A 56,897-nucleotide genomic window follows, 5' to 3' on the forward strand; every position below is an offset into this window, starting at 1 on the left:
CTGCATCAGGTCGAACACCGGAATGATCGTGTAGCCGTGCGGCAGGAACAACGTCGCCGACACCAGCCCCAGACAGAACCCACGGCCGGGGAAGCGTGTCCGGGCGAGTACGTATCCCGCGGTGGAGGTGACTACTAAAGTGACCAGCACCGTCCCGAGGGTGATCAGAAAAGTGTTCATGAAGTACTGGCCGAACGACGCCTCGCGCCACGCGTCGAGGTAGTTCGACCAGAGGAAATGCGACGGCAACGGGCTCAGCCCACGACCGAAGAACTCGTCGTCACTCTTCAGCGAACTGCCCAGCGCCCAGAACAGCGGATACAACCAGGCCAGGCCGCTGACGAGTAAGGCGACATGCGTCATCACCGTCACCGCACGTCCGCGCTTCATCGCCCGCCTCCAGTGCCCCGGCGCCGCGCCAGAGAGCGCAGTACGACGACCTGGACGACGGAGAAGACGATCAGCAGGACGCCGTAGATGAACGACGCCGCCGAGGCGAGACCGATGTCGGGCTGGACCGCGTTCGCGTTACTCCCGCCGAAGGCCAGGTGGTAGATGTAGGTGTTCACGACCTCGGTGGAGAAGTACGGCCCGCCGCTGGTCAGCACCTGGACCAGGTCGAAGATCTGGAACGTCCCGATCACCGCCAGTACGACGATCACGACGCCGACCGCCCGCAGCATCGGGATGGTGATGTACCGGAACATCGCCACCCGGCCGGCACCGTCCAGCCGGGCCGCTTCGTACAGCTCCTCCGGAATCGTCTGCAGCCCGGCCAGGAAGTACACCAGGTTGTAGCCGAACGTATGCCAGATCCCGACCAGGATGATGATCGCCATCGCGAAGTGCGGATCCCCCAGCCAGTCGATGTGCTGGTCGATCAGGTGCAGCTTCAGCAAGATGTTGTTGATCGAGTCCCCGAAGTTCGACACCAGCAACTGGATCACGACACCGATCACCGCGGCCGACGTCACCACCGGCAGGAAGAACAGCGTCCGGTAGAACGACGCGAACCGCAGCCGCTTGTTGTTCAGCACCAACGCGAGTGCGAGCGCCAGGACGAGCTGGATCGGTACGACGAAAGCGGCGTACACGAAGGTGTGTCCGAGCGACCGCCAGAAGATGCTGTCGTCTACGATCTGCCGGAAATTGTCCAGCCCGACGAAGTCGGTCGGATCGCCGATCCCGTCCCACTTGTAGAACGTGTACCCGAGCGACGCGATGATCGGGTAGATCACGAACACGAGCAGCAGCACCATCATCGGTGCCAGATAGACGTACGACCAGAGATAGGTACGGCGACGCGCCCGCCGCCGGAGCACCGCACGCGGCGGCCCGGCGGTGGCGACGTCGTCCCGTACGGCGGTCATCACCATCAGGCGCCCGGTTTGGTCGTGTACGGCTTGGTCAGCTCCCAGTCGGTGAAGGCGAAATCCTTCAGGCTCACACCGGCGCCGACCTTCTTCACCGCGTCGGACAGCGCCTGGTTCATCTTGCCCGTCAGGTCGTTCAGAGCACCTTGGACGTCCTTGAGCTGCCCGGTGTAGATGCCGGCCAGCACGTCGTTGATGTCCGGCTTCACCGCGGGGAGCTCGAGCTTCGTCAGCTTGGGGTTGCGGATGGTCGGTTGCGGACCGACCACGGCGGCTCCGGACATGGCGACGTACTGCGCGAAGGGAGCGAAGGTGACCCCCTTCGGGTCGTTGTTCTCCTTGTAGACCGACAGCCCCTGACCCTGTTCGACCCAGCGCTTGCCGGCCTCCGGGCTGTAGAGCCAGTCGAACCAGGCCCAAGCCTCGTCGGCGTGCTTGGACTTCGACGAGACCGCGACGAACCTCCCGCCGGGCGGACCGTAGAACAACGCCTTCGGCTCACCGCTCGGCGCCGGCAGGGTGACCAGGCTGTAGTCGGTGAACTTGTGCTTGGTCCACTCCGGCTGGTTCCAGACCCCGCCGACAGTCATCCCGAACCGGCCGCGCTCGAAGAACGCCCGCGCCTGCTCGTCGTTGATGCTCATCGAGTTCGGGTAGAACCAGTTCTTGTTCTTCCACTCCAGCAGCAGGTTGATCGCGTCGAGGTAGTTGCGGTCGGTCCCGAACGTCCACTGGCCGACCCGGTAGTCCATCCCGTCGATCCCGCCGACGGCAGCGCCACCCGGCGACCCGGCGCCGCGGACGAACAGATCCAGCCACCAGGCCAGGGTCGTGTTCGTCGAGTTGCCGAAGCCGAACGGTGCGACCTTGCCGCCGCTCTTCGACGCGATCACATCGGCCGCGCGACTCACGTCGTCCCAGGTCTTCGGCAGCTTCACACTGCCGTCGGTATTCGTCAGGCCGGCGTCCTTGAAGACGCCGTTGTGGATGTAGAGCTGCAGCGACGGCGCCGGGGCCGCGAACGGCGCGGTGTAGACCTTGCCGTCGAAGACATCGACACCCTCAACGAAGCTGTTCTGCGGGAACCGGGACTGCCAGTCCTTCGTCGCCCACTTGTCCACCGGCATCAGCCAGCCCTGCGACACCTGCTGGCTGAGCTGCGGGCTCTTCGGGATCATCAGGATGTCCGGTGCGTTCTCACTGCGGTACGCGAGCGAGACCAGATCGGCGTACTTGTCGCTGACCTGCGTGGTCTTCTTCACCGCGATGCCGGGGTGAGCTTGCTGGAACAGCTTGATCTCGTTGTCGACCCAGCCGGCCTGGCTGGCGTACCAGTCCCAGTAGGTGATGGTGGTCTGTGCCTTCGACCCGTCGCCCTCGTTGCCCGAAGACGAGCAACCGGCGACCGTACTCGCACCGGCCAGGGCGGCTGCACCGCGGAGCAGAGTCCGTCGGGAAATGCGTGATGACATGTGGGTTACCTCCGATGAATGCTGGCGGCCGCGCCGCACGCCGGTGACGTGGACGATGCGGTCTGGGTCAGGGAGCCGAGCCGCCAGGTGAGCGAGCTGCCGTTCCAGGTGACCGCGATGCGACGCGGCCGCTGGAAGGGCATGAACGAGACGGTCTGGCCGCGGTCCGACGGCCCAGGGCTGAAGTAGTTGTCGCTACCGACAGGGACCGGGATGTAGTAGTTGTTCGCGTTCGAGTAGCCGAAGTACGCCGTGTAGGTGTTGTCGACCGAGTTGCGTACGACGCAGGCCGCGGTCGGCTGGACCGGATTGAACACCGTCTGCTCAACGCCGGCCGGCTGCAGTGCCGCATCGTCCACGTACAGGTTGTCCGTGGTCGGCGTGCTGACGACCCACTCGGCCTTCGTGAGGGTGCCGGACCAGCTGACCGGGATGTTGTTACCGGCAACCTTCGTCCAGCCGGAGGCGCTCACTGCCCCCGAGGCCAGCGGCACGTAGCTCACACTTCCGTCCGACATCGTCAGCTTCAGCCGGACCTGCGCCGTACTCGAGCCCGTCGCGAGCCGGACCCAAGCCGAGGTCTTGTACGACGCTCCGCTCGTGAGCGTCACCGTCTGGGCCGGACCGGTGTCGGCCGTCCGACCAGTCGCCAGCACCGAGCCCGAGCCGCCGTGCTCCTGGTCCGTGACGGGCTGCACCGTGCAGGGCGTCGTACACGTCCAACTGTCGGTGCCCTGCTCGGCGTCGCCGTTGGCCAGCAGGTCACGACCCGCGACCGTCTTTGCCATCGGCGCGAATGACGCGTCGTCGATCAGCAGGCTGCCGGTGCCGGTCGTCGTACTGATCCACCACTCGGCCTTGGTCAGGGTCCCGGTCCAGGCGACCTTGGTGTTGGCGGCCGAGATCCGTGTCCAGCCGGTGCTGGTCACCGGCGCCTCGCCGAGCCTGATCGTGGTGGATCCGGTGGAGGTGGTCAGCTTGAGACTGACCATGGCGGTGTCGGATCCGGACGCCAACCGCACCCAGGCCGACGAGTCATACAGGCCGCCGTTGACCACGGACACTCCCTGCGCCGGTCCAGCCCAGGCAGCCGCTCGTCCAGTGACGGACAGGTCGCCGCTGCCGGTGTGCGGGGTGGTCGACGCGTTCTTCAGGGTGCACGTCCCAAGGCAGTACCAACCCGTCGTACTGGACTGGTTCTCGAGCGTTCCGTTCACCAGGACGGAAGGCGTCGGCAGGTACGGCGTCGTCGCCGGCGGAGCCTGGACCGGTGGTGGCGTGCCGTCCGTGGGCGTGATGGCGATGTCGTCGAGGGTGCACTCGGCCGTGGTCGGATTGGGGTTGGACCAGGCGAACACCTGGGTCCACTTCGTCCCGGTCGGTGGGGTGAAGGCGGCCAGCTTCTGGGTGTACGCGCGCTCGTCGGCGTAGCTGAGTTCGTATTGGAAGGTCGGCGTACCGGCGGTCGCTCCCCCACGCACTCCGATGTAGCACTGGGTACCACCGGCGTTCAGGCGACCCCAACCGGACAGCAAGTAGCTCGTGCCGGGTGTCAGTCCGGTGATGTTCTGGGTCACTCCAGAACCCGGGCTGAGGGACAGGGCGGTGTATCCACTGTGCGCGTTCGCCGCGGTCGACGGACCAGTGCCCAGCGGGGTCCAGCCGCGCGTGCCGCTCTCGAAGTCGCCGTCGCCGACCGGGTTCGGCTGGTCGGTCCGGACCGTCGTCGCGATGCCGTCGGCGATCACCTTCACCGATGCACCGGCCGTCGTCGGCATCGGTACCTTCACCTGCTTGGAGATGCCGTTCACGGTGACCGTCACAAGGTAGTCACCGAGGAATCCGCGCGTACCGAAAGTGCCGGCTGCGCTCGTCTGACCGGACACGCTCGTGTGCCACTGGCGCTTGATCAGGTCCTCCCACACCAAACCGTTCGGCTTGGGCGACCAGTCCGCGTTGTAGAGCGCGACGCGCGGGTTGTAGATGTTGTTGGCCCAGATGCCGAAGTTGCTGATCTGGTTGACGTTCGGGTTCGAGAACATCACCGTCATGAAGTCGCGGGTGTAGTCCGCCTGCAACTGGAGGTCGTCGGTGTCGACGTCGAACTCCGTGATCGCCGCCTTCACCCCGAGCCCGGCGAACTGGTCGACAATCGCCATCAGGTCATCGGGCGACGTCAACTGCAGGCCGTTGAAGTGGCTCTCGAACCCGATCAGATCGATCGGCGCACCCGAAGCCTTCAGCGACTGGACGATGCCGTAGACGTGATCACGGTGCCGCTTCTCCCAGCCGTTGTTCTCCAGCAGCCCGTAGTCGTTCAGCGCCAGCGGCACGGTCGGGTCGGCCTGGTCAGCCAGCCGGAACCACGAGGCGATCTCGTCCGGCCCGAGGATGTCCTGCAGGCTGTGCTCCGAGTACGGCTCGTTCACCACGTCCCACTCGTCGACAATTCCTTTGAGCGCGGTCGCTTCGTCGGTGATGTGCGTGTTCACCCGCGCCCGGAGGGCGGCCGGATCGTTCTGCAAGGTGACAAGGTCCGGCGGCATGTAACCCCAGGACGGCCAGATCAGGGTGTGGCCGCGGACCCGCAGACCACGTTCCCGCATCCACTGCAGGGCGGGCATCGTGATCGTGTCCCGCTCGACCTGGTTCTTCAGGTTGTTGCCCAAGGTCCCTTGATTGAACAGCGTCGAGGCCTTGCTCTGGTACTGCGCCAAGTCACTCGGACTGATCCCGCTCGACGGGTCGCCGATCAGTCGCGACCCGTCGGACGCCGCCCCGAACTTGAACGCACTGGTCTGCTGGACGGCGGACACCGTCGCACCGCTGACCGGGTTCCCGGCCGGATCGACGACCGAGACGGCCAGGTTTCCCTTGCGATACTGGTCGATTCGCGCGTTGGCCGCCGTACGCCAGGCCGCATTCGCCTCCCGGCCTTCGTACGTCACCTGTGGGTAGCCCGCCGGCGTACCGGGTCCGTAGTCGGTCACCGAGACCCCGGCGATCTGGAACTTCTGCGCGCCGTACCCGAGCCAGAGGTTCAGATGCGCGGCGGTAGTCGTACCCGCTTGATAGGTGACGGCGGCGCGGAACGGGAACTCGTACTTCTGCCACTCCGACCCGTAGAGCAGCGCCGCGTTCATCGACTTCTTGTACGGCGATCCGTCCGTCTCGAACACCACGTGCGCGTTGCCCGTCGTTCTGCCGGACGTCGGCTCGATCGCACGCATCCAGACGGTCGTCACGAGCGCGTCGCCGGCGGTCACGGTCTGGGCGGCCGGCACGCCGAGCGTGATCTCGTACTCGCCGTCGAGCCCTGGACTCTGCGGGCCGTTCGGCACGGTGACCTCGAGGGCCTGGGTGAAGTTGGGGTTCCCGCTGACGGGCACCAGCTGGGTCGAGTCGGTCGGCAGGTTCTTGAACTGGGTGAAGTTCGCGAGCGGGGCGCTCGGCAGGACTTCGAACGGGGTCGCGTCGGCCTGGGCGATCGGCTGGATCGCCACCGCGGCGACGACGGCCAGGATCGCACCGATGGAAAGTCGTCTGGGGAAGGGCCTCATCATCCGGATTCCTTCCAGAAGGCGCGCAGCAGGGCATGACCCGCCGGCCGGGGACCGGGGTCTGTGCTGGGACTTCTGTGTGGTGGGCGGCGCCGTGGGACGCCAGGAGTCAGTGGGGTCGGGCGGGACCTGGATCAGGCCTTGGTGATCTGCTCAGACGTGCTGTGGGACGGCCGGGTCACGGGCACCGGCCCGCAACTCGACCGGACGATCAGGCTGGTCGGCATGATGAGGCGGGGCGGATCGGCCGGGATCTGCTCGCCGTCCTGCTCACCTTCGGTCGCTTCGCTCTCAGCGTTGTGCTCAGCGTTGTTCTCAGGGCCGCCGATGGCGTCGAGCAGCAGGGTGGCGGCCCGCTTGCCCATCTCCACGAACGGCTGCTGGATGGTGGTCAGCGGCGGCCGGATCTGGGCCGCCGACTCGATGTCGTCGAAGCCGATCACGGACACGTCCTCGGGCACGCGCAACCCGGTCTCCGCGGCTGCCGTCATCACGCCGTACGCCGTGACGTCGGAGTGCGCGAAGACCGCGGTCGGCCGCTGGTCGGCCGGCAGCGAGAACAACTCCCGCGACCGGGCCCGGATCTGCTCGGGCACGAAGTCACCCGGTTTGGTCAGCTCGGGGTCGGGCTGGATGTCAGCCTTGCGCAGCGCGTCCAGGTAGCCGCGGTAGCGGTCCTGGCAGCAGGCGTACTCCATCCAGCCTTGTACACAGGCGATCCGCCGATGACCCAGCTGCAGCAGGTGGTCCATCGCGGTCAGTGCGCCTTCGTAGTTGTCCGCCGTCACCGACGGCAGGTCGACCTCGGTGCCGATCGTGTTCACCAAGACGACCGGCATGCCCTCCTGGTGCAGCTGCACGAGCGGCTCGAGCGGCTGCTTGTCGGTCACCACGAGCAGGCCGGACGCCATACTGGAGGTCAGCACGCGATCGATCAGCGAACCGTAGTCGCGGTCGTTGGTCGCGGTGTAGAGGATGATGTCGAACCCGCTCCGCTCGGTCACCGCGGCCACCCCGATGTTGATCGAGGCAACCATGTGCCAGGACAGGCCGGGCACGACCATCCCGATCAGCCGGGTGCTCCCCTTGGCCAGCGCGGTCGCCGCGAAACTCGGCACGTACCGGTGCCGGCGCATCACCGCGAGCACGTGCCGCCGGGTCGCCGGGTCCACCTTCGGGCTGTTGTTCAGCACCAGCGAGACGGTGGACTTGGACAGGCCGGACAGCGCGGCGATGTCGCGAATCGTCAGCTTCGCCATCCGGCCCCTCCCTTGATCGGGTCCGTTGGACTGGTCCAACGGCTCAGCACCGGAACGTAACAGCGGTCGCGATCGAGGTCAACAGTCTGCCCGCAAACGGTTTCACAGCGAGGCATTGCGTGCTTCGCCGTCGCCGTGCCACCATCGAGCCACCGTGTTGGACCGGTCCTACGCAGGCCGGGATCACCTGCCGGGGCCGGTCCGGCACGCCACCGTCCAGGAAGGCCGCCCATGCCGCCGTACTCCCTGCCCGACTTCTCCTTCGACCTCCGCCGCGCCGTGCCACCCGCACAGCTCTGGGTCGGCAGCGGAACAGGAACAGTCACCCAACTGCCGGGCACCGTCTGCGGTGTCGGCGGCTGGTTCGCTCCCCCACACGCAGCGCCGGACAGCCGGCTGACGATCACCTTCGACCTGGACGGCCGGACGATCGTGGACGGCACCCGGCCTGGTGCGGGCGACCGCGGTCTCCTCCCGTCGGGCGGCACCTGGCGCCCGGATCGGCTGATCCGGGAAGGCACCTATCACCAGTACGTCGACGGGCACCAGGTCTCCCTCGCGGTCGAAAGCACGCTCACCCCGCGCCACGGCAGCCCGGGGTATGTGCTCGCCATCCGCGTCCGCAACCGGTCGGACCGCCGGCATTCGGTGACGGTTCGCCCGGAGTTGTCGCCGACCAGCACGCGACACGTTCCGCTGTCCGACTGGGGCTGGGTACCTCCTGAGGCAGGGACCGACGAGCGCGGTCAGGGCCTAGGCCTCGACGCGCCCATCACTCTGATCCACACCGGTCTCACCGCTCTGCTTTCGCCTGGTGGCGAAGCCACCTTCGCCATCGGCATCCAGCCGGTCGGCCAGTCCGCCGCGCCACTCGGCGATCCCGCTACCGACGCGGCGGCCGCGAGCCTCGTCTGGGAACAGCGCGCGGCCCAGGCCCTCAGTCGCGTTCCAGTTCTCACCACCGACATCCCGGGGCTCGAACAGTACTACCGGCGGTCGCTGGCCAGTGGTCTCGTGTGCTGGTGGGATCACCCCGACTTCGTCACCACACCCTTCATCGCGACCTCCGGTCTGGACGGCGGCGCGCTGTGCGCCTACGCCTGGGACACCGGCGGCTACGCACCCAACCTGCTCAGCCTGATGCTCGGCGACCGCGTGACCGACGTGATCGAGGCCTTCCTCGAAGCCGACCTGACCGACCGCTACGCGATCGCGCCGGACGGCACCGGCCACGGCGTCGCCTACGCCTACAGCGGCTGGTCCCTCACCGCCCTCACTCGTGCGGCAGCAGCCGCACGACCACTCGACCCCACGCTGGTCTCGCGCCTGTATGACGTACTGACCGCACTCGACAAGCGGTTCCGCCCGGACGATCAGACCGGCGTACTGCGTGACTACGGCGATCAGAGCAATCTCCTCGAGATGCGCGGAGCCGGCTGGGAGCACGTCGTCGCGAGCCCCAACGCCGAGCGCGCCTGGTCCCTCGACACCCTCGCCGAGTTGTCAGAAGCATCCGGCGCCGCGTTGCCGGTCGAGGAGTTGCGCACGTCCGCGGAACACATCCGGACCGAGGTCATCCGGCAACTCTGGGACGCCGACGCCGGCTGGTTCCGCAGCCGATATCCGGATGGTCATACCGAGCTGGCGTACTCGATCCAGGCCTTCGACGTACTGCGTTCTGGCGCCTGCCCACCCGAGGTCGCCGCGGCCCTGGTCAAGCACATCCGGCCGGGCGCTTTCCTGGGCGACTACGGCGTGAGCAGTGTCAGCGCCGAGGACGAACGGCACTACGAGACAGCCGACATCGACTGGTCCGGCGCCGGCGCCTACACCGGCGAGGCGCCCCAACTCGCGCTCACCCTCTGGGAACGCGGCGAGCCGGCACTCGCCTGGGACGTCCTCCGCCGCCTCTTCTGGATGGGCGACCACTACCCGTACTTCCCCCAAGACCACTACTGCGACAAACCAGGCGCCCCACCCACCAGCCGCCGCATCAACGTCATCGCCGGCCTCACCGGCGCCGAATCCATCCTCACCGGCCTGGCCGGCATCCACCCCCACCCAGACGGCTCGCTACACATCAACCCCCACCCCGTTGCCGCCGGCACCATCGAGCTGCGCGGGCTGATCTATCGCGACCACACCATCGACGTGCTCATCGCCCCCAACCACACCGAGATCATCGTCGACGGCCGTCAGCTGAGCCCCGGCCAGGTCGTTCCCCCACGACTCGGTTGACGGCCGCTCGCCGTACCACCTCAGATGCTCACCTCGCGTTCGTAGTCGGAGCCGGACATCTGCTCGCAGAGATCGCGGCAGGCTGCGAAGTGGACGGTGAAATCGGGCGACTCCTTCCAAGCCGTGCGGGACTGCTCGTCGGCCCATTCGGCGAAGGACACGTAGTGTCCCGGCACGCTTCCGTCCCGGAGCAGCGTTGCGGTCAGCATCGCCGGGTGGTCTTTGCGAGTCCACTGGAGGAACTCGGTCCAGCGTTCCACGAACTCCTGTTCTCGTCCGGCCCTGACCTGCCAGTTGCCTGACGCGTAGTGCTCGGCCATCGCACACTTCCTTTCTCCGACGTGGCCAGATGCTTGCGACGGTAGGCATGGAGTGTTCCCCCGGCGTTCCTCCTCGTCCTACCGTGACGGTGTGGCGGTGTGCGAGATTCTGCTACTCGGGGGATTCGCGGTGCGGGTCGACGGCGAGGCGATCCCGGACCAGGTGTGGCGTCGTACCCGTGCGGCCCAACTGGTGAAGGTCCTGGCACTGGCCGACGGTCACCGGTTGCTCAGGGAACAGGCCATGGAGCTGCTCTGGCCCGAGCTCGACCCGGCCGCGGCGTCGGCCAACCTGCGCAAAGCGCTGCACTACGCCCGGCAGGCACTCGGCTCGCCCGCGTCGATCGCGGACCACGGTGGCCGGATGGAACTCTTTCCAGCCGGCGTCGTCGTCGACGCCGAGGTGTTCGAACGGACCGCGCGCCAAGCGCTGGCTGCGGGCACCGGCTACCGTTCGGCCGCCGCGCGCTACTCCGGTGACCTGCTGCCAGACGACCGTTACGCATCCTGGGCCGACGAGCACCGCGATCGACTCAGCGGCCTCCACTTGGAGCTGCTGCGGGCGGCCGGGCTGTGGCAGGAGGTGCTCGCCATCGATCCCGCTGACGAGCAGGCGCACCGCGGTCTCATGCAACAGGCGTACGACGCCGGCGACCGGAGCGCCGTGGTCAGGCAGTTCGAGGTGTTGCGGCATCGGTTGCGAGCCGACCTCGGCGTCGGCCCGGACCGTGCCTCCATCACGCTATACGAGAAGGCCCTCGCCATCAGCCCGGGTGCCCCACCCAGTCCGGGTGAGATCACCCAGAGCCTGCTCGCACGCGCCCTGGTTCAGCTCAACTCCGGCCAACTCGAGGACTCGGCGCGCACCGCGGGGCGAGCACGGTCGCTGGCGATCGATGCTCACCTCGGCCGAGAGGCAGGCGAGGCCAGCGCCATTCTCGGGATCCTGGCGAACATGCGCGGCGAATGGCGCGAAGCGTTCCGGACCGACTTCGAGGACTCGGTCAGACGCGAACCACAGCTCGCTTCGTTCGTCTTCGACGCGCACACCTGCCTCGCGGAGTTCGCATTGTGCGGCCCCAACGGCCATGAGCAGTTCGCCGACCTCGCTGCCGAGCTGTCCTCGTACGCCCAGCACCACCGATCGATCCAGGGCGAAGGGATCGGCGAGCTTCTCGCCGGGGAGATCTCGCTCTTCTCCGGCCGACTCGACGAGGCCCGAGGCCGGCTGACTCTGGCCATGCAGCTCTATGAGCGCGCCGGCGCCACGTCAGGGAAGGTGCTGTCGATGCAGCGGCTGGCCGAGCTCGACGTACTGGCCGGGGAACACGATCAGGCCACCCGATTGCTGCACGTCGCGCTGCCGATGGCGCACTCGGCCTGGCTCGAACCCCACCTCGTCGTACGCACGCACGCCCTTCTGGTCGAGACCAGCGAGGCGCCGGAGGAGGCGATGCGACGAGTCGACACGGCGGATCGCGAACTCGAGGGCACCCGCGTCTGCCCGCCGTGCTCGCTCGGATACCTCGTCGCTGCGTCCAAGGCGTTCGCCCGCTCCGGCGCCCTCCCACAGTCCCAACGCAGGCTGGACGACGCCGAGCGCATGGCCGGCCTCTGGCCTGGAGGTGCCGCGCACGCGACCCTCTGGGAGGCGCGCGCAGTGCTGCGGCATGCCCACGGCGACCTCGAGCGCGCACGAGCATTCTGGCAAGAGGCTGCCGACCGGTTCGCCGAGGTCGGCCGGCCCCTCGATCGAGACAGGTGCCGTTCAGCTGGCGAGGATGGCCGGAAAGGCATCCAGTACTGACGCGAAGTGATGGTCCGCAGCGGGCGTGTCGACCGGGTGCTTGTGGCCGATGCGGATGGTGCTGAGCTGGGCGTTCTTGCCACCGGCGATGTCGTACGACGGATGATCGCCGACCATCCAGCCGTCGGTGAGGGTCGCGCCGGCCCGTTCCGCGGCGATCTCGAAGATGCGCCGATCGGGCTTGCGAACGCCGGCGGCCTGCGAGATACAGCAGTAGTCGACGGCCTTCGCGATCCCCGTGTGCTCGAGCTTCCCCGTCTGCTGTACGACGTTCCCGTTCGTCACCACAGCCACCCGCCACCCCGCCGTACGCAACGAACTCAGCCCGTCCAGCACCGCCTGGTCGACCCACGTGAACGGCGGATGCTCCCGGTCGTACTCATCGACGGACGGCGCAACCCCGAACCGTTCCCGAAACCGTGCGAACAACTCCGCCCGCGGCATGAACCCACCGTTGTCATGAGCAACAAACCACTCGACCGCCTCCTCGCCCAGCCCCGCCTGCTCCACCCACCACAGAGCCCAGGCGAGAAACGCCGCGTCCCGATCGATCAGCGTGTTGTCGAGGTCGAAACAGGCGAGCCGAGCCATCAGACGTCGATGCGGTTCTCGTCGAGTTCGTAGGCGCCTTGGACTAGGAACTCCTTGCGGGGGGCTACGTCGTTGCCCATCAGCAGGTCGAAGACCTGGGCGGCGGCTTCGCCGTCGTCGACGGTGATGCGGCGCAGGGTGCGGTGCCGCGGGTCCATGGTGGTTTCGGCCAGTTGGTCGGCGTCCATCTCACCGAGACCCTTGTAGCGCTGCGGTGGCTCCTTCCAGCGGACGCCCTTCTTCATCAGCTCGGCCGTCTTCCGCTGGTGCTCCGCGTCGCTGTAGGTGTAGACGTACTTGTCCTGCCCCTTCTTCGGGTTCGTCAGCTCGAACCGGTGCAGCGGCGGTACGGCGGTGTAGACGCGACCGGCGTCGACCAGCGGCCGCATGTAGCGGAAGAACAGCGTGGCCAGCAGGCAGCGGATGTGCGCGCCGTCGGAGTCGGCGTCGGCCATGAAGATGATCTTGCCGTAGCGGACCTGCTCGAGGTCGAAGCTGCGGCCCGACCCGGCGCCGACCACCTGGATGATCGAGGCACACTCGGCGTTCTTCAGCATGTCGCCGACCGAGGCCTTCTGCACGTTCAGGATCTTGCCCCGGATCGGCAGCAGCGCCTGGAACTCCGAGCTCCGGGCCAGCTTCGCCGTACCGAGGGCCGAATCACCCTCGACGATGAAGAGCTCGGACCGGTCCACGTCGTTGCTGCGGCAGTCGGCCAGCTTGGCCGGCAGGGCCGACGACTCGAGCGCCGTCTTCCGCCGCTGCAGCTCGCGGTGCTGACGCGCGGCCACGCGGGTCCGGGAGGCGGCGACGACCTTCTCCAGTACGGCGCGCGCCTGCGCCTTGTGCTCGCGCTTGTTCGAGGTGAGGAACGACTCCAGCTCGCTCTGCACGACCTTCGCGACGATGCGCGAGGCGGCCGGCGTGCCGAGGACCTCCTTGGTCTGGCCGTCGAACTGCGGCTCGGCCAGCCGGACCGTCACCACCGAGGTCAGACCCTCGAGGACGTCGTCCTTGATGATCTCCTCGCCGTTCTTCAGCAGCCGGGTGCCGTCCAGGGCGTTGGTGAAGCTCTTCGACAACGCCCGCTCGAAGCCGGACACGTGGGTGCCGCCCTTCGGCGTGGCCACGATGTTCACGAAGGACCGGAGCTCGGTCTCGTACCCGTCGCCCCAGCGGACCGCGACGTCGACCTCGAGCTCGCGCTCGACATCGGTCGGGGTCATGTGGCCGGCGTCGTCCAGCATCGGCACGGTCTCGGTGAAGTTGCCGGTGCCGCTGAGCCGGATGACCTCGGTGACCTTCTGATCGGTGGCCAGGAACTCGCAGAACTCGCTGATCCCGCCGTCGTGCTTGAACGACTCCTCGGTGACCTCGTCACCGCGCTCGTCGCGAACCACCAACTCGAGCCCCGGCACCAGGAACGACGTCTGCCGTGCCCGGGTGACCAGCTCGTCGTAGTTGAAGGTCGCGTCGCGGGTGAAGATCTGCCGGTCGGCCCAGTACCGGATCCGGGTGCCGGTGACACCCTTCTTCGCCCGGCCGGCCTTGCGCAGGCCCTTCGCCGGGGTGAAGCCGGCGGTCGCGCCCTCGCCGTCGAACTCACCGGCCACACCGCGCCGGAACGAGGTGGTCCAGACCACACCGCCGCGGTCGACCTCGACGTCGAGGCGCGCGGACAGTGCGTTCACCACCGAGGCGCCGACACCGTGCAGGCCGCCGGAGGCGTTGTACGAGCCGCCGCCGAACTTGCCGCCGGCGTGCAGCTTGGTGAACACGACCTCGACACCGCTGAGCTTGGTCTTCGGCTCGATGTCCACCGGGATGCCGCGGGCGCGGTCGCGCACCTCGACCGAGCCGTCCTTGTAGAGGACGACGTCGATCCGGTCGCCGTGCCCGGCCAGGGCCTCGTCGACGGCGTTGTCGATGATCTCCCACAGACAGTGCATCAAGCCGCGGCTGTCGGTGGACCCGATGTACATACCAGGCCGCTTGCGCACCGCCTCGAGACCTTCGAGGACGAGCAGGTGGCGGGCGTTGTACGTCGGGTCGAGCTCGGTACTGCGAGGCGTCGGGGCGGCCACTGGGCTCCTTCACTGGTTCACAAGCTAACTGCACCGCGTCCGGGCCGGCCGGGCCCGAACACATGTTCACACCCTATGCCGTCGTACCCCCAAATCCCGGCAGGCGGGGCTGAGTGAACACCCCTGGCCAGTACTGGTCAATCCGGTGTGCGCGCGTCGCGCGCGGGGTACAGCGGAAACACTGCGGAGCCGAGGAGATAGGTGTTGTGGCAGGTATCGATCCGGACTCGATCCGGAGTGGCGTACGACACTCCGGTCATCAGCGCGTTGTGACGAAGTCATGGCGCACAGTGAAAGAGGACACGCCCGACACCCGCCGGAAACAACAAATCGCCCGTATCCGAAACGATTCCTCGTCAAGATGCGTCATAGAGGAACAGGTGGTTCGTCTCACATACGGACACGCTGCACCATCCGGGAAGCGATCCGCATGTCAGGATGTTGCTATCTGGTGAGTACGGAACTAGATGAGATGAGGCCTCAAGTGACTACAGCACTCGCCCCGAGTTCGACCCTGTCGGCTGCGGACCGTTGTGACCGCTGCGGCGCGCAGGCCTACGTCCGTGTCACCCTGACCAGCGGTGGGGAGCTGCTCTTCTGCGCCCACCACAGCCGGGAACACGCGGAGAAGCTGCGCAACATCGCAATCACCATCCACGACGAGACGGGCCGCCTCGACGCCGCGCCGGCCGTCGCCGCGGAGGACGAGCGGTAAGCCGAAAGCTTCATAAAAGCGCCAATGACGGCGCCAAAGTCATAGAGGCTTGATGGCGGTCACCCAGGAGGGTGACCGCCATCCTTCATGTCAGACCATCGGTACGTCGGGCGGCGGCCCATGCCGGCGTAGTTCGCGCCAGGCCCGGGCCAACCGATCTACTGCGTCGTCAAGCACCGGCTCCGGATACGCGAAAGGCACCCGCAGGTGGTCGTCGTACTCCCCCGTCGGATCCATCGCTCGGCCGGCCACGACCTCCACTCCGTGTCGCAGCGCGACCTGGGCGAACACCCGAGCATCGGTGTCCGGCAGCCGGATCCACAATGCCGATCCACCTTCGGGCTCCGACCATTCCCATTCGGGCAGTCGTTCGGTCAGCAACTGACCCATCAGCTTCCGCCGAGCCGTCGCGACCCGCGCTCGTGCCGACGTCAGCTCGGTCAACCGCGGCAGCAGCCGGGCCGTGAGCGCCTGATCGATCACCGGACTCCCCAGGTCGGCCAGCGCCTTGTGCCGGGCCAGTCGCTCAGCCAGCGGCCGCGACGCGCGGATCCAGCCGATCCGCAGTCCGCCCCACACAGCCTTCGACACCGACCCGATCGTGAGCACCTCGCCGCCATCCGGGGCATACGCCGCGAGCGGCGGCGGGATCGACGGACCAGCCGGGTCCCACGCCGAGTACGCGTTGTCCTCAACCACCACGACGCCGTGCTTGGCTGCCAGCTCAGCGACCTGCCGTCGCCGGTTCGCCGACATGAGTCGCCCGGTCGGGTTGTGGAACGTCGGCATCACGAACAACATGGCGGGCTGATGTTCGGTGAACGCGGCGGTCAGCAGGTCCGGCCGGACGCCAGCGTCATCCAGCGGTACGCCGACCACCCGCCCGCCGGCCGCCCCGAATAGATCGAAGCAGCCGGGCCAACTGGGCTGCTCGATCACCACGGCTGCTCCGGTGCGCAGGTACATCTGAGTCACCAACGCGATCGCCTGATGCGCACCTGTGGTCACCACGATCTCGTCGGGTGACGTCGGCAGACCGGACTCGTCGAAGTGCTCGGCGATCCGCTCACGCAGTACTTGCAGGCCACGCGGGTGGTACCCGACGTCATCCAGCAGCATGGGCAGGTCGCTGGTCGCCAGGTCGATCAGTTCACCGGCCAGTTCCGGCATCCCCGGATCGACGGCGTACGTGAGCGAGATGACCTCGCCCGGGCCGACCGCGATCCGGTGGAACAACGACTCGCCGTACCCGGCCGGCATCCGCTTGTCCGCTCGTGAACGACCACGGCTCGCCGCGCGCGCGATCGTCGTACCGCTGCCCCGGCGGCTCTCGACCAGGCCGCGGGCGCGGAGTTCGTCGTACGCCGCCACAACGGTCGAACGACTGACCGCCAGGGCGTCGGCGAGGCGGCGTTCGGCGGGCAGGCGGGCGCCGACCGGGAGCTCGGCCGAGCCGATCAGGCCGGCGATCGCGTCGGCCAGCCGGCGGTACAGGCCGCCGCCGCGACCGGTCAGCCGGCTGCCGATCAGGTCCGCCAGGGCGGACGCATCTCCAGAACGGTCCACTTCTCCCCTTATTGGCTCGGGTGGACTGCTTCTCGCGCCGCCAGGCTAGTACCAGAAGGCAGTCCAGTTCGAGAGGGAGAGAGACGATGGGGATCGCGCAGCTACTGGGATTCGCCGGTACGACGGTGGTGCTGGTCGGAATGCCAGGGCCGAACAACCTCTACATCTCGCTCCGCAGTCTCACCCAGGGACGGCGGGCCGGGGTGGTGTCCGCACTGGCGATCGAGACCGGCACTCTCGTCTACATCGTCGTCGCCGCGCTCGGACTGGCGACGCTGGTCAAGGCATCACCGGTCCTGTTCACGGCGATCACCCTGGTCGGTGCGCTGTACCTGGCCTACCTCGGCGTGAAGATGCTCAAGGCACCCACGACCGAACCCGTCGGCGGCGTCCCGCCCGCGCCACTCGGCCGCGTCTTCCGCGACGGCGTGGTGGTCAACCTGCTCAACCCGAAGGCGGCCCTGTTCTTCCTGGCCTTCCTCCCGCAGTTCACCAGCCGCGGCGCCGGGCCGGACCAGTTGCGCACCGAGATGCTGCTGCTTGGTGTCGGTGCGCTCGTGATCGGCCTGACGCTCGACCTTTGCTACGCCGTCGGTGCCGACGCGATCGGCCGCCGGGTCCGCTCGGTGCGTACGACTAGCCGCTGGCGCAACCGGTTCGTCGCCGCGGTGTACCTCGCGCTCGCGACAGCCGCCGTACTCACTGTGTGAGGTTCTCCGGAGCCTCCAGCACGGTCAGCACGCCGGATTCCCATTGCAGCGACAGGCGGCCGTCGCCCAGCCGCAGGCCGGTCACCTTCAGGGACTCCCACGGCATCGACTCCGCGGGGTTCAGCACCAGTGTGCCGCCCGGAACGTCCGGTTCGATCCCCAGTGCCGCGATCACCGCCGCGATCGCCGAGGCGGCCGCCCAGGCCTGCGGACGACACGACAGCGGGTACGGCGTCGGCGTCGACTCCTCCAGCAGCCCGCGGCCGCCGTACAACTCCGGCAACCGGTACTCGAAGGCTTCCGCGGCACGGATCAGGCTCTCGACGTACGACGACGCACGCCCGGACTCCCCGGTCGCGTACAGGCCCTGGATCGCCATCGCGGTGTCGTGCGGCCAGACGCTGCCGGTGTGGTACCCGAGCGGGTTGAACTTGGACATTGCCGTGGACATCGTTCGCAACCCGAACCCACTGTCGAGATCCTCGCCGGCCAGGATGTCGGCGACGGCGAGTTCCTCTTCGGCATCGAGTAGTCCGGTGCCGAGCAGGTGGCCCATGTTGGAGGTCCGGCCGGCGACCGGGTTCTTCTCGCCGTCGAGAGCGATGGCCGGATAGCCGTCGACCCAGAAAGCGCTGCGGAACCGCTCCTGCAGTGCGGCCGCCCACTCGCGCCACTCGTCGCCGGACTCGCCGTGCGCCTCCAGCAACTCGGCACCCTGGACAGCGGCCGCGTATGCGTAGCCCTGGACCTCGCACAACGCGATCGGGGCGCTCGCGATCGTGCCGTCCGGCCACTGCACCGCGTCGGCCGAGTCCTTCCAGCCTTGGTTGGCCAGTCCATGTCCCGACTCGTCGACGTACTCGAGGAAGCCGTCGTCGTCCGGGTCGGCGTACTCCTTCATCCAGGTGAGCGCACGGCTGAGATTCGGCAGGAGGGCGCTCACCTCGTCGGCGGGCATGCCCCAGCGCCAGGCCTTGTGCAGCGTCATGATCCAGAGCTGGGTCGCGTCGTGCGTCCCGTAGTACGCGGCGGGTAGGACCAGACCGCCACCGTGGTCGGCGACGTCGGCGCGGAGTTCGTGTGGGATCTTGCCGGGCTGCTCGGCCGAGTCAGGGTCGACCTTGGTGCCCTGCCACGCGGCGAGTGCCCGGAGTGTTCCCGCGGCCAGCTCCGGATCGACGGGGATCAGCATGCCGGACGAGATCAGCGAGTCGCGGCCGAAGAGCGTCAGGTACCAAGGTGGTCCGGCGCCGAGGTAGCGGTTGTCGCCGACCGCGAGCTGCAGACCCTGCACATCTGCGAGCGATCGGTTGACCCAGCGCTCCACTCGCTTGTCATCGCAGTCGATGTCGAACTTGTAGGGAAGCCGGCTTGCCGGCGGGTCGATGCTGAAGTCCGTCGTGCTCTTCGGGAAGTCGGCGGTGACCTCGACGGTGAGGACGAACTCCTCCCCCGGCTCGAGTCGCGGTTTCGCGGTCACGCCGGGGTCGAGGCGGGCGGTCACCCGGGTGCCGGAGTTGTCCCAGTGCAGCCGGGACGGGCCGTCGTACGCCGGGCTGAGCTCGGGCAGGTCCGCGGCCGCTCCGCTGCGGACCGCCGCCGTCCCGGCCAGATCGGTGCCCAGGGCAACGTCCAGCCGGCACTCGACGGTCTCGCGGGACCTGTTCACCAGCCGGATCCGCTCGGTCATGCCGTCGGTGCTGACCTCGCGGGTGCGATACAGCATCACGGTCGGGTCGTGGCGGTTGTCGTCGCCCAGTCCCTCGACGACTGCGACGTACTCATGACAGGCGGCGGTCCGTTCGTCCGCGTGGATCGGGACCGGGGGCTCACCGTCGATCGTGACGCTGAGCCGGGACAGGATCCGCCGGTCCCGCGCGTAGACACCCCCGGCGCCGGTACCGGTGAGCTGACCGGAACGCGGTGAGAGAACCACCCAGGGAGCAGCGAGCGCGGTGACGAGTTCATGCAGCTGAGGCATGTGACCACACTAAGGGGCTTGGTTTGCGGCAGAGTGGGCCCGTGAACAGTGTTGCGACGTTCCTCGTCGGGGTGGCGATCTTCGTCGGCATCCTGGGCATCGTCATCCCGGTCCTGCCCGGCGCGATCCTGAGCCTGGCGGCGATCCTGGTCTGGGCGCTGGAGGAGCAGAGCGCGACCGGCTGGATCGTGCTGGCCGCCGCGGTCGTCCTCATCGGTGCCAGTCAGGTGGTCAAGTACGTCGTACCGGAGCGACGGCTCCGGGAGTCCGGGGTGCCCCGGCGGTCCATGTTCATCGGCGTGCTGCTCGGCATCGTCGGGTTCTTCGTCATCCCGGTGGTCGGCATGTTCGTCGGCTTCCCGCTCGGCGTCTACCTGTCCGAACGGCAGCGGCTCGGCACCCACCCGGACGCGTGGACGTCGACCAAGCACGCTCTGCGGGCGACCGGCCTGTCGATCCTGATCGAGCTCATCGGTACGTCGCTCGCCGCCGCCGTCTGGTTGGTCGCCGTACTGTTCCTGGTCTAGTCGCGCTGCGCAGCCGACCGATTGCCAGTGTTTTTCCAGAGCCGCCCAAGGGCCGTGCCAGGTCTGCCGGTGACGGTGGGAAGGACCAGCGCTGGGCATCCACCCGGCGCGTAGCGCGGCGGCATGTTCGGCGACGCACTGCACGGCGAGTTCGTGACCGCCAAGGACGGCGGCGGGTACGAGACCATCGCGACCCAGAAGGGTGAGGTGACGGCGGTCAGCACGACCTCGATCACGGTCAAGAGCGCCGACGGCTACAGCCGGACGTACGGCCAGCAGCAGGGCCAGCCGGAGGGCTCGAAGCCCAGCGCCTCGCCGACGAAGTAGCGATCGCGTAGGTGAGGACCGGCAGCCGCCGGTCCTCACCACCGTTGCCTTCCCCAGGACGGTGTCGCCCTCCGCGTCCGCGCGATTGCCAGGGTTTTCTTATCCGCACCGGAGCTTTGTCCAAGGTTCGCGAGGCAGGCTGGAGGAGACCAGTGCCAGGTGCTCGGCCTGGCACGCAGTACGGAAGGCACTTCAGCATGGCGTCGTACCAGAAGCTCATCGACAATCGCTGGCGAGTGGCCGGCACTGCGGCCGCGGTGGTGGCGACCACTGTGGCGGGCGGCGTCGCGTGGGCGACGACAAGCGCGGACCCGACTCCCTCCCCGTCGGCCTCGCCGTCCACTCCCTCCACCACGCCGGACAAGCCGGACAAGCCCGGCAAGGGCGGGCCCGGTCACCGCGGCCAGTTCATGCTCGGCGGCGCGCTGCACGGCGAGTTCGTGGTCAAGAAGGAGGACGGGACCTACCAGACCGTCGCTACCCAGCGCGGCGAGGTCACCGAGGTCAGCAAGGAGTCGATCACGGTCAAGAGCGAGGACGGCTACAGCCGGACCTACACGCTCACCGAGGACACCTTGGTGAACGCCGCCCGGGACGGCATCGACGACGTGAAGACCGGCAACTCGGTCACCGTGTTCGCCGTCGCCGCCGACGGCAAGGCCACCGCCACCTCGGTCAACGACGGCACGGTCCGCAAGGCCGCCGGCGAGAAGTGGGGGTTCGGCCGCGGTCCGCGGTAGCCGGCTCACAGCCGATTGCCAGGAACCTTCCAGGCTTCACACGGGTGGGACCGGCAGACTGAGGGCATGAGCCCGCATCTGCTGGTGGTCGACGACGAGCCGAACATCGTCGAGCTGCTGTCCGCGAGTCTGCGTTTCGCCGGGTACGAGGTCACCACGGCGACCCACGGCGCCGAGGCGCTGCGCAAGGCCCGGGAGGTGGAACCCGACCTGGTCGTACTCGACGTGATGATGCCCGGCCTGGACGGCTTCGAAGTGGTCCGCCGGCTGCGCGGTGAGGACCGGCACGTGCCGGTGCTGTTCCTCACCGCGCGCGACGCGGTCGAGGACAAGGTTCTCGGCCTGCACACCGGTGGCGACGACTACGTGACCAAGCCGTTCAGCCTGGACGAGCTGGTCGCCCGGGTCCGTGCCCTGCTCCGCCGGTCCGGTCACCGCGAGCAGACCACGACCGAGGCCGCCGTACTGCGCTATGCCGACCTCGAGCTGAACGAGGACAGCTACGAGGTCTTCAAGGGCGGCCAGGCCGTGCAGCTGTCGCTCACCGAGTTCAAGCTGCTGCGCTGCCTGCTGGAGAACGCCGAGCGGGTGATGTCGAAGGGCCAGATCCTGTCCGCGGTCTGGAACTACGACTTCGCCGGCGACGCGGGCGTGGTCGAGTCGTACATGTCGTACCTGCGCCGTAAGGTCGACACCGGCGACCAGAAGCTGCTCCACACCGTCCGCGGGGTCGGCTACGTCCTGCGCACCCCTCGAGGCCCCAACTGATGCAGCTCACCCACCGGCGCTTCACCGACCGGTACCCCCTCCGCGTCACCATCGTCGTCGTACTCCTGACGCTGGTGGCGCTGGCCCTTGTCGCGTCCGGTGTGCTGGCCACGACGATCATGCGCGGTTACCTGGTGGACCGCGTCGACGACCAGCTGACGAAGACCGCGGCCGCCTTCCAGGAGGCCGACGCCTCCACCAACCGTCCGCCCCGGCCCGGTCCCGGCCGGAACCGGCCGCTGCCGAGCCTCATCGTCATCCAGTTCAACGACTCCGAGGGCACCCCCGACGAGTCGCCGTTCCGCGCTCCGCTGGCCGAGACCGATCCGCTGCCGAACCTGCCGAAGCTCAACCTCAACCAGGTGCGCGCGCTGGAGGGCGAGCCGTTCAACACCGACGCCAGCTCCGGCAACGCGACCTGGCGCGTCGTCGTTCTGCCGCTGGACAACGGCAAGGGTTCGGTGACGGTGGCCCAGAGCCTCGGCGACATGGACCGCACCATCCAGCGACTGATCGGTGTCCAGGCAGCGGCAGCGGTCATCCTGCTCGTCCTGCTGGCCGGCGTCGGGACTTACGTCGTACGGCGAAGTCTGCGCGGACTGCAGGACGTCGAGCACACGGCTGTCGCGATCGCGGGTGGGGACCTGAGTCAGCGGGTGCCGCAGCGGGATCCACGGACCGAGGTCGGGCGGTTGTCGCTCGCACTGAACCAGATGCTCGGGCAGATCGAGACCGCGTTCGCGCAACGGACCGCGTCGGAGCTCGCGGCCCGGCGTTCCGAGGACGCCGCGCGCCGCTCGGCGGAGGTTGCCCTGCGTTCGGAAGAGGCGGCGCGGCAGTCGGAGGACCGGATGCGGCGGTTCGTCGCGGACGCGTCGCACGAGTTGCGTACGCCGTTGACGTCGATCCGCGGATTCGCCGAGCTCACCCGGCAGCGTGGTGACGGTGGGGACGCCGACACGATGCGGCGGATCGAGGACGAGGCCAAGCGGATGGGCCTGCTCGTCGACGATCTCCTGCTGCTCGCGCGACTCGATCAGCAGCGGCCACTGAAGCTGGAGCCGGTCGACCTGCTGCCGATCGCGGCCGACGCGCTGCACAATGCGCAGGCCGTGCAGCCGGACCGGCAGATCTCACTCAACCTGCTGCCCGACTCGGAGGCGCCGGTCGTGCAGGGCGACGAGTCACGACTGCGGCAGGTGCTCGGCAACCTGATCGGCAACGCCCTGAACCACACCCCGCACGAAGACCCGATCACCGTCTCGGTCGGCACCCGCGGCACCGAGGCCATCCTCGAGGTCGCCGACACCGGCCCCGGTCTCGACGACGAGCAGAAGGCCCGCGTCTTCGAACGCTTCTACCGAGCCGACTCGGCCCGCGCCCGATCCACCGGCGGCTCCGGCCTCGGCCTGTCCATCGTCGCCGCCCTGGTCGCCGCCCACCAGGGCAAGGTCACCGTCACCGACAACACCCCCACCGGCGCCATCTTCACCATCCACCTCCCCCTGTCCACCGAAACCTGACCCCACCTCGCGGGCCAACCCCCAACCCCACGAGCTGACCCCCCACCTCGCGGGGCAACCCCCCACCCCAGGAGCTGCCCCCCCCACCTCGCGGGGCAACCCCCCACCCCAGGAGCTGACCCCCCACCTCGCGGGGCAACCCCCAACCCCAGGGGCTGACCCCTCAGATGAGGGGTTACCCATCCAGAATCTCAGTGGGCAACCTCCCAGCTCCGGGGTTAACCCCTGAGCTGGGGGGTTAGAGGACCGGGAAGATCCGGGTGGCGGATTCGCCGTGTTCCAGGACCTCGGCGGCCGGGCCGAGGATCCGCGGGTCCGGGTGGCCGACCAGCTCGTGGTCCTTGTTGGAGTACTCGTGCAGGCTCAGGACGTGCCGCATGGCCTCCAGCCGGGCCCGCTTCTTGTCGTTGCTCTTGACAACGGTCCAGGGAGCGTGCGGCGTGTCAGTGTAGTGGAACATGGCTTCCTTGGCCTCGGTGTAGTCGGCCCACTTGTCCAGCGACGCGAGGTCGGTCGGCGACAGCTTCCACTGCCGGACGGGATCGATCTGGCGGATCGTGAAGCGCGTCTGCTGCTCTGCCTGTGACACCGAGAACCACAGCTTGACCAGCAGGATCCCCGACCGCACCAGCATCCGTTCGAACTCCGGCGCCTGCCGCATGAACTCCTCGTACTCGTCCTGCGTGCAGAACCCCATCACCCGCTCGACACACGCGCGGTTGTACCAGGACCGGTCGAACAGCACCATCTCCCCCGCGGCCGGCAGATGCTCGACGTACCGCTGGAAGTACCACTGCGTCTTCTCGCGCTCGGTCGGCTTCTCCAACGCGACGATCCGGGCACCGCGCGGGTTGAGATGCTCCATGAACCGCTTGATCGTGCCGCCCTTGCCGGCCGCGTCGCGCCCCTCGAACACGATCACCAGCTTCTGCTGCGACCGCTTCACCCAGTACTGCAACTTGAGCAACTCGATCTGCAGCAGTCGCTTGTCCCGGTCGTACACCTCCCGCGCCAGCCGCTCGCCGTACGGATAACCCTCCCGCCACGTATCAACCGGCGTACCGTCGGCCCGCAACAACACCGGATCATCGTCCTCCTCATCAAGGACGCGGAAACCAAGCGTATGAACAAGATCAGGGGTGCTCATAGCGCCACAGAGTCGCTGCTTTCAGCTCACCGTCGGTGAACCATGAGCGGCTCACAGATGAACAAATCAGGGGTACCGTTGACGCGGGGCAGGGAGATGCGTGCGCAGTGTCGTCGGCGACCGGTCGCGCGCTGAGCTTGGGGGAAACATCCGGCTGGCCCGGATCTTGCAGGGAAATGGGCTAACGCCGGATCAGCAGGAAGGTCAGCCCATGACCGCGTCCTTGGTGCCGGTGGCCGATCAGCGTAGCCGGGTCGGTCCCGGACAAGTGGTTGTCGATCAGCTTGCGCTGCTCGCCGCGCATCGTGGCGCGCCTCCCCAGTTGCTGCTCAGGTGGGGAGCGATGCCGACGCAGGCGACCGTCGACGTGGTGGTCCATCTGCACGGGCATTCGCGCCGGGGCCGAGCGATGCACCTGGTCCGCGACATCGCTCCGGTCAGCGGCCTCGATCTCGCCGATCCGCTGCATCCGTCGACGGCGGGGCGCACGCGTCCGACGTTGCTGGTGCTGCCGCGTGGACATTTCTACGGCGGGCGCACCGGACGCGGTTACAGCTTCCCCGCCCTCGAGCCCCCCGGCGCGATGACGAAGCTGGTCGACGAGGCGCTGCGCCGGTTCGGTGCCGCCTCCGGAGTGCGGGCGACCAGAGGCCGTCTGATCCTGACGGCGCACTCCGGTGGCGGCGCATCGCTGATGGCGATCCTGCGGCACCTCGACCCGGACGAGGTGCACACCTTCGACGCCCTGTACGGCGATCCCGCGCCGTTGATCGCATGGGCACGCAGGCGGCAGGCGTCCGGCTCCGGCGCGCTGCGCGTGCTGTTCCGGCCGGGCGAACCGACCGAACGCAACAGTCTCCGCGTCGCCGCGGCGCTAGGTACTGGATCCGCGAGATTCCGAGTCGAACAGACAGGGGTATCCCACATGGCCATCCCGCAGACCTACGGCTGGCGGGTGCTGGCCGATGCAGACGCAGACCTGCCCGGCGCGACGCGACCGGGACAGCCTGCCATCACGCCGGCGAACCAGCCGCCGGCCGACTCGTCGTTGTGCGCGGCCATCGCGCGGGTCGCGCACGAGCAGTTCAGACGCTGGCGGCCGGGTGGTGGAGCGGCTCTCACCGAGACCTCACCGGCGGCGAGCCCGATCCTGCGCGAGTACTACCGCGTCGGCGTCGGCGTGAACGTGACCGATGCCCAGTTGCAGAGTACGGCCTACCAGGCAGGGCATCCGTGGTCAGCCGTCTTCGTCTCCTACGTGATGCGCACTGCGGGCGCCGGATCCGGATTCCGCTACTCGGCGGCACACCAGACGTACATCAGTGCCGCCCGGAAGAGTCGGCTCGCCGGTGACACGTCCAAGCCGTTCTGGGCGTATCGCGCGACCGAGCTCGCACCGCGGATCGGTGACCTGGTCTGCGCGTCCCGCAGTAGCAGCGGCGCGACGTACGACAACATCTCCGATCCACAGACCCGGGCGACGCACTGCGACATCGTCACCGAGATCCAGCCCGGCCGGATCCGCGTGATCGGGGGCAACGTCGGCCAGACCGTCGGCGAGAAATGGCTGCGCACGCTTTCCGACGGGAAGCTGAACCTGACCGGCACGCAGAACCGCTTCTTCGCCGTGATCCGCTGCCGGTCCGCCCAGGCGGCCCCCAGTCCGGCACCAGCGCCGATGCCCGTGCCGGCCACGTTGGACGGCCGGATCGCCCGGGTGATGGATCTCCTCGTCAACCGTTACGGCTATCCCGTCCAGGGCGCAGCCGGTCTGGTCGGCAACCTGATCGCCGAATCGCAGGTTCAGCCGAACCGCATCGAAGGTAGTCGCTCGGCCATTCCCCTGCGCGCGCCGGACTTCAACGGCCGGATCCGCGACTGGACCCCCGATCAGGTCCGCACCCGCAGCCACAGCCGGCGGACCGGTCCGCGGAGTCCGGGAGTCGGCATCGCCCAGTGGACCAGTCGCAACCGCCGGGACGGCTTGTTCCGGCACGTGTATCGCGGCCGGCAACTGGGCTCGGCGATCCTGCACGACCTCGACGCGCAGGTCGACTACCTGGTCGCGGAACTGCGCAGGGACTACCGAGGCGTCGACGCCACCTTGCGGTCCGCCGGTGTCACGCTCGAGCAGGCCTCGGACGCCGTACTGCTGCGCTTCGAACGACCGGCGGCGGTGCTCGGTCGGCCGGTCACAGACCCCGGCGTCCAGCAGGTACTGCGTCGGCGCCGCGAGGCCGGCCGTCAAGCACTGCGGACCTACCGATCCTCCCGCCCGGCATGACCTCATCCCACGCTTCGAAAGGACAGACATCGTGAACGAGTACGAGTTCCACATCGTCCAGCTCGGCTATCGCCGCTTCCTGTGGACCTTCGTCGAGAGGGGGAACGGAAAGCTCCGGATCCTGGCCCGCAGTCACAAGGACTACCGCTCGAAGGAGAAGGTGTACGACGCCATCGCCAAGCTCAAGCCGGTCGTCAACGGGGCCAAGGTCGTCGATGCCACCTCGTTCTCACTGCCGGCCACGGAGTTCGAGATCCATCGCGACAGCACGCTGCCGCTGCTGGTCGGCGGTCGTCGCGAGTCGCTGTCGGAGAGCACCGGGACCTGACCACCGCGGCAGCAGCTGACCCAAGCCTGTGGATGCCTGGATCAAAGTGATCGGAGCGCCGGACGCAGTGGTCCGGACGGTGACGCACGGGCTCGAAGCGCTGGACATCAAGCTGATCGCCCCGGCACCGGGAATTGCTCGCAACGGCCTGGTCGTCTTCGGCGCCGCCACCGCGGATGTTGCCGCCGGCATCAATGAGCTGGCGGCCGGACTGCCGGGTCGCGTGCTCGCCCTCTCCACCACCGGCGGGTTGCAGGGCGACGACAGCTGGGGATTGCTGCGCGCCGGGGCGTCGGACGTGTTGACCTGGCGCGATCCAGGAGAGTCCGCGCAGCACATCGCGGATCGGCTTCGGCGCTGGCACACGATCGACGAGTTGGTCCGGTGCAGTCACGTGCAGAAGTTCCTGGTGGGCGACAGCGCGGTGTGGCAGGCGGTCCTCCGCGAGGCTGTCGAGGTCGCGCGGTTCACCTCGGCCGCGGTGTTGATCACCGGAGAGAGCGGCACCGGGAAGGAACGCGTCGCCGAGCTGATCCATGAGCTGGATCCCCGTCCAGGCAAGGGAAAGATGGTCGTCCTCGACTGCAGCACGGTCGTCCCGAGCCTGTCAGGCTCGGAGTTCTTCGGCCACGAGAAGGGTGCGTTCACCGGTGCCTCGGCCGCGCGTGCGGGAGCTTTCGAACTCGCCGACGGCGGAACGTTGTTCCTCGACGAGGTGGGTGAGTTGCCGGTGCCGTTGCAGGCCGAGTTGCTGCGCGTCATCCAGGAGGGCACCTTCAAACGGGTCGGCAGCAACCTGTGGCGCAAGAGCACCTTCCGCCTGGTCTGCGCGACGAACCGAGATCTCAGCGCGGCCCGGACCGAAGGCAGCTTCCGCAACGACTTCTACTACCGGATCGCCGGCAGCAGGTTGCATCTGCCCAGTCTGCGGGAACGCACCGAGGACATCGTTCCGCTCTTCCGGCACTTCTTCAGCCAGGTCTACCCCGACCGGGAGCCGCCCGAACTCGAGGACGCCGTCCGCGACCTCCTCCTCACCAGGGCTTACCCCGGCAACGTGCGCGATCTGCGTAGTCTCGCGCTGCAGATCGTTCATCGGCATCTCCCCGACGGCTTCATCACCGTCGGAGACATCCCCGACCACGAACGCCCGGTCCGGCTCGATCCCGAGACGGCGACACGGCTCGGCGTCGCGCCGGAGCGGTGAGGCGCAGGAAGTTGCCGGCGAGGACGAGTGACTCCGCCTCCGGTGGCAGGCGCAGCAGCCGGATCTTCTCCAGCTCGAGTCCCGGATGCAGCCACGGTCCATCCGACCCGAACAGCACCTTCTCCGGGCCGGCCCGGCGGATCGCCTTCTCCAGCAGATCAAAACGCCGTACGCCGGAAGTATCGGTGAAGAGATTCGAGTGATCGGCCAGCGCCCTGGTGAAGGCCAGCTGGGCACTCCAGTCGTCGGCGAAGCTCCCCAGGTGCGGGACGATGAAGTTCACGTCCGGGTACTCGGTGGCCAGCAACTCGGCCGCGGCCACCTCGCCCATCACGTCGTACAGGATGGGAAGCCGGAAGCGCCGGGCGACGTCGCAGATCTCGCGGCTGATCCGCGCGTCGTTGCGGTGCACCTTGATCCCGCAGAAGCCGAGGCCGGTGACGGCCCGGCGGACCAGCCGAAGCACCCTGCCGCGGTCGCGTTCGGCATGGACGAACGCGAAGGCGAAGAAGCGGCCCGGGTCGGTCGCGACGATACGACCGACCTCCTCGTTCGCGATGCCGTAGTCGGAGTGGAAGGCGGCCAGCAGGTTCGATCGCGCGATCCCCGCGTCGTCGCAGCGACGCAGGTACGACGTGAGTGGGGCCGAGGTGTCCCACGGTCCGGTGAAGCCGTCGCCGGGCCCGGCGTGGCAGTGCGCGTCGATGATCGGCACGGCCGGCCGGACCCGGGACGGATCTCTCACCACAACCTCCTGCGATCAGTTGCGGTAGGCGTACCGCCGGCGGAGGTGGACGGCCGGCATCGACGCATCTGCCCCCTGCGTCAGGTCGACGCCGGTCACCGCGCGGTAGGAGTGGATGTAGCCCTGGACTTCGGCCCGCCAGTAACGCGCCCAGTTCGCCGCCTGCTCCGGCTCGATCACCCTCGTCCAGCTGCCGAACCGGATGCCGAGCAGGAGCTGCTCGCCGAACACCGCGAGGTCCCGGTAGTGCAGCACCGAGGCGTCGGTTCCGCCCTGCAGCTTGTTCATCGCCTCGACCCGGTCCATCCAGGCCTCGGGGTAGGCGACCATGGTGCGGGTCGGCAGGAAGTCCCGCATCTCCGGCCGGGCCAGGATCCACTGGTTCATCAGCATCTCGTGCCGTGCCGTCCAGGGCAGGTCGCCGTACTGGTTGTGCGCGCCCTGGGTCAGCAGCAGATGGGTCTCCTTCAGTGCGTTGAGCACACTGAACCCATCGGCGATCCGGGTGGTGTCGTCGTCGTAGTGGTAGAAGATCGCGCACAGCCTCAGCAAGTTGTGCAGCGCCTCGATGAACCGGGTCCGCGCGTCCGCACCACGGACCGGCGGCCCCGGCCTGGACGCCAGCGCGAGCCCGTACTCGTGGGAGTACTCGAGGGCCAGCCGGGTCGTGGTGAGCCGGTGTTGCGTGTCCTGGATCCAGCCCCAGAGCAGGTTGTTCAGCGGCCTCAGCGGGTCGATCGCCAGCCCGGCGAGTGGGTCCCGGCCGGGCGGGCCCTGGCTGCGGTTCTGGAATCGCCAGGTGATCGAGTTGATGGTCTGGACGAGCCCGGACTCATCGTTCCAGTACGACCACAGCAACTCCAGGAAGCACGGGTTGGACAGCTTGTCGGCGAGGATGCCGTAGCAGACCTCGGCCTCGCTGTCCCGCTGGCCGAGCCCGACCACGGGCACGTCACGCAGCTTGAGCCGGATCAGCTCCAGGTACGGCAGGATCTCCAAGGAGGAGTAGTCACCGGCCGCGACCCGGACCAGGTATTCCCGCCACTCCGCTTCGATGTCACCCGGCCGTACCGTGCGGGACAGCCGCCGGCTCTCCTCGTTCAGATCCAGCCGCAGCCGGCTGAACCCGTCGGCGTCGACGCCGCAGTGAATCATCAGGAAGACCTCGGTGGCCGCCTTCAGGAGCCGGTACCGGTCCACGTTGGGGAAGGGCAGCGCGGTCCGGCGCTTGACCCTGTGCAGCGTGTCCTTCAAGTCCTTGTCACTGATGCCCGGATCGGTGCCGCCCGACGATTCGCCGCACATCACCCGGTCCAGGAAGTCGCTGTAGTTGTCGAAGCCCAGGGCGTTCGTGGAGTTCCGGATCGCGACCCACAGCGCCTGGTCGGCAGTCGGCGGTACGGCGGTACGCTTCATCGTCACCGCAACGTCGTCACCCGCCGCGAACGGCCGGGGCGCGACCTCGATCGGTCCCGTCTCCGCCTCGTAGTAGTCGTCATCGTTGGTCGCCGCGCCGTTGGCCGGGCCACTCCCTCCTGCAGCGGGCGCCGCGTTGGCCGGCGGCGCCGTGCTGGCGGCCGGACGCGCGCTGCCCGCCGACGCGGCGTTGCCTGGCGGTGCCGTGCTGGGCGGTCCACCTGCGTTGGCCGGCCCGCCAGCTCCGTTCGCCGGCGGCGGGTTGGCTGCCGCGGCATCAGCCTGTTCGGTGACGGTGTAGACCCGCGTCAGCCTGATGCCGACGATCCAGGACCCCAGCATCAGGTGACCGGTGTCCAAAGTCGCCTCGAGCACGTGCTCGAGGTCATCGTCCGGCAGATCGATCTCGCTGCCGTGAACTGTGGTGGTGCCGAGCAAGACGACCCGCCTCTCGTGCTCGGGCAGCACGGCCGGTCCGGTGACGGTCCAGTCGACCGAGTACCGGCCGCTCAGGGTGCTCGTTTTGGCCGTCAGCCGCACCACTCCACCCTGGGTGGTCCTGGTCGGGCTTGCCTCGACCGTCAGGTCCCCGTCGTTGATGTTCTGGCGTCGTACCACTGAGGTTGTGCTCATCGTGTTTCCTTCAGTCGGACAGCGACGCTGCGCCGCTGCGCGTAGTCGGGTGGGTCGGACCAGATGACCGGCTGGCCGACGTACATTCCGCGGTCGCCCCGCGCGGTCGCGAGCGCGCTGTTGACGGCCCAGCCGATGATCAGCCGCCGGAGCAGGCCGCTCTCCCGTTCGGGCGAGAGCATGCCGCTGGCCCGGGCTTGGCCAAGCACCGCGAAGGCGAGCGTCGGCGGTGCCAGCGCCATCTGGTCCGGCTCACGTCGCCAGTCCAGGAAGCGATCCAGCAACGCCGCGCGCTGGAGTTCGGGATTGCGCAATACGTCGCCGAGCGTGCGACCGCCCAGTGATGGCGGTCGGGCACCGAGCAGGACGGAGATGAACTCGGGCATCGTCGCGCGCAGTTCGTCGATGAGCGAGCGGAGCTCCGGCCGGACGCCGGCGATCGGGTACAGCGATCGCCACACCCTCGCCAGCCGGGCCCATTGCGGATCCGGGTAGAGCCGGTCGCCGATCGCACAACTCAGCAGCACGCGCAGCCACGGGATCGGATGTGGATCCTCGTCGGGCGGCCGGAAGACGAACCCGCGGGGCAGACTGACCAGGCCGATCAGGCCGAGGGTGGACCCGATACCGATCCTGCTGATGGACCAGAGGTCAGCCAGGATCTCAGAGATCCAATGGCTCCACAGTGCCCACGTCCGCCGGCCCCTCGACCGGCGACCGCTCAGCTGTTCGCGCAGGCATTCGGCCAGGCCGAGCAACGCCGCCCCCTGGTGACCGACCTCGTGCACCAGCGACGAGGCGATCCCGAAGCCGACCATGCGCTCCCGAGGAATCCGGATGAGTGCGACCGGATTGTCGCCACCACCCGGCAGCCTGGTGCGCACCCGGCGGATACTGCCGCCGATGACCCCCTGGAGCGAGCAGGCGACCGGAGGCGAATCGAAGTACTTGGTCGGCAGGAGCAACGCTTCGGCGGCCGCCACGTCCAGACCGCCCAGCAGGACGCCGTTGTCGCGCTCGCTTCGCTGGGTGACGACCTCGGAGAACAGGTCGAACTGACCCAACGCGGCGTGAAACGCGAGCCGCAGGGTCCAGAACCGTCGCTGCTGCTCGGCGGGTGTGGCACTCGCACCGGGGCCGCGCAACCAGGCGATGAGTTCACGACCGCTCCGCCGGACTTCTTGGCGCCCGGCGATCAGGTGTTGCTCGATTCCCGACAGGGCGGCCGGCGACAGCGCAGCGGCTGCGACACAGGTCTCCTGGAGCACGAACGGCTGGACCAGTGCGAGCCTCGTCAGCATCGCGCGGGTCTCCCGTTCCAGGAGCCAAGGTGCGGTCCGGTCGCCGGTCATGACTCAAACGTCCAGCAGGATGATCTTACCGGACCGGCGGATCCAGCGGCCGCTGCTTCCGCCGCCATCGCCGTCGTCACCGCCGCCACCCCAGTAGCCGCCGCGAGGGCCGCCGTACCCGCCGTATCCGCCGCGCCGGCGCCGCCCGTAACCTCGACGCCCGAACTCGCTCTGCGCGGGCGCGGCCTGATCCGGGGCCCCACCTTCGGGCGGAGTCGGCTCCGGCGCAGGGGGTGGCGTCGGAGCCGGCTCGCCGATCGGTACGGCGACCCAGCGGAAACCCGGCCTTGGCGGCGGTGGCGGCTCCTCGGGCGGCGGTTCCGGGGCCGGCCCGGGTCCGTTGTACACCGGGACCGGGATGCCGTACGGGCGGTAGCGCGGCCAGTAGCGCGGCCAGTAGCGGCGGGCACCGTAGCCGTAGCGCGGATAGCCGCGGTAGCCGGGGCTGAACCGCCGGCCCGACCAGCCGTACCGGCGGCCGATGTAGCGGCGGCTCCCGTACCCACCGCGGTACACCCGACGAGCCAACGGCGAGATCGCTCGCAACCCGCGGCGGTACAGCCCCGGCGCGAACCTGCGGGCGGCACGGAAGAGACTCAGCTCGCCGATCACCTCGGCGGGCGCACCAGGCGGAGCCGTCGCCACGTCCTGCGCAGCCGAGGCGGCCATCCGGACCAGACGACGCGCGACCTCGTACTGCTCCTGCTCCGGGTTCATCCCGGTCATCTCCGACTCGAACAACGAGCTCGCCGCCGATCCGAGCGTGCGACCGAGTTGACCGCCGAGGCCCGGCACCAGAGCGCCACCGACCGCAGCGCCGACCGCCGGTAGTGCGGCCTTGGCGAGCGGCTTGAACGAGCGGACCAGGGCCCGGCCCTGCGGCGAGTCGACCGCCCGGCTGATGCCTTGAACGGCTCGACCGACGGTGTTCACCAGACCGCCGAGGAACTGGTCCAGCTCCTGCTCGCTCTGCACCTCGAGCAACTGGGCGGCGAGCTCCGACTCCTGCGCCGCGGACAGCGGCAGCCCGGCTTCGGTCTCACCACCGAGCACCTTGCCGAGGATCTTGTGCAGGAACTGCTCCTCGGACTCACCGGCCTGACCCTGGGGGTACTCGCCCTGCGGGTACTCGCCCTGGGGGTACTCCTCTTCCTTCATCAGACCGCCGAGCAGCCCGCCGAGCACCTTGCCCACCACCGGGATCAGCGGCAGGAACTGCTCCTCGCCCTCACCCTCGTCCTCGCCTTCGTAGGGGCCTTCGCCCTCGTACATGCCCTCGCCCTCGTACGGGCCTTCCCCTTCGTACGGGCCCTCCCCCTCATACATGCCCTCGCTCTCGTAGAGGCCTTCCCCTTCGTACATGCCTTCGCCCTCGTACGAGCCCTCGCCCTCGTACGGGCCCTCGCTCTCGTACATGCCCTCGCTCTCGTAGAGGCCTTCACCTTCGTACGGGCCCTCGCCGTACGAGGCCTCCTGGTACGCACGCTGGCCGTACTCCGCCGTCGGTGCACTCGTCTCGAACATCTGGAGCCCCTTCCGCCCTCTGTCTCGGCTACATCAGGGATCTCTGCAAGAACCGTGCCATCCGGCCCGGCGGCGATCAGCGCAACGAGACCGCGGCGAACCCGAGCCGGGCCCGATGCTTGGCGACGGTACGGCGCGCGATCGGATATCCCCTGGCCCGTAAGCGATCCGCGAGGTGCTGGTCGGACAGTGGACCGTCCGCCGATTCGAGCAACTCACGGAGCGCGTGGTCGACCCCGCCACTGGCACCGAAGAATCGCGACAACGGAACAAGGCGCTGATCCGGAAGCAGCACGTACTTGCCGGCCACAGCCCGGCTCACCGTCGACTCGTGCAGGTCGAGCGCCACCGCGACCTCCGCACGGGTCAACGGCTTCAGCGAGCCATCGCCGTTCGTCAGGGAATCTCGCTGCCGCTGTACGGCGTACTCCGCGACCCGGCGCAGCGTGTCCCAACGGTCGCGCAACTGGGCGAGGAACGACCTCGCCAGCGCGATGGACTCCGCCGGCGCGCCCGGCTCAGGACGAACCCTCAACCTGGTCAATGCCGGCTCGACCAGCTCGACAAAGAACATCCCGTCGTCGGCCCGCACGACGATGTCGGGCACGACGTACGACGTCCGCAGCGGAACGTTGCCGTGGAACGCCGGATACGGCCGCAGCCGGTCCCTGATCAGGTCGAGCACCTGTCGCACCTCCCGCCGGGAAACTCCCAACGCGCAGGCGATCGACGCGAAGTGTCCCCGTGCCAAGCTCTCCAGGTGGTCGGCGATGACCGCTCGAGCCACGCGGGTGTGGTCATCGCCCAAACCCAAGCCGTCCAACTGCAGGAGCAGGCACTCGTTGATGCTGGTCGCGCCGACACCAGGCGGAGCGCAGCGACGGATCACGTCGAGCACCCTGGTGACCACCGGCTCGGGTATGCCCGACTCCATCGCGAACTGCTCGACCGACCGGTCGAGCAGGCCATGGCGATCGAAGCTGTCGATCAGGTACTCCGCGGCCAACCCATCGGCCGCGGACAGCTCGAGTCGGACCGCGCGGAGCAAAGCGACCGTGTCGGGTTCGTCCGCCGGTGCATCGGGGGCTGCGAGTCCGGACGCATCGCTGGAGCCGGCACCGGAAGGCGAGCACACCGGACAGCTCCGCTGCCAACTGCCGTGGCAGATCGGGCATCCGGCGGCCTCGAGCCGTTCGAGCGCTTCGTTCGTACTCACTTCGTCGGCGACCACCGACTGCATCGCGGCGTACGGCAGCATCAACAGCTCGCCGAATGTCACCAGCGCCGGTGACACCTCGAGCCCGAACTTGGGCACCATGGCAAGTTCAAACGTTAGAGACATGCGTGACCACTCCCCCGGGGACAGGCGCTCCCCCCACATGCCCCTGCAAGAAGCGTGCCAGCCGTACGCCCGCACCGCCACGCCTCGACCAGGACAAGTTAATTGCCGCTAGCAACTTGTTGGCCGGAGCGCGCGGGTAATCGTCAGCGTTGGAGGATGGTGCGTTCTACCACTGTCCAGGTGGTTGTGGTCAGGAGGTAGAGGCCGGCTGCGAGGGGGACGAAGGCTGCGGTGGCCAGAGTTCCGAACGGGAGGATCTGGGCGAGGCGGCGGGTCAGCGGTGTCGCGGTGTCGTCCAGTTGCCGAAGCTGCAGGCGAGCCGAGAACCAAGCAACAACCGCGAGCAGTACGGCGAGGGCGAGGAAGGCCGGCGTCCCGGTGAGGACCGGCCAGTGCTGACCGAGTGGCGCACCGAGCAGGCTGCCGCTGATCAACTGGTTCGACTCCCCTGCCACGACCGCGCGGGAGAAGAGCGTGTACATCAGCCAGAAGAACGGCAACTGCGCGAGCATCGGGAGGAAGCCGGCGAACAGTGTCGTCCCCGACTCCGCCTGCAGCTTCGCGACCTCACGCCGTACACGCTCCGGATCCTTCTGGTGGCGTTGCGTGATCTCTCGGATCTGAGGCATCAGCTCGGCCCGGGCTTTCAGGCCACGGTGCGCCCGGAGACTGAGTGGAAGCAGCAGCAGGCGTACGGCGAGCGTGCACAGGATGATCGCGAGGACCGCGGCGTACGGACCGGCGAGCGGTTCGATGGCGGAGACGAGGGACGTGATCAGGTGATAGGCACCGGCGACCGGTGCCTCCAGGAACGAAGGCATGACAGAACTCCACGAGTGAGAAGGAACGGTGAGCGCGGCAGAGCGCTAACGTCCAGGTGCTCGTGGGCGCGGCCGACCGGCCGCATCGGGATCGCGGAGCCGCAGGAAGGCGGTCTCCTCCGCGCGGTGACGGACCGAGGTCGCGATCGCCAGGAGTGGCGCGGTCGCCGGCGCGGAGGACCGGGCGACCAGGAGAAGCGTGAACAGCAAGGCCGCCGCCGTGAGTACGGCGGCGGCCAGTGAAGCCGTATCGAGGACAGGGATCACCAGCGCGAGGACGCCGGCGATCACCTGACCCATCGATCAGTCCAGGTAGTCCCGCAGTACCTGCGAGCGGGACGGGTGGCGCAGCTTCGACATCGTCTTGGACTCGATCTGCCGGATCCGCTCCCGGGTCACCCCGTAGACCTTGCCGATCTCGTCCAGCGTCTTCGGCTGGCCGTCGGTCAGGCCGAAGCGCATCGAGACGACACCCGCCTCGCGCTCGGACAGCGTGTCCAGGACCGCGTGCAACTGCTCCTGCAGCAACGTGAAGGAGACCGCCTCGGCCGGCACGATCGCCTCGGAGTCCTCGATCAGGTCGCCGAACTCGGAGTCGCCGTCCTCACCGAGCGGAGTGTGCAGCGAGATCGGCTCACGGCCGTACTTCTGCACCTCGATGACCTTCTCCGGGGTCATGTCGAGCTCCTTGGCGAGCTCTTCCGGAGTGGGTTCGCGACCGAGGTCCTGCAGCATCTGCCGCTGCACCCGGGCCAGCTTGTTGATCACCTCGACCATGTGCACCGGGATCCGGATGGTCCGGGCCTGGTCGGCCATCGCGCGGGTGATCGCCTGCCGGATCCACCAGGTCGCGTACGTCGAGAACTTGTAGCCCTTGGTGTAGTCGAACTTCTCCACCGCGCGGATCAGGCCCAGGTTGCCCTCCTGGATCAGGTCCAGGAACAGCATGCCGCGGCCGGTGTAGCGCTTGGCCAACGACACCACCAGGCGCAGGTTGGCCTCGAGCAGGTGGTTCTTCGCCCGCCGGCCGTCCTCGGAGATCCAGTCGTACTCGTCGCGGACCTTGTCCTTGAGCTTGGCGGCCTCGTCGCCCAACTGCTCCTCGGCGAACAGGCCGGCCTCGATCCGCTTGGCGAGCTCGACCTCCTGCTCGGCGTTCAGCAGCGGAACCTTGCCGATCTGCTTCAGGTAGTCCTTCACCGGGTCGGCGGTCGCACCGGCGACCATGACCTGCTGCTCGGGCTCGTCGGTCTCGTCGGCCTCGGAGACGACGAAGCCCTCGTCCTCGGTGAGCTCCTTCTCCAGCGGCTTCACAGCGTCCGGGCTGAAGTCGGCCTCGTCGACCTCGTCCAGCGAGCGCGGCTTGCCGGTCTTCGGATCGATCGCAAGCCCGGCCTCAGAGACGGCTTTCTTCGCCGGCGCCTTTTTCGCGGCGGCCTTCTTCGCGGGGATACCGTCCTCCTTGGTGGCGGCGGCAGACTTGGCCGCGGCCTTCTTCACGGCCGCCTTCTTGGCGGGCGACTCGGTCACTCGGGCGCTGGTCCTCGGAGCCGTGCTGCGGGCAGTGGCGGCCACGGCCCGGGCTGACTCGGCGGGAAGATTCTCGGACGAGCTGGACGACACGAATTACCTCTCGTCTGACGCAGGGTTTGTAATACGGCGGTACGACGTTGATGGTGCTGGCGATGCTGATTGTGGATACGACTGAGTGCGGCTGCTCGCTGGTCAGGCGGCGGCAACACTACATTGTAATCCGCGGACCAAGGCCGAGCGCGCCGCGACCCCCCGAACGATGTACTCAGGCCCCTGCCGGGCGGGCGTTCCCGCGCCGGTAGAGGCCTGGATACTTCAGCGTTCACATGTCGCCTGCTCAGTCGTCCTCAGCCGTTCCGGGTCCGCCGCAGCGGCCGGGCCACCACACGTTGCTGGACCAGCTGCTGTTCCTGCTTGAACTGCCTCACCTTCACCAGCGACGCCACATCGATCACGTCCGCGACGGACTTGTACGCGCCGTCCTCGCCGTACGGCTCGGATGCCTCGCGCCACCCCCGCGGCCGGACCTTGAGCTGCTTGCCGAGCAGCGCGACGAAGATCTTCGCCTTCTGCGCGCCGAACCCCGGCAGGGCCGACAGCCTGGCCAGCAGGTCGTCCCCTGACTTGACATCGGACCACAGGGCCGAGGCGTTACCGCCGTACTCCTCGTCGAGGTGTTTGGCCAGGGTCTGGATCCGGGCGGCCATCGCGGTCGGGAACCGGTGTACGGCGGGCGGGCCGGCCACCACCTCGACGAAGGCGTCCGGGTCGTAGTGCGCGACCGTCGACGGGTCGAACGGGCCGGCCATCCGCTTGGCGATCGCGACCGGACCGGCGAACGCGCGCTCCATCGGGATCTGCTGGTCGAGCAGCATGCCCACCAGAAGTGCGAACGGATCTCTGCTCAGCATCTCGTCGGCGTCGGGCTGCTGTGCGAGGCACAGCTTCTTGCTGCGTGTCGAAGTCACCTCAGTCCTCCCCTTCGTCGGCCTTCACGGCCAGCACCGGACACGGAGCGTCGAGCAGCACCCGCTGGGCGTTGCTGCCGAGGATGAGCTTGCCCACCGGTGACCGGCGCCGAAGCCCGATCACGATGAACTCCGCGTGCACCTGCTCGGCGACGGCCACCAGGTCCTCCGCCGGGTCCAGTCCACGCACCAGTTGCCGTACCTCGTAGGGCACACCGGTCGAGTCGAGCTGCTCCCGTACCTCCGTCAGCGCGGCATCACTCGCCGCGGCCTCGTCGCTGTCGAAGCTGCGTCCACCCCGGTGTGAGTTCACCACCACCAGCTTCGCGTCGCGAAGCGTCGCCTCTTCCGCCGCGCGTCGAAGGGCCGCCCGGCCCTCCGCCTTCGGCACGTAACCCACGACGATGGTCGTCATCGCCCTGCCTCACCTCCGGGTGTCGTGTCGACCCGTTCCGAACGATACTGCTCCCGACCGTGGTCGGCATCCGCTGGATTTACACCAGCTGTGTCGCGGTCGTGACGGACGGCTGATCGTCGTGCGGGTAGTACTCCACCATCGCCGTGGCCACCGTTGCGGCTGCCACGCCGGTGCCCGAGTACTACCCGCGACGGGTCTCTCTAACCTTCCGGTGGCCACACCTTTGCAGGGCTGTCACCCAACGCGCCACCCCTGTAGTCCGGGTCGTTATCGAACTCGTCGCCCAGTTGCCTTGGGCAAGTGCGCGTCACCCCCGTCACAGTTCCGTCCGGCTGACCAGAGTTCCGTGGATTCGTTGTCCCACGTTGTCGGCGGGCTAACCGGTTCAGTCGACCGGCCACTCGTGCACGGGAGTGTTCTCGTGCATGTGATCGGAGTACCGGCGAAGCATGCCGCGCAACGCGTCGCGCCGACCGTGCGATCCCTTTGTATACAGTCGATGAAACTCATCGGCCTGCCAGGAGGCGCCGTTGCGGTTGGTCAGGCAACGCTGCTCGATGATGCCGAGCAGGCGATCACGCACCGCGGCGTCGACACCCCAAGCATCCAGACCCCGAGAAGCCAATGGCAGCAGGCGACGCAGGACCAGTTCGGTCGCGCGCGCCGTACCGACACCGGGCCAGAAGACCTCCGCCTCGATGCCGTGCCGGGCCGCTTCGTGGAAGTTCTCTTCCGCCGCGCTGAACGACATCTGCGACCAGATCGGCCGTTCGTCGTCGGCGAGGGCGCGGACCAGGCCGAAGTAGAAGGCGCCGTTGGCCATCGTGTCCACGACGGTCGGGCCGGCCGGCAACACGCGATTCTCCACCCGCAGATGGGGCTTCTCCCGGACAACGTCGTACACCGGGCGGTTCCAGCGATAGATCGTCCCGTTGTGCAGCCGCAATTCCGAAAGAGAGGGTGTGTCACCGCGGTCCAGGACGGCGATCGGATCCTCGTCGGTGGTGACCGGCAGCAGGGCCGGGTAGTAGCGCGAGTTCTCCTCGAACAGGTCGAAGATCGAGGTGATCCATCGTTCACCGAACCAGACCCGCGGTCGGACGCCTTGCGTCTTCAACTCGTGCGTGCGGGTGTCGGCGGCCTGCTCGAACAAGGCGATCCGGGTCTCCCGCATCAACTCCTTGCCGAACAGGAACGGCGAGTTGGCCCCGACCGCGAGCTGGACGCCGGAGATCGCCTGGGCCGCGTTCCAGTACCGTGGGAAGGCTTCCGGCGTGACCTGCAGGTGGAACTGGGTCGACGTACAGGCGGCCTCCGGCACGATGCTGTCCGCGGTCACCGCCAGCCGCTCGATCCCGTCGATCGAGATCTGCACGTCCTCGCCGCGGGCAGCGAAGATCTGGTCGTTCAGCAACGCGTACCGCGGGTTGGTGCTGAGCGCCTCGCGGTGGATGTGCTCGGTCATCAGCGTCGGCAGGATCCCGACGATGACCATCGACGAGCCGGTCCGGGTCGCCTTCTCCTCGGCCGCGTTCAGGCTGTCGCGGATGTTCGACTCCATCGTGTCCAGCCCGATCCCGTCGATCTGGCCGGGCGGCACGTTGATCTCGATGTTGAACTGGCCGAGCTCGGTCTGGAACGCGTCGTCCTCGATCGCGCTCAGCACCTCGGTGTTCTTGAACGCCGGGTCGTAGGCCTCGTCGACCAGGTTCAGCTCGATCTCGATCCCCGTCATCGGCCGGTCGGGGGCGAACCGGGCCTCGCGCAACATCCGTGCGAACGCGTCCAGATTGCGATGGACCTGGTCGCGGAACGCGGTCCGGTCCGCCCGGGTGAACTCGACCCGGTCGACTTCCTCACCCATCTGCGCCTCCCGTGCTGGGATCCCTTGCCTCAGTGTGCCTGAAGGTGCCCACAGATGTGAGTCGCAACCGCGTCGAAGCTCAGACCGGGTGGACGATGAAGTGGTCGCGGACGATCCGGGCCGGTTCCGGACCGGCCTGGTCGAGCACGTCCGCGAGCTCGGTCAGTACGGCGGGATCGAGCTGCAACCGGTGTTCGGCCGGGTGCTTGGCCGCGCCCATCTCGTAGTCCTCCCCCGGCCGCCGGGTCAGCTCGATGTGCGCCCCCAGGACCCACTCGACAGGATTGCCCCCGGCAACAAACCCGGCCAGCCGGGACACGCTCGCCCGGAACGCGGGCCAGTCGACGACGTACAGCCGGCCGGGGTACAGCGAGTCGCCGCTGAACAGCAGCCGCGTCGCCCGGTCGTAGACGGCGATGTGGGAGGCGTGGTGCCCGGGGATCGGGATGATGTCGACGATCCGATCGCCGAGGTCGAGCTGAACCACGTCGTTCGGCCAGTCCGCGATCCCGAAGTACGTCGCCACATCGTCCGCCGTCTTGCCGACCACCTCCTCGAACTCGGCGTCGCCGCCGACGTGATCGCCGTGGCTGTGCGTGTGCGCGACGATCAACCGCTGCCCGGACAGCAGCCCCTCCACGACCGGCCGCAGCTTCACGTCACCGGTGCCGGTGTCCAGCAGCAGTGCTCGCTCGGTGCCGAGCAGCAGGTAGATGAATGGTCCTTCGAAGTTGGTCCGAAGTGCCTGCCGGATGATCACGGTGCGCTCGTCGTACCAGTGGACCTGGTGTTCGGGGCCGGCAGGGTCCATGCCGTCGTCCCAGTGCTCGGGAAAGCTCGCCATAGTTCGATCCAACCACGGAACTGTCGGTGGCTCCGGGGAGACTGGTCAGGTGCGTGGTGAACCGTCGGTGCTGCATGTCGATCTGGACGCGTTCTTCGCGGCCGTCGAGCAGCGAGACAAACCCTCGTTGCGGGGGAAGCCGGTCGTGATCGGCGGGATCGGCCTGCGCGGTGTCGTGTCGACCGCGTCGTACGAAGCACGCAAGTACGGCGTCCGGTCCGCGATGTCGACCGCGGAGGCACGATCACGGTGCCCGCACGCGGCGTACCTGGGACCGCGGTTCGAGGTGTACCGGCGGACGAGTCAGGCGGTGATGGCGGAGATGCGGGCGCTGTCGCCGCTGGTCGAGCCGCTGTCGCTGGACGAGGCGTTCGTCGACCTGTCCGCGGCCGGGCTGACCGGGCTCACCGACGACGACGTGCGCGCGATCGCGCTGGACCTGAAGGCGGCGATCAACAAGGCGAGCGGCGGTCTCACCGCGTCGGTCGGCGCCGGTACGTCGAAGCTGATCGCGAAGATCGCCAGCGACCTGGACAAGCCGGACGGTGTGGTCGTCGTACCGGCCGGAACGGAGGCCGAGTTCCTCGCGCCGATGCAGGTCACCGTCATCCCGGGTGTCGGACCGGCGACCGCGCAGCGGCTGAGCATGGCCGGCGTCCGGACCGTCGCCGAGTTGCAGCAGCTCGACGAGGACGACCTGATCCGGCAGGTCGGAACAGCACACGGCTCGAGCCTGTACCGGTTGGCGATCGCCGCCGACGACCGTCCGGTGGTGAGTGATCGCGAGACCAAGTCGGTCAGCGTCGAGGACACCTTCGAGACCGACATCATCGACCGCTCGCTGCTCGCCGCGATCGCCGACCGGATGGCTCACCGGGTGGCCGAACGGCTGCAGAAGGCGCAACTGTCCGGCCGGACCGTGACGGTGAAGACCCGGATGCACGACTTCACCACTCACACCCGATCGTCCACACTGGCCGGGCCGACCGACGACGCGCGAGTGGTCGCCCGGGTCGCTCGCCGGCTGCTCGAGGAGAGCGACATTTCCGGCGGCATCCGGTTGCTCGGTGTAGGTGTCTCGTCACTCGCCGACTGGATCCAGGACGACCTCTTCACCGAAAGCGAGTACGCCGACGCCCCACCCGAGGTGGTCGAGTTACCCGAACGCGCTCGCGACCTCACCGGCTACTACCCCGGCCAGGACGTCGAGCACCCGGACTACGGCCGAGGCTGGGTCTGGGGCTCCGGCCTCGGCCGCGTCACCGTCCGCTTCGAGACCGCCGACACACCACCCGGCCCGGTGCGCACCTTCTCCGTCGACGACCCCGCCCTGGCAAAAGTGGCAACAACCGGCCCAGAGGAAGACGACGAACCCGGTAGTGAGCAGAATGGGTCGAATGAATGAGGAACGGCGGGGGGTTTACCCGTTCTGTGCGCCCTGTACTGCGTCGTCGATTGCTTGGCGTGCGCCTGAGGCGGCTGGTCTGAGCGGGATCGGCAGTCGGTTCTACGGTCACCGTGACGTCTGCGAGAGCTGCGGTTCGTCGGTCCGTACGTTGTACTCCACCTTCCTGTGGATCCCGGTGTCGCGGATCGGCCGCTTCCGGATCATCCCGACCGGCGGCCGCAGCTACATCGGCCGCAAGGTGGTCGACAGGCCGGTGCAGACCGTCGTACGACGTGCGCCGGTCAGCGCGCACCCTGAGTTCGACGAGGATCCGGCGTACCGGCAGGCCGAGGCGTACTGGACGGACAGCGAGCCCGGTCAGGCGTTGCCGTTCTACCAATCGGCGCTGACCGACCGGGAGAAGGTCCTGCCGGCCGACGACCCCGCGACGCTGCGGGTCCGGCTGCGGGTGGCGCAGGGTCTGCTCGCGACCGCGAACTACGGCCGGGCGATCGCGTGGTTCGAGTTGGTCACGCCTCAACTGGTGGACGTGTTCGGACCGAACCACGAGCTGACCCGGGCGGCGACCGAGGCGGTCACCGGCGCACGGCTGATGGTCGGCGGTCCCCGCTCGGAGGCGAAGCTGCTCGCGAACATCGTGGCCGTCGACGAACAGGATCTCGATCGGCACGATCCTCAGCTGTTGCGGGACCGCGCCGCCCTCGGGCGTGCGCTGCTGGCCTGCGGCGAAATCGCCGAGGCGGTCCACGCGCTCTCCACGGCGGTCGCCGACAGCATCGAGGCGCTCGGCGCTCAACACCCGGACACGACGGTCTATCGCGCGACGCTGGTGGAGGCGTGCGATGTCGCCGAGGCCCGCGGGAAGAAGCGAGACCTGCAGGCGGTCGAAGCGGCGCGCGAGCTGCTCAACGACGCAGCCGCACCGACAAGCACGTGACGCAGCCCTCGAGCTTCTCGAACTCGCTGATGTCCACGACCACAGGCGTGTAACCGAGCTGCTCGAACAACACCGCGGACTCCGGCGCCGACGAGGCCATCAGCAGACGGTCCTCCCCCAGCAGTACGACGTGCGACCCGGACTCCTCGGGGACGGGTTTGAACGCCTCGAACGCCTGTGGGTCGTCCACCAGCGGCTCGTACCCGATGACCGTCCCGTCCGGTAACGCCGTCACCGCGGACTTGAGGTGGAGCACCTTGGTCACGGGTACGGCGTGCACAGTCGCACCGAGCGGCTCGAGTGCCGCGGCCAGTTGACGGATGCCTTCCTGATTCGTGCGGCCGCCGAGTCCGGCGTACACGGTCGAACCGATCTTGAGGATGTCGCCGCCGTCGAGTGTCCCGGGTTCGGTGATGTGGGTGATGCGGTAGCCCTGTGCGGCAACGGTCTGCTCGGCCGCCGCCGCTTCCGGCCGCCGCTCCTCCGCGCCCGCGCGGGCGATCACCGCGAGGTCGCCGTACACGACCATCGTGTCCTCGATGAAGACGCCGTCCGGGCACTCGTCGATCGCCGGTACCTCGACCGTGGTCCAGCCGGTGGCCCGGAGCGCGTCGACGTACTGCTGCCACTGGCGTACGGCGAGGTCCGCGTCGACCGGCGTGCGTTCGATGTGCGTGACGAGCCCGTCGGCGAGGCGTGGACTGGGGCGTCGGATCAGGGCTGTCGGCATGGCTGCAGGTTAACCGGGTACTGGCCCGGCAGACATTTCGAGACTTGGAGGGCGACGAATGCCGAAGATCCTGCCGGCGACGGGTGGCGACGTGGTGGAGATCATCCTGGCCGACCATCGATGGTTCGAAGAAGCGCTGCGCGAACTGCGGGACGTACAGAGCGACCGGGCCGCCGTACTGGCCGATCTGGCCACGGTGCTGATCGCGCACGCGGAGGCCGAGGAGTCGAAGGTCTACCCGTCGCTGCGGCGGAAGGACGCGATCGACGCCGAAGAGGTCGAGCACTCCGAGCACGAACACGACGAGGGGAACGCCGCCCTGCTCGAGCTGATGGAGGTCGAGGACACCGGGAGCGAGGAGTTCAGCGAGAAGCTGCACGAGCTGTCCGAGGCGCTCTCGCACCACCTCGACGAGGAGGAGCGCGACGTCCTCAACCCGGCGCGGACGGACGTATCCGAGGAGGTCCGCCGTCAGTTGGGCGACGCGTTCGCCGAGGAGCGCGCCCGGCTGATCGAGTCCGGCTGCGGCGACATCGCCAACGTCCGCAAGATCGTCGAGGCAGCCTGATACCTCACAGAGGAATCGTGAGGCCCTCCTCGGCCGCGATCACCTCGCCGCTGAACTCTCGTCTCGCCTCGGCGACCGACACCGACCGGTCGGAACCCGGCCAGAAGTGGGTCAGCAGCAGCCGCGTTGCTCCTTGAGCACCGCGAGCGGCTTCGGTCGCCGTCATCACGTTCCGCGGAGAGGTCTGCGGGGACGGTCCCTGCAGGGTCGCGTCGGAGATGTACAGATCGGTGCCCTGGGCAAGCTTTGCCAGGTCCGGAGACGGCCCGCTGTCGCCGGTGTAGGCGACGGATACTCCAGGCGCGGTCAGCCGGACGCCGAGGTTGGTGTAGTAGTGCGGCAGCAGCACGGTCTCCAACGCGAACGGCCCGATCTCCGTGGCGGTGGCAAGGTCGTGGACGTCGAAGACCGTGGCCGGGTCCGGGTTGGGCTCGAGCGCCCGCAGTACGTCGAGAACACCCGGCGGACAGTAGAGCGGCATCGGCGCCGCGTCGCGTGCCACGTCGTACCGGACCCGCGCGAGGCCACTCACGTCGACACAGTGGTCGGGGTGCTGATGGGTGACGACCACGGCGTCGACCTCAGCGGTCGGCAGGTGGCGCAGTAGCTGTGGTAGGGCGGCGTACCCGAGGTCGAGGACGACCTTGAAGCCGTCGTACTCGAGCAGGAAGCCAGCGCACGCTCGGCCCGCCTCGGGCCACGCGCCGCACGAGCCGAGGACCGTGAGAGACCTCACCGGACCGCGAAGGGCTGGTCGGTCGGGACGATCTCCTTACCGAGCGGCAGCAGCGAGATCGGGATCAGCTTGAAGTTCGCCAGCCCGAGCGGGATGCCGATGATGGTGACGCAGAGCGCGATCCCGGTGACGAGGTGGCCGAGCGCCAGCCACCAGCCGGCGAAGATCACCCAGATGATGTTGCCGAGTACGGCGCCGGCCCCGGCGGACGGCTTGTCCACCATCGTCCGGCCGAACGGCCAGAGCGTGAACCCGGCGATCCGGAACGCCGCGATGCCGAACGGGATCGTCACGATCAGGACGAAGCAGATGATGCCGGCGATCGCGTACCCGACCGCCAGCCAGAACCCGGCCAGCACCAGCCAGATCAGATTGAGAAGCGTTCTCATGTCCCCAGCCTGCCACCCGCCGGGTCTCCTTCAGTACCGGCCGCGCCCGAAGCCCGGGATCATTCCGGGGCGCCCCTGAGGGTTTGACGGCTCAGTAGTCGTCGGTGCTGAGGGTTGCGAAGGTCATGCCTGCCTTGATGAGGCGTTCCCGGAGGGCTGGGCCCATGGCGGCTGCGGTGGTGGTTTGGCCGGCCGTCTTGGGAAGGTCGTCGAGGGCGAGGCAGAGGGCGCTCTCGCCGAGCATCTTGGCGGTCTCGTCGTACCCGGGATCACCGCCGGCGACCTCGGTGATGACCTGCTTGCCGCCACCGCGGCCGACGAAGCGGACGTTGAACCAGGACTTCGCGCGACGCTCGGGACTCGGGCCGTCGCCGGGCTTCAGCCGGTTGAGCAAGGCGTTGCGGGCCGGCGGGATCTGGGCGGCGGCCATCAGGAGTGCGACCCCACCGATGCCTCCGGCAACCATTGGCAGGCGCTTGACGGCGGCGTAGTGCGCATACCGGAAGTCAGGGCCGTAGCGGTCGAGCAGGCGGGCGGAGTAGCCGACGATCTGCGGGTCAACGGTCGGCAGCGGCACGGCCCAGAAGCCTTGCTCGCGATGGAGCTTGCCCGCGACTGCCTTCGCCGACCGGCCTTCGGGACGCGGCTCCGCACGGCGCCTGGCGCGGTGGGCCTCGACATTCTGCTTCGCCCGGGAGAACGCGGTGATCGCAGTGTGGAAGGTACCGCCGGAGGGACGACCGCCGCCGCGGATCAGCCCGTTGACCTGGATCGGAACGTTTTCGGGCAACTGCTCGACGGTGAACTGAACGCCGAGGTCGTACGGGATCGAGTCGAAGCCGCAGGCGTGGATGATGCGTGCGCCGGTCTGTATGGCGCGGTCGTGATAGCGGACGTACATCCGGTCGACGAACTCGGACTCACCGGTCAGGTCGAGATAGTCCGTGCCCGCGTCCGCACAGGCCGCCACCAGCGCCTCGCCGTACTGGATGTAGGGACCGACCGTGGTGACCACGATCCGGGTCGACTCGGCGAGTTCCTGCAGCGACTTCGGGTCCGTGACGTCGGCGTACAGGACGTCCTTGCCGAAGCCCTCCAGCTTGGCTTTGTTGCGTCCGGCAACTGCCCAGTTGAGGTCCGCAGGGGCGTTCTTCGCGAGGTACTCCGCCGTGAGGGCTCCGGTGAAACCGCTCGCGCCGAGCAGGACGACGTCGTACTGGCGGCTCATCGTCCGGCCGCTTTCTCTTGGTCGAGGTAGGCGAGGGCGGCTCGGTCGGCCTTCGGCACGCTGAACCGCGAGCCGGCCTCGATCACGTGCGGGATCAGCCAGCGGAATACCTTCATGGCACCGATCCAACCAGGAACGTGCACGACCCGCGACCGCTTCTGGATGCCGTTGGTGAACTTCTCCACCGCGAACTCCAAGGGGTACACCTTGCTCGCCAGCGGCACCCCGGTCCGCACCTTGCCGAACACCGGGTGCTCGTCGACCCCGCGCACCATGTCGGTGTCCACGAACGTCATGTGCGCGACGCCGACCCGTACGCCGAGGTGCTTGAGCTCGGCCCGCAGGGTGTCCCCCATCGCCTCCACGCCGGCCTTGGCCACGTTGTACGACGCGAGTCCGGGGATGTGCACGATCGCTGCGAGGGAAGACACCAGCAGCAGGTACCCCTTGCTCTCCAACAGATGCGGCAGGGTGAGGTGGACCGTGCGCCAGACGCCGTACAGATCGACGTCAAGAACTCGCTCCCACAGCTCCGGGTCCATGCTCCGGGTGAAGCCGGGCGCCGCGATGCCGGCGTTGGCCATCACCACGTCGATCCGGCCGTACCGCTCGACGACGCCCTCGACCGCGGCCCGCAGCGACTCGGTGTCGGTGACATCGGCCTCCCACCAGCCGGCGTCCGGACCACAATCCTCCGCGACCTTCTTCAGCTCGTCCGGCTCCAGCCCGATCAGCGCCAGCGTGGCCCCCTGCTGCGCGAGCTTGCGGGCGACCGCGGCCCCGATTCCACGAGACGCTCCGGTGATGAGGACGACCTGGCCGGGCAACGGACGCATCGGGACCTCCAGCTTGTTGAGTGGGCACTCAACAGTAAGTGACTGTTGACCGTTTACTCAATAGACTGTCCCCGTGACCCAGACCTCGTCCGCCCGCCTGCGGCCCGATGAGCGGCGCGCGCAGATCCTGGCGGCCGCCCGGCGGGTGCTGCTCGCCGACCCGCACCGTGAGCTGACCGTCGAGCTGGTCGCCGCCGAGGCCCAGGTCTCCCCCGCACTCCTCTTCCACTACTTCGGCTCGAAGAAGAAGTTCCAGTACGCCGTCATCGCGGAAGCCGCCGCGGAAGTCATGCTGCGGACCGCTCCCGACCCGTCCCTCCCACCCGAGGAACAACTGCGCTCGGGCATCCGCGCCTTCGTCCGCGCCGTACTCGAGGCGCCACAGCTCTATCGGGCAACTCTGCTGATGTCAGCGGCCGGCGATCCCGAGGTACGCGCGTTGCACTCGGAGATCCGGCAAGTGTTCAGCACGTGGGTGATCGGCGCCGTCGCCCAACGCGGCATCGAGATCACGCCGGCCGTCGAGCTCGCATGTCACGGCTGGCAGGGGTACGTCGAGCAGACCCTGCTGACCTGGATCGACAATCCAACGATCTCCGCCGCCGACCTCGAGCACCTCTGCGAAGGCTCACTCGACGCCATCCTCTCTACGACTCGCTGAACGCAGTCAGCGCGGCGAGAGTCGCACTCGCCATCCGGTCCGCCTGGTCCGCGCCGACCGCATCGCGGAGACGTGCGTCGACCTCATTCAGGACGGCGCGGCAGCGATTGAGGAGCTCCTGGCCCGACTCGGTTACTTGGAGGTCGGCGGTGCGACCGCGGCCGGGAGCGGTACGGCGTTCGACCGCGCCCATCTCCTGGAGCTGAAGCAAAGTGGACTGCATGCTCTGCGCGGTGATGCCGTCGCGACGGGCCAATTCGCTGTAGGAGAGCCCGGGTTGGTGGGCCAGGTGGCCGAGCGCCGAGAAGTGGCGCATCGAGAGACCTTGCCGGCGCAGCTCCGTCTCCGTCGCATCGCGAAGCTGGCGGCCGAGCATCATCAGCAGCAGCGCGGGGCTGATCGGCGGCTGACCGGTCCCATCCGTCGGCACAGTCATCGGCACATCATGGCAGCAGGGCCAGTTTCAGGTTGACTGATACTTGAGTTACAGTCTGCCTGAAACTCGCCTCTCGTGTGGAGCCTTTTCCATGAACAAGTTCCTCCTCAGTGTCCATGTGCTGGCCGCCATCATCTTCGTCGGACCGGTGACGGTCGCGGCGAGCATGTTCCCGCCGCTGGCTCGTCGCGCGCTGACGGCCGATCAGCCGGAGACCGGCGTACTGAAGGTGCTGCACCGGATCAGCCGCGGGTACGCCGTCGGCGGCCTGACCGTGCCCGTCTTCGGGATCGCCGTCGCTGCCGGGCTCGGTGTGCTCACCGACTACTGGCTAATCGTGTCGATGGTTCTCACGGCTGGCGCCGCCGCTGTCCTCGCGTTCGTCGTGCTGCCCGCGCAAGGGCGCGTGCTGGCGGCGGCTGACGGGCCGCGGGAGGTGCGAGAGGGCGTGCTGCCACAGGCGAAGGCCTTGTCCATGACTACCGGCATCTTCGCGCTGTTGTGGGCAGTCGTTGTCGTGCTCATGGTCGTACGTCCCGGCTCGACGACGGGGGTCTGATGGTCAAGGTTCTGAAGATTGCAGCAGCCGTCGAGGCGGCCAGCGTGTGTCTGCTGTTTCTGAATCTGTTCACGGTGCACTGGCCGGCGGTGTCGTCCGCACTCGGGCCTACGCACGGGACGGCGTACCTCGTGGTCATCGTGTCGGCGCTGTCCACGGCCGGCGCTTCGACGCGGGCGAAGGTGCTGTCGTTCGTGCCGGCGGTCGGTGGGTATCTGGCGGTGCGCAATCTGTCGGTGGGGGCACGTTAGGGTTTGCGCGTGCTGACGGTCGCCACGGTGAATGTGAACGGGATCAGAGCCGCATTTCGGCGTGGGATGGCGCCGTGGCTGGAGCAGACCGATCCGGATCTGTTGCTGATGCAGGAGGTTCGGGCGACTGACGACGTACTGCGGGAACACCTCGGCGACTGGAACATCGCGCATGCCGAGCCGTCGATCGACGGTCACAAGGGTCGGGCCGGCGTGGCGGTCGCTTCGCGGCGCCCGATCAAGGCGGAGCGGGCCGAGGTGGGGCCGGAGCGGTTCGCCGGGTGCGGGCGATGGATCGAGGCGGACGTCGTACTGGATGACGGGTCGGTGCTGACGGCGGTGAGCACGTATGTGTTCACCGGTGAGTTCGAGACGCCGCCGCGGCAGGAGGAGAAGTACGCGTTCCTGGACGCGATCACCGCGCGGCTGACCGAGTTGCGGGCGGACGGGCGGCACGTGCTGATGTGCGGCGACCTGAACATCGCCCATCGCGAGGTCGATCTGAAGGCGTGGAAGGCGAACCGGAAGAAGAGCGGTTTCCTGCCCGAGGAACGCGCCTGGATGGACCGTCTGTTCGAGTCCGGCTGGGTGGATCTCGGGCGCCGCTTCGGGGGCGAGGGACCAGGTCCGTACTCCTGGTGGTCGTGGCGTGGGAAGGCGTTCGACAACGACGCCGGCTGGCGGATCGACTACCAGATCGCGTCCCCGGAGTTGGCCGCCGCGGCGACCGGATGCGTGATCCACCGGGCGCCGACGTACGCCGAGCGGTGGAGCGACCACGCTCCGGTGGTGGCGACGTACTCGCTCTAGTCGGGGCTGTGGATATTCGGCGACCGGTTGTCGCCGGTTCCGGGTAGTCTCGCGGCATGTCCGAGATCGATTCCTCTGTGAAGCCCCCGGTCGCCGCCCGGAAGCCGGTTGAGCGTCGTCATCACGGCGACGTGTTCGTCGACGAGTACGAGTGGTTGCGGGACAAGTCCGACGACGAGGTGCTGGGGTACCTGCGCGCCGAGAACGCCTACACCGAGGCCCGCACGGCGCATCTGGAATCGTTGCGTGAGGCAATCTTCAAGGAGATCTCGGACCGGACGCTGCAGACCGACCTGAGCGTGCCGGCCCGGCACGGCGGGTACTGGTACTACTCGCGCACGATCGAGGGCAAGCAGTACGGGATCCACTGCCGGGTGAAGGCCGACGGCGACGAGCCGCCGGCGACCGACGGCGACATCCCCGGCGAAGAGGTGATGCTCGACGGCAACGAGGTGGCCGGCGACTCCGAGTTCTTCTCCCTCGGCACGGTCGACGTCTCCCCCGACGGCCGGCTGCTGGCGTACTCGGTCGACCTGAAGGGCGACGAGCGGTTCACCCTGCGGATCAAGGACCTGTCGACCGGTGAGCTGCTGCCGGACGAGCTTCCCGAGGTGCACTACGGCTCGGCCTGGTCCGCCGACGGGTCGACGATCTTCTACACCAAGGTCGACGACGCCTGGCGGCCGCACCAGGTCTGGCGGCACGCCCTCGGCGCGACCGACGACGTGCTGGTGATGGAGGAGCCGGACGAGCGGTTCTGGGTCGGGGTCGACCTGACCCGCAACGAGCAGGCGATCATGATCGCGCTCGGCAGCAAGCTGACCAGCGAGGTCTGGCTGCTCGACGCCAACGACCCGGCCGGCCAGCCGGTCGTGGTCGCGCCACGCCGCGAAGGTGTCGAGTACGACGTCGAGCACGCGGGCGACCAACTGTTGATCACTCACAACGCCGACGCGGCCAATTTCTCCCTCGCGACCGCATCGCTGGACTCCCCCGGCTCGTGGACGACGCTGATCCAAGGTGACGAGACCAGCCGGCTGCTCGGTGTCGACGCCTTCGCCGACCACGTCATCCTGTACCGCCGGCGCGACGCGCTCACGGAGTTGGCGATCATGCGCCGTACACCGGAAGGGTTCGGAGCCCCCGAGGCGCTGGAGTTCGAGGAGCCGATCTACACCGTCTCCCCCGGCCGCAACGACGAGTGGCACGACACCCGCTACCGCTTCGGCTACACGTCGCTGGTGACGCCTGGTTCGACGTACGACGTGAATCTCGCGACCGGCGAGCGTCGGCTGCTCAAGCAGCAGCCGGTCCTCGGTGGCGTCGATCTCGGGGCCTACACGCAGTACCGGGAGTGGGCGACCGCGGCCGACGGGACGTCGGTGCCGATCTCGCTGGTGGCGCGCAAGGACGTCGCGAAGGACGGGAACGCGCCGGTCGTGCTGTACGGGTACGGCTCGTACGAGAGCTCGATGGATCCGTGGTTCTCGATCCCGCGACTGTCGTTGCTGGACCGCGGTGTGGTGTTCGCGATCGCCCATGTACGCGGTGGTGGCGAGCTCGGCCGGCACTGGTACGACGACGGAAAGATGCTGACCAAGCGGAACACCTTCACCGACTTCATCGCAGCCGCCGAGCACCTGGTGAAGGACGGGTGGACCCGGCCGGAGCGGATCGTCGCGCAGGGTGGCAGCGCGGGCGGGCTGCTGATGGGGGCAGTGGCGAACCTGGCGCCGGGCGCGTTCGGCGGCATCGTCGCGGAGGTGCCGTTCGTGGACGCGCTGACGACGATCCTGGACCCGTCCCTGCCGCTGACGGTGATCGAGTGGGAGGAGTGGGGCAACCCGCTCGAGGACGCCGCGGTGTACGAGTACATGAAGTCCTACTCGCCGTACGAGAACGTCAGCGCCCAGGAGTATCCGCGGATCCTGGCGATCACCAGCCTGAACGACACCCGGGTGTTCTTCGTCGAGCCGGCCAAGTGGGTCGCCAAACTCCGCGCCACCGCGACCGGGAACGTCGACGTCCTGCTCAAGACCGAGATGGAGGCCGGCCACGGCGGCCGCTCCGGCCGGTACGACGCCTGGCGGGAACTGGCCTTCACCCTCGCCTGGGAGCTGGACACCCTCGGCCTCGCCTGACCCAGCCACCCACTCGAGCTCCGGCGCCGGAGCCACCACGCCCGCGGCAACGCCCGGGAAGCACTCGGCAGCACCCGGTGACCGTTTCGCCTGGGAACACCGCGGGTACTTGCGGCGTTGCTGTCTGATGGAGCGACCGATGGTGTGTTGTGCAACACATTCGGCGCCCGGAAAGACCGGGATTCTGCAGAGATTCTCAGCTTCTGGCGCCGGTGTGCCGCTGGACTCGACCGGCGGGATTCAGGTGAAACCCTGCGGAAGTTGCGCGATCACGCCGAAATGCGCACCTTTTCGGCCCGCGGTGTCCGGCGAGCGGTCACGACGGGGCTGGCAGACCGTGGTTTCCGCCCCTGATCGTCGCCGGGAACTCTCAGGGAACCTTCAGGCTGTTTACACACTCGTCCTGGAATCTTGAACCGTACTCGAGCGTTGCTCTCCATGTAACGACGAAGGGAGTTTCGGTGGCTCGCACGACTCGTGTCCGTACCACGGACGACGGTATCGACGGCAAGGACAGCGTCGGTCTCTACCTTGAAGAGATCGCGCGCACGCCTCTGCTGACCGCTGAAGAAGAAGTCGAGCTCGCTGAGACGGTCGAGGCAGGTCTCCTCGCGGAGCAACTGCTGGCCGAGGGGCGGGTTGGACGCAAGAAGGGCGGAGCGCCCAAATATGCGACGGAGGAAGAGCTGGAGTGGCTGGCCGAAGAGGGCCAGCGCGCACAGCAACGGTTCGTGACGGCGAACCTCCGACTGGTGGTGTCGATCGCTCGCCGGTACGGACGATCCCAGATGCCGCTGCTGGACCTGGTCCAGGAGGGCAACACGGGTCTGATCCGTGCGGTGGAGAAGTTCGACTACCGCAAGGGATTCAAGTTCTCGACGTACGCGACCTGGTGGGTGCGGCAGGCCATCACCCGCGGTATCGCGCAGCAGGCCCGAGTGGTCCGGCTGCCGGTGCACGTGGTGGAGCAGCTGAACCAGATCGGGTCGGCCCGGCGCACGCTCGAGCGCAAGCTCGGCCGGGAGCCGGAGATCGACGAGATCGCGGCGGAGCTGGACCTGGACGAGGAGCGGGTCACCGAGTTGATCCGGATCGGCCGGGACCACATCAGCCTGGACAACCCGATCGACGACGAGGGTGAGACCTCGCTGGGCGACCTCATCGCGGCCGAGACCGCGCCAGGGCCGGACCAGCTGGTCGCCGACGCGTCGGACCGCTCGGGCCTGTTCAGCCTGGTTGACCAGCTCGACCCGCGGTCCGCGGACGTGATCCGGCGCCGCTACGGCCTGCACGACGGCCGCCAGGCGAAGCTCGCCGACATCGGCGCCGTGCACGGCATCTCCGCCGAGCGCGTCCGTCAGATCGAGCGCGAGGCCCTGGGCCGGCTGCGACTGCTCGCCGACCCGACCCTGGCCGCGTAAGTCACCACCCCGAAACCCCCAAGGACCCCCGAGCCGCCACCGCAGCCCGGGGGTCCTCTTTTCGTTCTTGCGTCCGAAGATCTGTGGCCTCGGACCCACAGATCTTCGGACGCAACGGATCAGGGCAGGTGGATCCAGGACTCCACTGGCAGGTGGTCGCTGGGGAACTGGCCGTCCTTGCTGAAGGTGTTGATGTTGGCCTTCGAGACCCGGAGACCCGGAGTCGTCAGGATCCAGTCGATGCGGTTGCCGTTCGGCGTCAGCGGCCTGTAGCCGTGGAAGGTGCCGTACAGGGCGCTGCGGCGTTCCGCGGTGACCCAGCTGTCGGCGAGCTTGCCGCTGGTGACGAGCTTGTCGTAGACGTTGACTCCCGCGGCAGCGGCCTCGTTGAAGTCACCCGTCATGACCACCGGCAGCGCCGGGTTGAGCAGCGCCATCCGCTGCATGATCAGATCGGCTGACTTCGACCGCGCCGTCGCATCGAACGCCTCCAGGTGCGTGTTGATCGCGTAGAACTCCTTCGACGTGGCCTTGTCCTTGAACCGGACCCACGTCACCATCCGCGCGCAGCAGCCGCCCCACGTCTTCGAGCCGATCACCTCAGGCGTGTCCGACAGCCAGTAGTGGTCGTACTCCAGCGGCTGCAACCGGCGCGTGTCGAAGAAGATCATCATGAACTCGCCCTTGCTGCCGCCCTCGCGTCCCAGCCCGATCGAGTCGTACGACGGCCCGAGGTCGGTGGCGATGTCCTGCAACTGGGCGTACAGGCCTTCCTGCGTCCCGATCAGCTGCGGTCGCGCCTCGCGCAACTGCTCCCGCATCACCGGCCGCCGGGCACTCCACTCGTTCGGCGGGGTGTCGCTCGCGTAGCGCAAGTTGTACGACATCACGTGCAGCGGACCGTCGACCGCGGCCTCACCGGCGGACTCACTGGCTGCCTGGGAGACGCCGCTGGTGAGGGTCAGGCCGAGCGCTGCGGCTGCGACGAGCGCGGCGAATCTACGGCGGGTGCTGAGCATGGTCAAAAACCTCCATAGGCGGATTGCTCGGAGGTTGGACGTTAACCAGACTCGGTGTCCGGCGGCTAGCCGTAGCGCGTCGAGTACGTGACCGAACGGTTCAGGCGGCCTTGTTCCAGCTGTCGATCAGGGAGGGGAGCTCGGACAGCCGGTGGATGGTCGCGTCCGGCGTACCCTCCGTGTGGCCGATCTGCTCGACCGGGATCGCGCTGTGCGGGATGTGGGCCGCACGCATACCGACGTTCTGTGCGCCCCAGACGTCGTCGAAAAGCCGGTCGCCGACGTACAGGCAGCGGGCCGGGTCGGTCGCGCCGACCGCCTTCATCGCGGCCAGGAACGCCTCCGGGTGCGGCTTCGTGTACGGGATCTCGCTGGTGTAGACCGCGCCGTCGAGCAGGTCCAGTACGCCGTCGCGCGCGAAGATCTCCTCGTGCCGCCGGCGCGACCAGATCGTGTTCGACAGCACGCCGACCTTGAGCCCGCGAGCCCGGATGTCCTGGAGGGTCTGTACGGCGTCCGGCTCGAGCTCGGTGTGTGGGTGCCACTGGCGCTCGTACTCCGCCAGGGCCGCCGGGGTCATCACCACGTCGGCCAGCAGGCAGACGTCCTCGAGCGTGCTGCTCAGGTGCTCGTCGCGGGAGCGCAGCCAGGCGGACCTCTCCGCCTTGTGCAGCCGCGCCGCCAGCTCGTCCGCCTTGGCGTCATCGATCTGCTCCGCCACCGACCGCCAAACGGCGTACACGTCGATGTCGTGCCAGGTGGCCAGCGTGCCGCCCCAGT

52 protein-coding genes (2 of these 52 only partly in view) are annotated in these 56,897 nt (G+C 68.2%); 21 read left to right on the forward strand and 31 right to left on the reverse strand.

Features of this window, described 5'->3' with window-relative positions; genetic code table 11:
* From V9K99_RS26010 to V9K99_RS26030, 5 genes are all read right to left on the reverse strand, one after another.
* Positions 1-390, reverse strand: partial view of a carbohydrate ABC transporter permease gene (locus tag V9K99_RS26010; RefSeq protein WP_337004780.1) — the 5' portion only. Its footprint begins 441 nt before the window's first position; 390 of the gene's 831 nt are visible here — the first part of the coding sequence; its start codon is at positions 388-390; its stop codon lies beyond the left edge, outside the window.
* The gene (locus tag V9K99_RS26015; RefSeq protein WP_337004782.1) at positions 387-1,370 is read right to left on the reverse strand and encodes a carbohydrate ABC transporter permease; all 984 of its coding nucleotides are present in this window, start codon (positions 1,368-1,370) and stop codon (positions 387-389) included. The genes V9K99_RS26010 and V9K99_RS26015 overlap by 4 nt, the downstream gene beginning before the upstream one ends.
* Positions 1,371-1,375: 5 nt before the next feature.
* On the reverse strand, positions 1,376-2,845 hold the full coding sequence (locus V9K99_RS26020) for an ABC transporter substrate-binding protein (protein ID WP_337004784.1): 1,470 nt from the start codon (positions 2,843-2,845) through the stop codon (positions 1,376-1,378).
* 5 nt (positions 2,846-2,850) lie between these two features.
* A complete protein-coding gene (locus V9K99_RS26025) occupies positions 2,851-6,408 on the reverse strand; it encodes an endo-1,4-beta-xylanase (protein ID WP_337004785.1) in 3,558 nt (1,185 codons plus the stop codon).
* Between the two features lie 131 nt (positions 6,409-6,539).
* Positions 6,540-7,664 (reverse strand): LacI family DNA-binding transcriptional regulator, encoded by a 1,125-nt coding sequence (locus tag V9K99_RS26030; protein ID WP_337004787.1) that lies wholly within the window; start codon positions 7,662-7,664, stop codon positions 6,540-6,542.
* 231 nt (positions 7,665-7,895) lie between these two features.
* Here V9K99_RS26030 and V9K99_RS26035 point away from each other — a divergent pair, with 231 nt between their 5' ends.
* On the forward strand, positions 7,896-9,902 hold the full coding sequence (locus V9K99_RS26035; RefSeq protein WP_337004789.1) for an MGH1-like glycoside hydrolase domain-containing protein: 2,007 nt from the start codon (positions 7,896-7,898) through the stop codon (positions 9,900-9,902).
* A gap of 20 nt (positions 9,903-9,922) precedes the next feature.
* Here V9K99_RS26035 and V9K99_RS26040 read toward each other — a convergent pair whose 3' ends face one another.
* The gene (locus V9K99_RS26040; RefSeq protein WP_337004791.1) at positions 9,923-10,222 is read right to left on the reverse strand and encodes an antibiotic biosynthesis monooxygenase family protein; all 300 of its coding nucleotides are present in this window, start codon (positions 10,220-10,222) and stop codon (positions 9,923-9,925) included.
* Positions 10,223-10,319: 97 nt separating this feature from the next.
* Between V9K99_RS26040 and V9K99_RS26045 the strand changes: the two genes are divergently transcribed.
* A complete protein-coding gene (locus V9K99_RS26045; RefSeq protein WP_337004793.1) occupies positions 10,320-12,029 on the forward strand; it encodes an AfsR/SARP family transcriptional regulator in 1,710 nt (569 codons plus the stop codon).
* Here V9K99_RS26045 and V9K99_RS26050 read toward each other — a convergent pair.
* Together V9K99_RS26050 and V9K99_RS26055 are read right to left on the reverse strand one after the other, a co-directional pair.
* Positions 11,991-12,620, reverse strand: a complete 630-nt coding sequence (locus tag V9K99_RS26050; protein ID WP_337004795.1) for an HAD family hydrolase — start codon at positions 12,618-12,620, stop codon at positions 11,991-11,993. The genes V9K99_RS26045 and V9K99_RS26050 overlap by 39 nt on opposite strands.
* The gene (locus tag V9K99_RS26055) at positions 12,620-14,704 is read right to left on the reverse strand and encodes a DNA gyrase/topoisomerase IV subunit B (protein WP_337004797.1); all 2,085 of its coding nucleotides are present in this window, start codon (positions 14,702-14,704) and stop codon (positions 12,620-12,622) included. Before V9K99_RS26055 ends, V9K99_RS26050 begins: the two co-directional genes overlap by 1 nt.
* 472 nt (positions 14,705-15,176) lie before the next feature.
* Between V9K99_RS26055 and V9K99_RS26060 the strand changes: the two genes are divergently transcribed.
* Positions 15,177-15,419 (forward strand): DUF7455 domain-containing protein, encoded by a 243-nt coding sequence (locus tag V9K99_RS26060; protein WP_337004799.1) that lies wholly within the window; start codon positions 15,177-15,179, stop codon positions 15,417-15,419.
* A gap of 90 nt (positions 15,420-15,509) precedes the next feature.
* On the opposite strand, the gene V9K99_RS26065 is transcribed toward V9K99_RS26060, so the two are convergent.
* Entirely contained in the window at positions 15,510-16,985 is a 1,476-nt protein-coding gene (locus V9K99_RS26065) for an aminotransferase-like domain-containing protein (RefSeq protein WP_337004801.1), read from the reverse strand.
* Positions 16,986-17,071: 86 nt separating this feature from the next.
* Here V9K99_RS26065 and V9K99_RS26070 point away from each other — a divergent pair, with 86 nt between their 5' ends.
* On the forward strand, positions 17,072-17,695 hold the full coding sequence (locus V9K99_RS26070; protein WP_337004803.1) for a LysE family translocator: 624 nt from the start codon (positions 17,072-17,074) through the stop codon (positions 17,693-17,695).
* Here the strand turns inward: V9K99_RS26070 and V9K99_RS26075 are convergent.
* A complete protein-coding gene (locus V9K99_RS26075; protein ID WP_337004805.1) occupies positions 17,685-19,676 on the reverse strand; it encodes an amylo-alpha-1,6-glucosidase in 1,992 nt (663 codons plus the stop codon). The two genes, V9K99_RS26070 and V9K99_RS26075, sit on opposite strands and share 11 nt — an antisense overlap.
* 41 nt (positions 19,677-19,717) lie before the next feature.
* Here V9K99_RS26075 and V9K99_RS26080 point away from each other — a divergent pair, with 41 nt between their 5' ends.
* From V9K99_RS26080 to V9K99_RS26100, 5 genes are all read left to right on the forward strand, one after another.
* Entirely contained in the window at positions 19,718-20,203 is a 486-nt protein-coding gene (locus tag V9K99_RS26080) for a DUF456 domain-containing protein (protein ID WP_337004807.1), read from the forward strand.
* 123 nt (positions 20,204-20,326) lie between these two features.
* Positions 20,327-20,530, forward strand: a complete 204-nt coding sequence (locus tag V9K99_RS26085; protein WP_337004809.1) for a hypothetical protein — start codon at positions 20,327-20,329, stop codon at positions 20,528-20,530.
* 197 nt (positions 20,531-20,727) lie between these two features.
* A complete protein-coding gene (locus V9K99_RS26090) occupies positions 20,728-21,270 on the forward strand; it encodes a hypothetical protein (RefSeq protein WP_337004811.1) in 543 nt (180 codons plus the stop codon).
* Positions 21,271-21,336: 66 nt separating this feature from the next.
* Complete coding sequence (locus tag V9K99_RS26095; RefSeq protein ID WP_337004813.1) at positions 21,337-22,038, forward strand: response regulator transcription factor; 702 nt, start codon at positions 21,337-21,339, stop codon at positions 22,036-22,038.
* The gene (locus V9K99_RS26100; RefSeq protein WP_337004815.1) at positions 22,038-23,561 is read left to right on the forward strand and encodes a sensor histidine kinase; all 1,524 of its coding nucleotides are present in this window, start codon (positions 22,038-22,040) and stop codon (positions 23,559-23,561) included. The genes V9K99_RS26095 and V9K99_RS26100 overlap by 1 nt, the downstream gene beginning before the upstream one ends.
* A gap of 238 nt (positions 23,562-23,799) precedes the next feature.
* On the opposite strand, the gene ppk2 is transcribed toward V9K99_RS26100, so the two are convergent.
* On the reverse strand, positions 23,800-24,708 hold the full coding sequence (gene ppk2, locus V9K99_RS26105; RefSeq protein ID WP_337004817.1) for a polyphosphate kinase 2: 909 nt from the start codon (positions 24,706-24,708) through the stop codon (positions 23,800-23,802).
* Positions 24,709-24,919: 211 nt separating this feature from the next.
* On the opposite strand from ppk2, the gene V9K99_RS26110 reads away from it, so the two are divergent.
* The 3 genes from V9K99_RS26110 to V9K99_RS26120 are packed head-to-tail and all read left to right on the forward strand — an operon-like array spanning position 24,920 to position 28,527.
* Positions 24,920-26,992: a phage tail tip lysozyme gene (locus V9K99_RS26110; RefSeq protein ID WP_337004819.1), complete on the forward strand. Its 2,073-nt coding sequence runs from the start codon at positions 24,920-24,922 to the stop codon at positions 26,990-26,992.
* Positions 26,993-27,023: 31 nt separating this feature from the next.
* Positions 27,024-27,320 carry a hypothetical protein gene (locus tag V9K99_RS26115; protein ID WP_337004821.1) on the forward strand — a complete coding sequence of 99 codons (297 nt, stop codon included), beginning with the start codon at positions 27,024-27,026 and terminating at the stop codon, positions 27,318-27,320.
* A gap of 28 nt (positions 27,321-27,348) precedes the next feature.
* On the forward strand, positions 27,349-28,527 hold the full coding sequence (locus tag V9K99_RS26120) for a sigma 54-interacting transcriptional regulator (protein ID WP_337004823.1): 1,179 nt from the start codon (positions 27,349-27,351) through the stop codon (positions 28,525-28,527).
* On the opposite strand, the gene V9K99_RS26125 is transcribed toward V9K99_RS26120, so the two are convergent.
* From V9K99_RS26125 to V9K99_RS26180, 12 genes are all read right to left on the reverse strand, one after another.
* Entirely contained in the window at positions 28,439-29,272 is an 834-nt protein-coding gene (locus tag V9K99_RS26125; protein ID WP_337004825.1) for an amidohydrolase family protein, read from the reverse strand. The genes V9K99_RS26120 and V9K99_RS26125 overlap by 89 nt on opposite strands.
* A 15-nt stretch (positions 29,273-29,287) precedes the next feature.
* The gene (locus V9K99_RS26130) at positions 29,288-31,321 is read right to left on the reverse strand and encodes a hypothetical protein (protein ID WP_337004827.1); all 2,034 of its coding nucleotides are present in this window, start codon (positions 31,319-31,321) and stop codon (positions 29,288-29,290) included.
* A complete protein-coding gene (locus V9K99_RS26135) occupies positions 31,318-32,673 on the reverse strand; it encodes a hypothetical protein (protein ID WP_337004829.1) in 1,356 nt (451 codons plus the stop codon). Before V9K99_RS26135 ends, V9K99_RS26130 begins: the two co-directional genes overlap by 4 nt.
* A gap of 3 nt (positions 32,674-32,676) precedes the next feature.
* A complete protein-coding gene (locus V9K99_RS26140) occupies positions 32,677-34,197 on the reverse strand; it encodes a hypothetical protein (RefSeq protein WP_337004831.1) in 1,521 nt (506 codons plus the stop codon).
* A 76-nt stretch (positions 34,198-34,273) separates the two neighbouring features.
* On the reverse strand, positions 34,274-35,539 hold the full coding sequence (locus V9K99_RS26145; RefSeq protein ID WP_337004833.1) for an RNA polymerase factor sigma-54: 1,266 nt from the start codon (positions 35,537-35,539) through the stop codon (positions 34,274-34,276).
* A 143-nt stretch (positions 35,540-35,682) separates the two neighbouring features.
* On the reverse strand, positions 35,683-36,360 hold the full coding sequence (yidC, locus tag V9K99_RS26150) for a membrane protein insertase YidC (protein ID WP_337004835.1): 678 nt from the start codon (positions 36,358-36,360) through the stop codon (positions 35,683-35,685).
* 45 nt (positions 36,361-36,405) lie between these two features.
* Positions 36,406-36,660, reverse strand: coding sequence for a DUF6412 domain-containing protein (locus V9K99_RS26155; protein WP_337004837.1), 255 nt, complete (start codon positions 36,658-36,660; stop codon positions 36,406-36,408).
* A gap of 3 nt (positions 36,661-36,663) precedes the next feature.
* Positions 36,664-37,983: an RNA polymerase sigma factor gene (locus V9K99_RS26160; RefSeq protein WP_337004839.1), complete on the reverse strand. Its 1,320-nt coding sequence runs from the start codon at positions 37,981-37,983 to the stop codon at positions 36,664-36,666.
* Between the two features lie 257 nt (positions 37,984-38,240).
* Entirely contained in the window at positions 38,241-38,861 is a 621-nt protein-coding gene (locus V9K99_RS26165; protein WP_132321761.1) for an HhH-GPD-type base excision DNA repair protein, read from the reverse strand.
* A gap of 1 nt (position 38,862) precedes the next feature.
* Positions 38,863-39,276, reverse strand: coding sequence for a universal stress protein (locus V9K99_RS26170; protein WP_131357832.1), 414 nt, complete (start codon positions 39,274-39,276; stop codon positions 38,863-38,865).
* Positions 39,277-39,664: 388 nt separating this feature from the next.
* Positions 39,665-41,143, reverse strand: coding sequence for a glutamate--cysteine ligase (locus tag V9K99_RS26175; RefSeq protein WP_337004844.1), 1,479 nt, complete (start codon positions 41,141-41,143; stop codon positions 39,665-39,667).
* Positions 41,144-41,222: 79 nt separating this feature from the next.
* Positions 41,223-41,987: an MBL fold metallo-hydrolase gene (locus V9K99_RS26180; RefSeq protein WP_337004846.1), complete on the reverse strand. Its 765-nt coding sequence runs from the start codon at positions 41,985-41,987 to the stop codon at positions 41,223-41,225.
* A gap of 49 nt (positions 41,988-42,036) precedes the next feature.
* Between V9K99_RS26180 and V9K99_RS26185 the strand changes: the two genes are divergently transcribed.
* On the forward strand, positions 42,037-43,392 hold the full coding sequence (locus tag V9K99_RS26185) for a DNA polymerase IV (protein WP_337004848.1): 1,356 nt from the start codon (positions 42,037-42,039) through the stop codon (positions 43,390-43,392).
* A complete protein-coding gene (locus V9K99_RS26190; protein WP_337004850.1) occupies positions 43,385-44,332 on the forward strand; it encodes a tetratricopeptide repeat protein in 948 nt (315 codons plus the stop codon). Before V9K99_RS26185 ends, V9K99_RS26190 begins: the two co-directional genes overlap by 8 nt.
* Here V9K99_RS26190 and ddaH read toward each other — a convergent pair.
* Positions 44,301-45,062, reverse strand: coding sequence for a dimethylargininase (gene ddaH, locus V9K99_RS26195; RefSeq protein ID WP_337004852.1), 762 nt, complete (start codon positions 45,060-45,062; stop codon positions 44,301-44,303). The genes V9K99_RS26190 and ddaH overlap by 32 nt on opposite strands.
* 58 nt (positions 45,063-45,120) lie before the next feature.
* Here ddaH and V9K99_RS26200 point away from each other — a divergent pair, with 58 nt between their 5' ends.
* Complete coding sequence (locus V9K99_RS26200; protein ID WP_337004854.1) at positions 45,121-45,630, forward strand: hemerythrin domain-containing protein; 510 nt, start codon at positions 45,121-45,123, stop codon at positions 45,628-45,630.
* Positions 45,631-45,634: 4 nt separating this feature from the next.
* Here the strand turns inward: V9K99_RS26200 and V9K99_RS26205 are convergent, their stop codons facing one another.
* The 4 genes from V9K99_RS26205 to V9K99_RS26220 form a co-directional block, all read right to left on the reverse strand.
* A complete protein-coding gene (locus V9K99_RS26205; protein ID WP_337004856.1) occupies positions 45,635-46,366 on the reverse strand; it encodes an MBL fold metallo-hydrolase in 732 nt (243 codons plus the stop codon).
* Positions 46,363-46,755 (reverse strand): YccF domain-containing protein, encoded by a 393-nt coding sequence (locus V9K99_RS26210; protein ID WP_337004858.1) that lies wholly within the window; start codon positions 46,753-46,755, stop codon positions 46,363-46,365. Before V9K99_RS26210 ends, V9K99_RS26205 begins: the two co-directional genes overlap by 4 nt.
* 91 nt (positions 46,756-46,846) lie before the next feature.
* Positions 46,847-47,983, reverse strand: a complete 1,137-nt coding sequence (locus tag V9K99_RS26215) for a saccharopine dehydrogenase family protein (RefSeq protein ID WP_337004860.1) — start codon at positions 47,981-47,983, stop codon at positions 46,847-46,849.
* Complete coding sequence (locus V9K99_RS26220; protein ID WP_337004862.1) at positions 47,980-48,819, reverse strand: SDR family oxidoreductase; 840 nt, start codon at positions 48,817-48,819, stop codon at positions 47,980-47,982. Before V9K99_RS26220 ends, V9K99_RS26215 begins: the two co-directional genes overlap by 4 nt.
* 73 nt (positions 48,820-48,892) lie before the next feature.
* On the opposite strand from V9K99_RS26220, the gene V9K99_RS26225 reads away from it, so the two are divergent.
* Positions 48,893-49,480 (forward strand): TetR/AcrR family transcriptional regulator, encoded by a 588-nt coding sequence (locus V9K99_RS26225; RefSeq protein WP_337004864.1) that lies wholly within the window; start codon positions 48,893-48,895, stop codon positions 49,478-49,480.
* Here V9K99_RS26225 and V9K99_RS26230 read toward each other — a convergent pair.
* Entirely contained in the window at positions 49,467-49,916 is a 450-nt protein-coding gene (locus V9K99_RS26230) for a MarR family winged helix-turn-helix transcriptional regulator (RefSeq protein WP_337004866.1), read from the reverse strand. The genes V9K99_RS26225 and V9K99_RS26230 overlap by 14 nt on opposite strands.
* A 91-nt stretch (positions 49,917-50,007) precedes the next feature.
* Between V9K99_RS26230 and V9K99_RS26235 the strand changes: the two genes are divergently transcribed.
* The 5 genes from V9K99_RS26235 to V9K99_RS26255 all read left to right on the forward strand — a co-directional run bounded on the left by V9K99_RS26235 (position 50,008) and on the right by V9K99_RS26255 (position 55,098).
* A complete protein-coding gene (locus V9K99_RS26235; RefSeq protein WP_337004868.1) occupies positions 50,008-50,475 on the forward strand; it encodes a hypothetical protein in 468 nt (155 codons plus the stop codon).
* The gene (locus V9K99_RS26240; protein WP_337004870.1) at positions 50,475-50,726 is read left to right on the forward strand and encodes a DUF3817 domain-containing protein; all 252 of its coding nucleotides are present in this window, start codon (positions 50,475-50,477) and stop codon (positions 50,724-50,726) included. Before V9K99_RS26235 ends, V9K99_RS26240 begins: the two co-directional genes overlap by 1 nt.
* 9 nt (positions 50,727-50,735) lie before the next feature.
* Complete coding sequence (gene xth / locus V9K99_RS26245) at positions 50,736-51,536, forward strand: exodeoxyribonuclease III (protein ID WP_337004871.1); 801 nt, start codon at positions 50,736-50,738, stop codon at positions 51,534-51,536.
* A gap of 56 nt (positions 51,537-51,592) precedes the next feature.
* Complete coding sequence (locus V9K99_RS26250; protein WP_337004873.1) at positions 51,593-53,677, forward strand: S9 family peptidase; 2,085 nt, start codon at positions 51,593-51,595, stop codon at positions 53,675-53,677.
* 461 nt (positions 53,678-54,138) lie between these two features.
* Entirely contained in the window at positions 54,139-55,098 is a 960-nt protein-coding gene (locus V9K99_RS26255) for a sigma-70 family RNA polymerase sigma factor (protein ID WP_337004875.1), read from the forward strand.
* 119 nt (positions 55,099-55,217) lie between these two features.
* Here V9K99_RS26255 and V9K99_RS26260 read toward each other — a convergent pair whose 3' ends face one another.
* Together V9K99_RS26260 and V9K99_RS26265 are read right to left on the reverse strand one after the other, a co-directional pair.
* Positions 55,218-56,117, reverse strand: a complete 900-nt coding sequence (locus V9K99_RS26260) for an endonuclease/exonuclease/phosphatase family protein (RefSeq protein ID WP_337004877.1) — start codon at positions 56,115-56,117, stop codon at positions 55,218-55,220.
* A gap of 100 nt (positions 56,118-56,217) precedes the next feature.
* Positions 56,218-56,897, reverse strand: partial view of an HAD family hydrolase gene (locus V9K99_RS26265; RefSeq protein WP_337004879.1) — the 3' portion only. 43 nt of this gene lie beyond the right edge of the window; only the last 680 of its 723 coding nucleotides appear in the window; its start codon lies off the right edge, out of view; it ends in the stop codon at positions 56,218-56,220.

It is taken from the genome of Kribbella sp. CCNWLW201 (assembly GCF_037203805.1).
Lineage (GTDB): Bacteria > Actinomycetota > Actinomycetes > Propionibacteriales > Kribbellaceae > Kribbella.

Coding starts and splice junctions, on each gene's coding strand:
- V9K99_RS26015 (WP_337004782.1), bottom strand. CDS start 1,370: ATGACCGCCGTACGGGACGACGTCGCCACCGCCGGGCCGCCGCGTGCG.
- V9K99_RS26020 (WP_337004784.1), bottom strand. CDS start 2,845: ATGTCATCACGCATTTCCCGACGGACTCTGCTCCGCGGTGCAGCCGCC.
- V9K99_RS26025 (WP_337004785.1), bottom strand. CDS start 6,408: ATGATGAGGCCCTTCCCCAGACGACTTTCCATCGGTGCGATCCTGGCC.
- V9K99_RS26030 (WP_337004787.1), bottom strand. CDS start 7,664: ATGGCGAAGCTGACGATTCGCGACATCGCCGCGCTGTCCGGCCTGTCC.
- V9K99_RS26035 (WP_337004789.1), top strand. CDS start 7,896: ATGCCGCCGTACTCCCTGCCCGACTTCTCCTTCGACCTCCGCCGCGCC.
- V9K99_RS26040 (WP_337004791.1), bottom strand. CDS start 10,222: ATGGCCGAGCACTACGCGTCAGGCAACTGGCAGGTCAGGGCCGGACGA.
- V9K99_RS26050 (WP_337004795.1), bottom strand. CDS start 12,620: ATGGCTCGGCTCGCCTGTTTCGACCTCGACAACACGCTGATCGATCGG.
- V9K99_RS26060 (WP_337004799.1), top strand. CDS start 15,177: ATGAGGCCTCAAGTGACTACAGCACTCGCCCCGAGTTCGACCCTGTCG.
- V9K99_RS26070 (WP_337004803.1), top strand. CDS start 17,072: ATGGGGATCGCGCAGCTACTGGGATTCGCCGGTACGACGGTGGTGCTG.
- V9K99_RS26075 (WP_337004805.1), bottom strand. CDS start 19,676: ATGCCTCAGCTGCATGAACTCGTCACCGCGCTCGCTGCTCCCTGGGTG.
- V9K99_RS26085 (WP_337004809.1), top strand. CDS start 20,327: ATGTTCGGCGACGCACTGCACGGCGAGTTCGTGACCGCCAAGGACGGC.
- V9K99_RS26090 (WP_337004811.1), top strand. CDS start 20,728: ATGGCGTCGTACCAGAAGCTCATCGACAATCGCTGGCGAGTGGCCGGC.
- V9K99_RS26095 (WP_337004813.1), top strand. CDS start 21,337: ATGAGCCCGCATCTGCTGGTGGTCGACGACGAGCCGAACATCGTCGAG.
- V9K99_RS26100 (WP_337004815.1), top strand. CDS start 22,038: ATGCAGCTCACCCACCGGCGCTTCACCGACCGGTACCCCCTCCGCGTC.
- ppk2 (WP_337004817.1), bottom strand. CDS start 24,708: ATGAGCACCCCTGATCTTGTTCATACGCTTGGTTTCCGCGTCCTTGAT.
- V9K99_RS26110 (WP_337004819.1), top strand. CDS start 24,920: ATGACCGCGTCCTTGGTGCCGGTGGCCGATCAGCGTAGCCGGGTCGGT.
- V9K99_RS26130 (WP_337004827.1), bottom strand. CDS start 31,321: ATGAGCACAACCTCAGTGGTACGACGCCAGAACATCAACGACGGGGAC.
- V9K99_RS26135 (WP_337004829.1), bottom strand. CDS start 32,673: ATGACCGGCGACCGGACCGCACCTTGGCTCCTGGAACGGGAGACCCGC.
- V9K99_RS26140 (WP_337004831.1), bottom strand. CDS start 34,197: ATGTTCGAGACGAGTGCACCGACGGCGGAGTACGGCCAGCGTGCGTAC.
- V9K99_RS26145 (WP_337004833.1), bottom strand. CDS start 35,539: ATGTCTCTAACGTTTGAACTTGCCATGGTGCCCAAGTTCGGGCTCGAG.
- yidC (WP_337004835.1), bottom strand. CDS start 36,360: ATGCCTTCGTTCCTGGAGGCACCGGTCGCCGGTGCCTATCACCTGATC.
- V9K99_RS26155 (WP_337004837.1), bottom strand. CDS start 36,660: ATGGGTCAGGTGATCGCCGGCGTCCTCGCGCTGGTGATCCCTGTCCTC.
- V9K99_RS26170 (WP_131357832.1), bottom strand. CDS start 39,276: ATGACGACCATCGTCGTGGGTTACGTGCCGAAGGCGGAGGGCCGGGCG.
- V9K99_RS26175 (WP_337004844.1), bottom strand. CDS start 41,143: ATGGGTGAGGAAGTCGACCGGGTCGAGTTCACCCGGGCGGACCGGACC.
- V9K99_RS26180 (WP_337004846.1), bottom strand. CDS start 41,987: ATGGCGAGCTTTCCCGAGCACTGGGACGACGGCATGGACCCTGCCGGC.
- V9K99_RS26190 (WP_337004850.1), top strand. CDS start 43,385: ATGAATGAGGAACGGCGGGGGGTTTACCCGTTCTGTGCGCCCTGTACT.
- ddaH (WP_337004852.1), bottom strand. CDS start 45,062: ATGCCGACAGCCCTGATCCGACGCCCCAGTCCACGCCTCGCCGACGGG.
- V9K99_RS26200 (WP_337004854.1), top strand. CDS start 45,121: ATGCCGAAGATCCTGCCGGCGACGGGTGGCGACGTGGTGGAGATCATC.
- V9K99_RS26210 (WP_337004858.1), bottom strand. CDS start 46,755: ATGAGAACGCTTCTCAATCTGATCTGGCTGGTGCTGGCCGGGTTCTGG.
- V9K99_RS26215 (WP_337004860.1), bottom strand. CDS start 47,983: ATGAGCCGCCAGTACGACGTCGTCCTGCTCGGCGCGAGCGGTTTCACC.
- V9K99_RS26220 (WP_337004862.1), bottom strand. CDS start 48,819: ATGCGTCCGTTGCCCGGCCAGGTCGTCCTCATCACCGGAGCGTCTCGT.
- V9K99_RS26230 (WP_337004866.1), bottom strand. CDS start 49,916: ATGACTGTGCCGACGGATGGGACCGGTCAGCCGCCGATCAGCCCCGCG.
- V9K99_RS26235 (WP_337004868.1), top strand. CDS start 50,008: ATGAACAAGTTCCTCCTCAGTGTCCATGTGCTGGCCGCCATCATCTTC.
- V9K99_RS26240 (WP_337004870.1), top strand. CDS start 50,475: ATGGTCAAGGTTCTGAAGATTGCAGCAGCCGTCGAGGCGGCCAGCGTG.
- V9K99_RS26250 (WP_337004873.1), top strand. CDS start 51,593: ATGTCCGAGATCGATTCCTCTGTGAAGCCCCCGGTCGCCGCCCGGAAG.
- V9K99_RS26260 (WP_337004877.1), bottom strand. CDS start 56,117: ATGCTCAGCACCCGCCGTAGATTCGCCGCGCTCGTCGCAGCCGCAGCG.